This is a genomic window from Emticicia aquatilis (assembly GCF_014644295.1).
GTDB classification, from domain to species: Bacteria; Bacteroidota; Bacteroidia; order Cytophagales; family Spirosomataceae; genus Emticicia; species Emticicia aquatilis.
Window position 1 is genome coordinate 57,672 of record NZ_BMKK01000008.1, and the last position, 57,671, is coordinate 115,342.

At 38.8% G+C, this 57,671-nt stretch carries 40 protein-coding genes (2 of these 40 cut by a window edge); 23 read left to right on the top strand and 17 right to left on the bottom strand.

Going from position 1 to position 57,671, the window contains the following annotated elements; translation table 11 throughout:
- The 4 genes from IEX65_RS18670 to IEX65_RS18685 all read left to right on the top strand — a co-directional run.
- Window positions 1-884 carry the 3' portion of an FAD-dependent monooxygenase gene (locus IEX65_RS18670; protein ID WP_188768158.1) on the top strand. 274 nt of this gene lie to the left of the window's left edge, so the window shows 884 of its 1,158 coding nt (coding positions 275-1,158); the start codon falls outside the window, past its left edge; its stop codon occupies window positions 882-884.
- A gap of 73 nt (window positions 885-957) precedes the next feature.
- Window positions 958-1,629, top strand: a complete 672-nt coding sequence (locus IEX65_RS18675) for a DUF1349 domain-containing protein (protein ID WP_188768160.1) — start codon at window positions 958-960, stop codon at window positions 1,627-1,629.
- A 24-nt stretch (window positions 1,630-1,653) separates the two neighbouring features.
- Window positions 1,654-2,607, top strand: coding sequence for a fumarylacetoacetate hydrolase family protein (locus IEX65_RS18680; RefSeq protein ID WP_188768162.1), 954 nt, complete (start codon window positions 1,654-1,656; stop codon window positions 2,605-2,607).
- A gap of 258 nt (window positions 2,608-2,865) precedes the next feature.
- A complete protein-coding gene (locus IEX65_RS18685) occupies window positions 2,866-5,139 on the top strand; it encodes a glycoside hydrolase family 3 protein (protein ID WP_188768164.1) in 2,274 nt (757 codons plus the stop codon).
- Between the two features lie 72 nt (window positions 5,140-5,211).
- On the opposite strand, the gene IEX65_RS18690 is transcribed toward IEX65_RS18685, so the two are convergent.
- Together IEX65_RS18690 and IEX65_RS18695 are read right to left on the bottom strand one after the other, a co-directional pair.
- Window positions 5,212-5,643, bottom strand: coding sequence for a YybH family protein (locus IEX65_RS18690; RefSeq protein WP_188768166.1), 432 nt, complete (start codon window positions 5,641-5,643; stop codon window positions 5,212-5,214).
- A gap of 32 nt (window positions 5,644-5,675) precedes the next feature.
- Complete coding sequence (locus IEX65_RS18695) at window positions 5,676-6,242, bottom strand: DUF1572 family protein (RefSeq protein ID WP_188768168.1); 567 nt, start codon at window positions 6,240-6,242, stop codon at window positions 5,676-5,678.
- Window positions 6,243-6,325: 83 nt separating this feature from the next.
- On the opposite strand from IEX65_RS18695, the gene IEX65_RS18700 reads away from it, so the two are divergent.
- The 3 genes from IEX65_RS18700 (at window position 6,326) to IEX65_RS18710 (ending at window position 8,294) form a co-directional block, all read left to right on the top strand.
- The gene (locus IEX65_RS18700; protein ID WP_188768169.1) at window positions 6,326-7,195 is read left to right on the top strand and encodes a diacylglycerol/lipid kinase family protein; all 870 of its coding nucleotides are present in this window, start codon (window positions 6,326-6,328) and stop codon (window positions 7,193-7,195) included.
- Entirely contained in the window at window positions 7,192-7,533 is a 342-nt protein-coding gene (locus IEX65_RS18705; protein WP_188768170.1) for a translation initiation factor, read from the top strand. The genes IEX65_RS18700 and IEX65_RS18705 overlap by 4 nt, the downstream gene beginning before the upstream one ends.
- Window positions 7,534-7,640: 107 nt before the next feature.
- A complete protein-coding gene (locus tag IEX65_RS18710; protein WP_188768171.1) occupies window positions 7,641-8,294 on the top strand; it encodes an alpha/beta hydrolase in 654 nt (217 codons plus the stop codon).
- Here IEX65_RS18710 and IEX65_RS18715 read toward each other — a convergent pair.
- From IEX65_RS18715 to IEX65_RS18725, 3 genes are read right to left on the bottom strand one after another with little or no spacing between them, the layout of a single operon-like run.
- A complete protein-coding gene (locus IEX65_RS18715; RefSeq protein WP_188768172.1) occupies window positions 8,291-8,770 on the bottom strand; it encodes an MOSC domain-containing protein in 480 nt (159 codons plus the stop codon). The two genes, IEX65_RS18710 and IEX65_RS18715, sit on opposite strands and share 4 nt — an antisense overlap.
- 3 nt (window positions 8,771-8,773) lie before the next feature.
- Entirely contained in the window at window positions 8,774-9,433 is a 660-nt protein-coding gene (gene nth / locus IEX65_RS18720) for an endonuclease III (protein ID WP_188768173.1), read from the bottom strand.
- 38 nt (window positions 9,434-9,471) lie between these two features.
- Window positions 9,472-10,575 (bottom strand): vWA domain-containing protein, encoded by a 1,104-nt coding sequence (locus tag IEX65_RS18725; protein WP_188768174.1) that lies wholly within the window; start codon window positions 10,573-10,575, stop codon window positions 9,472-9,474.
- Window positions 10,576-10,944: 369 nt separating this feature from the next.
- On the opposite strand from IEX65_RS18725, the gene IEX65_RS18730 reads away from it, so the two are divergent.
- Window positions 10,945-12,675: a DUF8696 domain-containing protein gene (locus IEX65_RS18730; RefSeq protein WP_188768175.1), complete on the top strand. Its 1,731-nt coding sequence runs from the start codon at window positions 10,945-10,947 to the stop codon at window positions 12,673-12,675.
- 53 nt (window positions 12,676-12,728) lie between these two features.
- Window positions 12,729-23,306 carry an SdrD B-like domain-containing protein gene (locus IEX65_RS18735; protein ID WP_188768176.1) on the top strand — a complete coding sequence of 3,526 codons (10,578 nt, stop codon included), beginning with the start codon at window positions 12,729-12,731 and terminating at the stop codon, window positions 23,304-23,306.
- 100 nt (window positions 23,307-23,406) lie between these two features.
- Here IEX65_RS18735 and IEX65_RS18740 read toward each other — a convergent pair whose 3' ends face one another.
- From IEX65_RS18740 to IEX65_RS18770, 7 genes are all read right to left on the bottom strand, one after another.
- Window positions 23,407-26,265: a 3-coathanger stack domain-containing protein gene (locus IEX65_RS18740; protein ID WP_188768177.1), complete on the bottom strand. Its 2,859-nt coding sequence runs from the start codon at window positions 26,263-26,265 to the stop codon at window positions 23,407-23,409.
- A gap of 192 nt (window positions 26,266-26,457) precedes the next feature.
- On the bottom strand, window positions 26,458-26,802 hold the full coding sequence (nirD, locus tag IEX65_RS18745; RefSeq protein WP_188768178.1) for a nitrite reductase small subunit NirD: 345 nt from the start codon (window positions 26,800-26,802) through the stop codon (window positions 26,458-26,460).
- Window positions 26,803-26,896: 94 nt separating this feature from the next.
- Entirely contained in the window at window positions 26,897-29,422 is a 2,526-nt protein-coding gene (nirB, locus tag IEX65_RS18750; protein ID WP_188768180.1) for a nitrite reductase large subunit NirB, read from the bottom strand.
- 239 nt (window positions 29,423-29,661) lie between these two features.
- Entirely contained in the window at window positions 29,662-30,366 is a 705-nt protein-coding gene (locus IEX65_RS18755; RefSeq protein WP_188768182.1) for an MjaI family restriction endonuclease, read from the bottom strand.
- Between the two features lies 1 nt (window position 30,367).
- Window positions 30,368-31,477, bottom strand: coding sequence for a DNA-methyltransferase (locus IEX65_RS18760; RefSeq protein WP_188768184.1), 1,110 nt, complete (start codon window positions 31,475-31,477; stop codon window positions 30,368-30,370).
- A gap of 42 nt (window positions 31,478-31,519) precedes the next feature.
- Window positions 31,520-32,173 (bottom strand): response regulator, encoded by a 654-nt coding sequence (locus tag IEX65_RS18765; RefSeq protein WP_188768185.1) that lies wholly within the window; start codon window positions 32,171-32,173, stop codon window positions 31,520-31,522.
- Window positions 32,174-32,356: 183 nt separating this feature from the next.
- A complete protein-coding gene (locus tag IEX65_RS18770; RefSeq protein ID WP_188768186.1) occupies window positions 32,357-33,808 on the bottom strand; it encodes an ATP-binding protein in 1,452 nt (483 codons plus the stop codon).
- Window positions 33,809-34,118: 310 nt separating this feature from the next.
- Here IEX65_RS18770 and cobA point away from each other — a divergent pair, with 310 nt between their 5' ends.
- From cobA to IEX65_RS18830, 12 genes are all read left to right on the top strand, one after another.
- On the top strand, window positions 34,119-34,871 hold the full coding sequence (gene cobA, locus IEX65_RS18775) for a uroporphyrinogen-III C-methyltransferase (RefSeq protein WP_188768187.1): 753 nt from the start codon (window positions 34,119-34,121) through the stop codon (window positions 34,869-34,871).
- A 584-nt stretch (window positions 34,872-35,455) separates the two neighbouring features.
- Window positions 35,456-37,009, top strand: a complete 1,554-nt coding sequence (locus tag IEX65_RS18780; RefSeq protein ID WP_188768188.1) for an alginate export family protein — start codon at window positions 35,456-35,458, stop codon at window positions 37,007-37,009.
- A gap of 109 nt (window positions 37,010-37,118) precedes the next feature.
- Window positions 37,119-38,342, top strand: coding sequence for a CmpA/NrtA family ABC transporter substrate-binding protein (locus tag IEX65_RS18785; RefSeq protein ID WP_188768189.1), 1,224 nt, complete (start codon window positions 37,119-37,121; stop codon window positions 38,340-38,342).
- 106 nt (window positions 38,343-38,448) lie between these two features.
- Window positions 38,449-39,249, top strand: coding sequence for a nitrate ABC transporter permease (ntrB, locus tag IEX65_RS18790; protein ID WP_188768191.1), 801 nt, complete (start codon window positions 38,449-38,451; stop codon window positions 39,247-39,249).
- Window positions 39,236-40,090 (top strand): ABC transporter ATP-binding protein, encoded by an 855-nt coding sequence (locus tag IEX65_RS18795; RefSeq protein WP_188768193.1) that lies wholly within the window; start codon window positions 39,236-39,238, stop codon window positions 40,088-40,090. Before ntrB ends, IEX65_RS18795 begins: the two co-directional genes overlap by 14 nt.
- 146 nt (window positions 40,091-40,236) lie before the next feature.
- Window positions 40,237-41,574 carry a NarK family nitrate/nitrite MFS transporter gene (locus IEX65_RS18800; RefSeq protein ID WP_188768195.1) on the top strand — a complete coding sequence of 446 codons (1,338 nt, stop codon included), beginning with the start codon at window positions 40,237-40,239 and terminating at the stop codon, window positions 41,572-41,574.
- A gap of 41 nt (window positions 41,575-41,615) precedes the next feature.
- Window positions 41,616-45,290 (top strand): nitrate reductase, encoded by a 3,675-nt coding sequence (locus IEX65_RS18805; protein ID WP_188768196.1) that lies wholly within the window; start codon window positions 41,616-41,618, stop codon window positions 45,288-45,290.
- Between the two features lie 62 nt (window positions 45,291-45,352).
- Window positions 45,353-46,819, top strand: coding sequence for a rubredoxin domain-containing protein (locus IEX65_RS18810; RefSeq protein WP_188768198.1), 1,467 nt, complete (start codon window positions 45,353-45,355; stop codon window positions 46,817-46,819).
- 265 nt (window positions 46,820-47,084) lie between these two features.
- Complete coding sequence (locus IEX65_RS18815; RefSeq protein WP_188768200.1) at window positions 47,085-48,350, top strand: TlpA family protein disulfide reductase; 1,266 nt, start codon at window positions 47,085-47,087, stop codon at window positions 48,348-48,350.
- Between the two features lie 109 nt (window positions 48,351-48,459).
- Complete coding sequence (locus IEX65_RS18820) at window positions 48,460-48,693, top strand: DUF4834 domain-containing protein (protein ID WP_188768202.1); 234 nt, start codon at window positions 48,460-48,462, stop codon at window positions 48,691-48,693.
- Between the two features lie 35 nt (window positions 48,694-48,728).
- Entirely contained in the window at window positions 48,729-49,139 is a 411-nt protein-coding gene (locus tag IEX65_RS18825; RefSeq protein WP_188768204.1) for a DoxX family protein, read from the top strand.
- Complete coding sequence (locus tag IEX65_RS18830) at window positions 49,139-50,041, top strand: histone deacetylase family protein (RefSeq protein ID WP_188768207.1); 903 nt, start codon at window positions 49,139-49,141, stop codon at window positions 50,039-50,041. The genes IEX65_RS18825 and IEX65_RS18830 overlap by 1 nt, the downstream gene beginning before the upstream one ends.
- Window positions 50,042-50,163: 122 nt before the next feature.
- On the opposite strand, the gene IEX65_RS18835 is transcribed toward IEX65_RS18830, so the two are convergent.
- Window positions 50,164-51,138: a ClpXP adapter SpxH family protein gene (locus IEX65_RS18835; protein ID WP_229250773.1), complete on the bottom strand. Its 975-nt coding sequence runs from the start codon at window positions 51,136-51,138 to the stop codon at window positions 50,164-50,166.
- Window positions 51,139-51,215: 77 nt separating this feature from the next.
- Between IEX65_RS18835 and IEX65_RS18840 the strand changes: the two genes are divergently transcribed.
- Together IEX65_RS18840 and deoC are read left to right on the top strand one after the other, a co-directional pair.
- Window positions 51,216-51,575 carry a winged helix-turn-helix transcriptional regulator gene (locus tag IEX65_RS18840; protein ID WP_229250775.1) on the top strand — a complete coding sequence of 120 codons (360 nt, stop codon included), beginning with the start codon at window positions 51,216-51,218 and terminating at the stop codon, window positions 51,573-51,575.
- A 94-nt stretch (window positions 51,576-51,669) separates the two neighbouring features.
- A complete protein-coding gene (deoC, locus tag IEX65_RS18845; RefSeq protein ID WP_188768208.1) occupies window positions 51,670-52,341 on the top strand; it encodes a deoxyribose-phosphate aldolase in 672 nt (223 codons plus the stop codon).
- 97 nt (window positions 52,342-52,438) lie between these two features.
- Here deoC and IEX65_RS18850 read toward each other — a convergent pair whose 3' ends face one another.
- The 4 genes from IEX65_RS18850 to IEX65_RS18865 all read right to left on the bottom strand — a co-directional run.
- Window positions 52,439-53,974 carry a 4Fe-4S binding protein gene (locus IEX65_RS18850; RefSeq protein ID WP_188768209.1) on the bottom strand — a complete coding sequence of 512 codons (1,536 nt, stop codon included), beginning with the start codon at window positions 53,972-53,974 and terminating at the stop codon, window positions 52,439-52,441.
- A 4-nt stretch (window positions 53,975-53,978) separates the two neighbouring features.
- Entirely contained in the window at window positions 53,979-55,406 is a 1,428-nt protein-coding gene (locus IEX65_RS18855) for an NAD(P)/FAD-dependent oxidoreductase (protein WP_188768210.1), read from the bottom strand.
- Between the two features lie 180 nt (window positions 55,407-55,586).
- Window positions 55,587-56,516 (bottom strand): citrulline utilization hydrolase CtlX, encoded by a 930-nt coding sequence (gene ctlX, locus IEX65_RS18860; RefSeq protein ID WP_188768211.1) that lies wholly within the window; start codon window positions 56,514-56,516, stop codon window positions 55,587-55,589.
- Between the two features lie 135 nt (window positions 56,517-56,651).
- On the bottom strand, window positions 56,652-57,671 hold the 3' portion of the coding sequence (locus IEX65_RS18865; RefSeq protein ID WP_188768216.1) for an arginine deiminase family protein. 414 nt of this gene lie beyond the right edge of the window; 1,020 of the gene's 1,434 nt are visible here — the last part of the coding sequence; the start codon falls outside the window, past its right edge; its stop codon occupies window positions 56,652-56,654.

Sequence of the window (57,671 nt, forward strand, 5' to 3'; positions counted from 1 at the left end):
TCGGCGAAGCTGGAACCCCACCGATTGGTCGTTTCCCGAGTCATAATGGTATTTCTCGTAGAATTCTGCACGATGTTTTATTTGAAGAAGCACAAAAAGTAGGATTGAAATATCGAATGGGCGTGACTGTCGAAACTATTGATAATCAGCCAGATGTAGCTAATGTAACTTTCTCTGATGGTACTTCGGGTAGCTACGACATTGTCATTGCAGCCGATGGCGTAAATTCAAAAGTACGTAAACTCATTTTTGGCGAATTTAAAACAAGTTATGTAGGTTTATCGGTTTGGCGATACGCGTTCAAGCGTCCAGCCGGCTTAGATACTGGCTATATTTTCTTCAATAAAAAGCACAAACTCGGCGTAATTCCAATGACGGCTGATTTGTGTTATATATTTGTGAACTCGGCAGAAGGCGATAACCCAATGATTCCAGAAGACCAGTTGGTTGATAAGCTAAAAGCATATATGTCGGCTTATCCGATTCCGATGGTTCAGGAACTCATTCCACAGGTGACAGATGCCAAATTGGTTAATTATCGTACGCTCGAAACCCTCAAAATGCCTGCTCCTTGGTACAAAAACCGTGTGGTAGTGTTGGGCGATGCCGCTCATACAACCATTCCACAACTCGGCTCGGGGGCTGCTTTGGCTATCGAAGATGCGGTGGTTTTGATTGAAGAATTGCAGAAAGAAGGTTCGGTTGAGGAAATATTCGAAAGATACATGAAGCGTCGCCACGACCGTTGTAAAATGGTGGTAGAGGTTTCGGAAACTTTGGGTGCTTGGGAACTACTCGAATACACCGACCAACCATTGCCCGAAGGTGCAAACATGGGTATGCTCATGGGCAAAACAGGCATGGCATTGACACAAGAGATATAATAATTTACGATTGTTCATACTCCATTCGTTCATTCGTAAATCATAAATCGAATCAATCGTAAATAAAATATTTATGAAATATCTGGGTCTAATTTTTATCCTTTTATTGGGGTGTAGTCAAGAGAAAAAGGACAATAATCCAGCCACAAAAATAGCTTGGATGTTTTCCGAAAGCCTTAACAAAGCCAAAGAAAACAGCAAGGTATTTGGTAGCGATAGCCTCGAAATGGTTTCGAGTACAGAGACCGATTTTTTTATCGAACCTGGCCAACCACCTTATAATAAGGCAAATGCCCCGCTGTTATTGATACCCGTTGATAACTCCAAACCTTTTACTTTTTCTATCAAAGTCAGTCCAACGCACCTTGTAAAATATGATGCAGGAATGGCCTTTTTGTATGTAAATGATTCGGAATGGCTCAAATTTGCCTTTGAAGTAGATGAAAGAATGATTGGAAGAATTGTAACCGTAAAAACTAAGGAGTTTTCGGATGATAATAACCATGATGTCATTCCTGCGAAATCGGTCTATTTAAAGATTTCATCCGATACCAAAGTGGTTGGTTTTTATTATTCGCTTGATGCCAAAACTTGGCAATTGGTGAGGGTTTTCAAAAACGAATATCCACAAAACCTTAAAATTGGCATTGGTTCTCAATCGCCCGCTGGAAAGGGAAATAAATCTATTTTCTCCGAATTTCAATTCGCCGAAACCAACGTAAAAGATTTCCGAATGGGCATTTAAAATATTTTGTAACAAAGAATCAAAATGAAACTCGTAACATTCTTAAATAAAAATCAAGAAAGCCGCATCGGTTGGCTCGTGGGCGAAAGTATAGTAGATATGCGTTTGGCCAGTGAAAAATTGCCGACCGACATGCTCACTTTTATTGATAATCACGAAGTCTATTTCGAGATTATCAAAGCGTTGGTCGAAGTTGAGCCACATTATAGCTTGGCAGAGGTAAAACTTTTAGCACCGTTGCCCAATCCACGTAGTTTCCGTGATTACATCGGTTTTGAGATGCACATGCAAAATGCCTCTCGCTCATTCGGACATAAAATTGGTCCTGCTTGGTACGATATGCCGATTTTTTATTTCACCAATCATCAAGCTATTTATGGTCCTGAGGATGAAATCAAACGTCCAACCAAAGAAACCAAATTGGATATTGAACTTGAAATTGCTTGTATCATTGGTAAAAAAGGCAAAGATATTAAAGCTGCCGATGCTCGACCGTATATTTTTGGTTATACGATTTTCAATGATTGGACAGCCCGTGCGATTCAAAAAGTAGAAATGGAGATTCCGCTTGGGCCGCACAAAGGCAAAGATTTTGCCAATGCCATTGGCCCTTGTATCGTTACTGCCGACGAAATGGAGCAGTATAGAGTGCCATTCGATGAGAGTGTATTTCAAGAACCCATCAGCGTACCAAAGGTGGCGGGCGACAGGCTAAATCTGAAAATGACTTCTCGTATCAATGGCCAAACCGTTTGTGAAGGAAATTATAAAACATCGTACTATAACTTTGAGCAAATGATTGAGCGAGCTTCTGAAAACAACGTAAACCTTATGCCGGGCGATATTCTTGGCTCAGGTACACTCGGTTGGGGCAGTTTAATCGAAAATAATTTTACCGTTCATCGTCCACTTGAACCGGGCGATGTGGTTGAACTCGAAATTGAAGGTATCGGAATTTTAAGAAATAAAGTAGTTTAGGTTAAGAAGTTTAAAGAGTAGAATTTTCCCGTTAGGGAATAAATATTGGTAATGAGGAAAATCTCAAAAGATTACTAAATCCCGTAGGGATGAAATATATTATTTTGAAGATTATTTTTCTACCAATATCAAATGCCCACGGCATAATATTGACCAACTAATTTCAAAAGCTGATAAACGTAGGGTAGATTACTTACGTTTATCAGCATTTTTGCGTAAGAATCAAATTGTTTTTTATATCAAATACCAATAAAAATCATGAAAAAAAGTACCTTAACTACCTTACTCTTAACAGGCTTTGTGAGTGCAATCGCTCAAGAACCAGTTTTTAAGGTTATCCAAAATAAAGGTGGGAAAACCATCGCTTATGCTCCAACTTCGGGAGTGAAAATTTTGACTATCAATGGCTTATCGTTTAAAGACCTTAATAAAAACGGCAAACTTGATAAATACGAAGACTGGCGTTTGGCCGATGATATTCGTGCCAAAGATTTAGCATCGAAACTTACCGTTGAGCAAATTGCGGGTTTAATGTTATATTCTTCACACCAATCTGTTCCTGCTCGCCCAGGTGGATATTTTGCAGGAACTTACGGCGGAAAACCTTTCAAAGCTGGCGAAACAGACCCAAGCGATTTGACCGACCAACAAAAGAAATTTTTGGCCGAAGATAACCTTCGCCACGTATTGATTACAACCGTTCAAACACCAGAAATAGCGGCCAAATGGAATAATAAAATGCAGGCTTACTGCGAAAGTGTAGGTTTGGGAATTCCTGCAAACAATAGCTCTGACCCACGCCACGGAACCAAAGCAAAAGCCGAATACGATGCTGCTGCGGGTGGTGAAATTTCGATGTGGCCAAGTTCGTTGGGTATGGCTGCCACTTTTGACCCAACTTTGATTGAAAAATTTGGTAAAATAGCCGCTGCTGAATACCGTGCTTTGGGAATCACAACGGCTCTTTCGCCACAAGTAGATATTGCTACCGAACCTCGTTGGGGGCGTTTCAATGGCACATTTGGTGAAAGTCCGTGGCTTTCGGCAGCAATGGGGCAAGCCTACTGCGATGGTTTTCAGTCGAGTGTTTGGGGAGCGAAAAGTGTAAATGCGATGGTAAAACACTGGCCAGGTGGCGGTGCTGGAGAGGCAGGACGTGATGCACACTACGCCAATGGGAAGTTTGCGGTTTATCCAGGCAATAATTTCGATGCACACTTGATACCTTTTACACAAGGGGCATTTAAACTCAAAGGACAAACCAAAATGGCTTCGGCAATTATGCCTTATTACACCATTTCATGGAATCAAGATAAGAAAAACCATGAAAATGTGGCCAATAATTACAACAAATACATGATTACGGACTTGCTTCGTACCAAATATGGCTACGATGGCGTAGTTTGTACTGACTGGTCGGTGGTGGCTTTACATAAAGCCATGGATTCGTTTTTAGATGGTAAAGCGTGGGGTGTAGAAAACCTTTCTTTGGTCGAACTTCACTACAAAGCATTGATGGCAGGTGTTGACCAATACGGTGGTAATAATAATATCAAGCCACTCTTGGAAGCGTATGAAATGGGCATCAAAGAACACGGTGAAGCCAAAATGAGAGCCAGAATGGAACAATCGGCTGTGCGATTATTGAAAAATATTTTCAGAGTTGGTGTTTTCGAGAATCCATATTTGAATACCGAAGAAACAAAGGCCATTGTTGGAAAACCTGAATTTATGAAAGCAGGTTACGAAGCACAGTTGAAATCAATTGTTATGCTTAAAAATCAAGCAAAAACATTACCGATAACTACAAAAAAGACGGTTTATGTACCGAAAAGATTTGTAGCTGCCAGTCGTAACTTCTTGGGTATGGAAACACCTGCTTCGGAAGATTATCCAGTAAATTTGGAAATCGTGAAAAAGCATTTTAATGTAACCGATAATGCCGAAGAAGCGGATTTTGCCTTAGTTTTCATCGAAAATCCAAAGGCTTCGATAGGTTACGACAAAGAAGATACTAAAAATGGTGGAAACGGCTATGTACCAATCAGTTTGCAGTACAGTGATTATAAAGCCGATGATGCCCGTGAGGTGAGTATTGCAGGCGGAGATATTTTAGAGAATTTCACGAACCGTTCGTACAAAGGAAAAACAGCAAAAGTACCAAATATCACCGATATGCAATTGGTGCTAAATACAAAAGCCAAAATGAAAGGCAAACCAGTGGTGGTGGTAGTGAATACGACTAACCCAATGGTTTTCTCTGAAATTGAGCCATCTGCTTCGGCTATTTTGTTGAGTTTTGGTGTGCAAGACCAAGCCATTATCGAAACCATTGTGGGTAAAAATGAGCCATCGGCACTTTTGCCAATGCAAATGCCAGCCAATATGAGCGTAGTAGAAAAACAAGCCGAAGACGTACCTTATGATATGACTTGTCATAAAGATTCGGAAGGAAATGCCTATGATTTCGGCTTTGGTTTGAACTGGAAAGGTATCATCAAAGATGCAAGGGTGGCGAAGTATAAGAAATAAGTAAAAGCCATATAACAAAAATGCCTTGCCCCAATAGAGCAAGGCATTTTTGTTGTTTAGTAAATTTAATTTTTAGCTCGTATGGTCAGAGACAATCAACCATTTGCCGTTGATTTTTTTGAGTACGAGCGTAAAATAACCACCAACGTCGCCTTTTTCTGGGCGAGTGAGATGCCATTTCCCCAGTACCCAACAGGTAGTTTTTGAATGAAAATCGGTTTTCTGAATATCGAATTTTAACGTACCCATCGTAGCTCGGTCGGGGTAGCTTTTGTTATATCGGTCAAGTGTTGCCTTCCAGCCATAAACAACTCCCTTCGAACCAATAAACATGAGCGAGTCAGACTTCCAATAATCTTCCATAAAGGCACTGATATTTCCATCGTTCCAATTTTTATTTTGACGTGCCAAAACGCTCAATACTTCATTGCGTTCATTGGTAGATTGAGCGACAGACTTTAGTGTAAAAAGTATAAAAAAGCATAATAAGAAGCTATTTTTCATCGGTTTAGGTTTGGTTTATAGATGAGTTTTGATTATTTAGTTTTTAAAAATTCGTCAACAAAGTGTTGTTTTTGTTTAGGTTTTAGAAATTTTTCGGTGTTATATTCCTTTGATTTATTTTTTGCAATTGATAACGACTTCCAATTTTCATCTTGTGCCATTTTACCAATAAAAACGATTTGCCCAACATGATACGGATAATGTGCGAGTTGTCGATTGATTGCCTCCGAAACACTGTGCCCTTGATTTCTGATATAAATTATTTTATCTAAATCTTCGACCACTAAACTATCTAAGGCATTAAAAAGACATTGCCAACCTTCATTCCATTTATCCACTAATTCACTTCTGTCTTTAATATCATTTTCAAATTCGGCATCTCGATTTCTCCACTCTTTTTCTCCATCCGAAACCATAAAATCAGTCCATCTTGAGAGCATATTGCCCCAAAGATGTTTCACAATCATGCTGATACTATTACTTTCGGAATTATATTGCCAAAATAACTGCTCATCAGTCAATTGTTCAAATGTTTTTTCGCCAAGTAATTTATAATATTCAAATTGTTTTCTGGCACTCACAATGTAATCGCTTGTCATTTTCTGTAAATTTTATCGAAAAACTATAAATTCCTTTAAATCAGATTTATCTTTGCACGAAAGCATAAATCTATTAAATTTTCGTGAATAAACAAGCAATTTGGTTTATTGTAAATCCGATTTCGGGAGGCAAGAAAGTACACCAGTCAATAGTTGAACTGATTGATATTCAATTAGATAAGCAATTATATTTACCTAAAATATGCTATACCGAATATGCAGGACACGCTACTGAAATTGCAGCAGATGCCGTTAAAAATAAAATACCAATAGTGGTAGCGATTGGCGGAGATGGTACTGTAAATGAAGTGGGAAAAGCCCTGATTCACACCAATACCGCTTTAGGAATTATTCCGACGGGTTCAGGTAATGGCTTAGCAAGAGAGTTGGGAATCCCGATGAAAGCTGCAAAAGCCATTGAATCGCTGAATACGCCTGTAAGCAAGCAAATTGATGTATGCTATGCCAATGAAGTACCTTTTTTCTGTACGGCAGGCATTGGTTTTGATGCTCACTGTGCCGATATTTTTTCAAAAATGAAGGGCCGTGGATTGATAAATTATGTAAAAGTTGGCTTTTCGGAATTTTGGAAATATCAACCTTTAAAGTGTGTTTTTGGAGCAAATATTTACGAGGTTTTTAGTATAACTTTCGGTAATGCCAGTCAATTTGGGAACAATGCCTACATTACTCCAACTGCAATTATTGATGATGGTTTGATTGATTGTACGATAATTAACCCACCGTCGGCTTTGCAGGCTTTACCCATGATTGCTCAATTATTTAACGGAAATATTCATTCATCTGACCTTTCAGAGAATTATAGAGGAACAAAGTTTAAGGTTTCAAACGACCAAAACTTCTTGATTCATTACGATGGTGAGCCTCTACAATTGAATACAAACGAGTTGACTATCAGTATTTCAGAGAAATGTTTAAGAGTAATAATATGAAAAATAAAAAAGGTAGCCCACAGGGAGTTGTGTATTCGACAAACCCTGATTTTGAATTTAATTTCGGGGAAGACGAAGACCCCGAAACACTTCCTGCCCAACAACAAAATTTTAAGATTTGGCTGGACAGAAAAGGTGGTAATAAGATTGTCAGTCGAGTAGATGGATTTATAGGAAAAGATGAAGATTTACAAAGTCTAAGAAAGAAACTCCAAAATCTTTGTGGTAGTGGCGGCACTGCCAAAGATGGTGAAATTCTGCTACAAGGCGACCACCGTGATAAAATCTTAACCTTTTTGCTCAAAGAAGGCTATAAAGCCAAGAAGGCTGGCGGATGAGATTTTGAATTAAGAATGTAGCGGGCGGCGTTCCGCAATTATGAATTAAAAAAGAGTTGCAAGAATGAATTAGAACTGAAGTATCATTCACTCAATAACGCATAAATATGACTGAGCATCAAATAAAAGTAGAAAGAACAGCACGATACTATACTTTGGGGGAGTTGAATGAAAACACAAAAACGATTTGGTTTGTAGTACATGGATATGGTCAATTATCGCAGTATTTTATTAAGAAATTTGCCAGTATTGTAGATAATCAAACTTTTATAGTTGCTCCAGAAGCTCCATCGAGGTTTTATTTAGGTGAAGATTTTAAAAGGGTAGGAGCTTCGTGGATGACTCGTGAATTACGCCAGTCGGAGATTGATGATAATAATGATTATCTGAATGCTCTTTACGATAGTTTATTAAAAGACCATGATTTAAACAATATTAGTATCAATATTTTGGGTTTCTCGCAAGGGTGTGCTACTGTTTGTCGATGGTTAGATACTGGACAAATTAAGTGTAATCGACTACTACTTTGGGCTGGCTTTTTTAGCAATGGAATTAGAGAAGTAATTGAACCAGAAAAACTAAAAGATGTAGAAACCTATTATATTTATGGCGATAAAGATGAGTTTTTGGTTGCTTATCCCGAGATTACAGAGAAGTTTATGGCTACCATGATTCAAGACTTTAATCCTAAGGTTATACGTTTTGATGGAAAACATACGGTCGATGAACCTACACTTAAATCAATTATCGCAGGATTTTAAGCTAAACTTACTGAGTCTCCGATTTTGATTTTTCCGCTTTTGATGACTATACACGTGATACCTCCGTGACCACGCATGGCGTTGTAGCCACCTGTTCCGAGGTTTTGCTCCATTCTACTACATGGATGACAATAACCTGTCATTTTCAGAATGGCATCGCCAATTTTGAATTCTAAATTATTGAGAGCCAAAAGATTAAGCCCAGAAACAACGATATTTCTACGCAAAAGTGCTGGGTCAATGCTTTCTTTTTGAAGCATTTTGCTTACCGCTTCAATATGTTCGGCTTGAATAAGTGTTACTTGGCGTTTTTTGCTACTTCCTTTATATCTATCGCCAATGATTCCTTTTTTCTCAGAAACCTCAATTTCATCTACTTCCACGATTTCTCCACGAGAAGTTGGGCCAGGGCGATAACTCAACCATTCTACTTTTCCTGCGTGGGCGAAAGTCTGCATCAATTCTTTTATTTCCATGATTTACAAATGAGGCGTATCAAATTTCTGTTTTTCGTAGGCTTGGCAGAATGGTTTTAGATTACATTCTCCGCATTTGGGTGTACGAGCCACACAAATATACCGACCATGAAGAATAAGCCAATGGTGAGCAACCGCAATTTTATCTTTTGGAATATGCTTGATTAATTGTTTTTCTACTAAAAGTGGAGTTTTTGCCGTTTTCGGAACCAAACCCAAACGATGTGACACCCTAAAAACGTGCGTATCAACCGCCATAGCAGGTTGATTGAAGATTACCGAAACGATAACATTGGCCGTTTTACGTCCAACTCCAGGCATTTTTTGCAAATCTTCAATCGTGTTTGGCACTTCCGAGTTAAAATCATTGACCAAAATACGAGCCATTCCAACCAAATGTTTGGCTTTGTTGTTAGGGTAACTTACGCTTCTTATGTATTCAAAAACTTCATCAGCGGTTGAAGCTGCCAGACTTTCAGGCGTAGGAAAACGAGGGAAAAGCTTCTCTGTAACTATATTTACTCGTTTATCAGTACATTGTGCTGACAAAATTACGGCAACCAATAATTCATAAGGATTTGAATAGTTAAGTTCGGTTTCGGCTTCAGGATAATTAGTGCTGAAATACTCAACTAATTCATTATATCGTTCTTTTTTTTGCATTCTTGAGCCATTATTAAAGAACAAGTTAAAAACTTGTTCTACTTTACATTCTTTCTTCTATTTCTTTGGAAATCTTCCAATACAAAGCCACCTAAACCATTTAAACCGCTGTAATATGCACGGCCATTATTCACTTGTGTGAATTGCTGCACGAATTGCTTCAAATATGGGTCAGAGGCAATCATGAAAGTAGTAATCGGAATTTCCAAACGACGGGCTTGTGCCGCAATCGTCAGAGTCTTGTTCACAATTTTACGGTCGAGTCCGAAGCTATTTTTATAGTAATTGATTCCTTCTTTTAGGCAAGTCGGTTTTCCGTCGGTAATCATAAAAACCTGCTTGTTTTTGGTTTTTCTTCTACGCAATAAATCCATTGCCAGTTCTAAACCCGCCACTGTGTTTGTGTGATAAGGCCCCACTTCGAGATAAGGAATATCTTTGAGCTGAATCTGCCAAGCATCGTTTCCGAAAACTAAAATATCAAGTGTGTCTTTCGGGTATTTGGTACGAATCAGTTCGGCCAGAGCCAAAGCCACTTTTTTGGCGGGTGTGATACGGTCTTCTCCATAAAGAATCATAGAGTGCGAAATATCAATCATAAGCACGGTTGAAGTTTGAATCTTTGATTCTCGGTCAACCACTTCTAAGTCGCTTTCGAGGAGCATGAAGTCGTCAATTCCACCGTTGATTTGGGCATTTTTCAGTGATTCTGTCATTGAAATTTGGTCGAGTGTATCGCCAAATTGAAACGAACGAATATCACTACTTAGCTCATCTCCTGTACCCGTATATGGGGTATGGTGACTTCCACTCGATTTGGTACGTTTGAGTTTACCAAAGATTTCATCGAGCGACTGTTTCCTGATACCCTGCTCACTTTTGGCAGTCATTTTGAAAGTACCAGCTTCTTGGTTTTCTTCGGTGATATAGCCTTTTTTCTTGAGGTCGTCAATGAAATTCGCCATACCGTAATCATCGCTTGTTAGCTGATATTGGCGGTCGAGGTCGCTCATGTAGGCAAGTGCTTGTGTCACATCTCCAGCTGTGATGAGCAATAATTGCTGAAAAATATTGAGTAGTTGCTCAAATTTATTATCACCCTTCATTTCGGGTTTGAACTCAGAAAAACGGAAACCTTTCATGTGGTATTTTAAGTCGAAAAATGTCAGAAATTGAAGTGCTATTTCTAATAAACGCTTTTTATAGAGAGATAGTTTTGCTTCACGTCAAAAAGCATAAAACCAACAAAATATTGATAAAATTACCGATTATTTATATTCAAAAAAAAGAAAAATAAACATTGTTTTGCTCATTTGGGTCAATCCTGAATGCAAATTTTACTTTGGCATAGCTTTTGGGAATTTGGGTTTCCGCTTCCAACATTTTCTACTTTCTACTTATTTATACACAAATGATACCGCTTGGTAAGTTTATGGTTTTTATTGTTAGGGTGGTATATTTTTTGAAACTCTCTGGCATGTATAATATTGCTTTCCTAATAATTTATAAACATGAAAAAAGCGTTTACGCCTACTTTTCGCATTTCTGAAATAAATGTTTTTCAGAAATTATCATCTTGCAAACTACTCTTGGTTAGTGCTTTTTTGCTTCTTTACTTTAGTGGTTTTAAAACTTTAGCACAGACTTGTAAGGTAACAGATTTCCTTTATCTGAACGACCCACAAGACTACCAAACCCAAGGATTTGTTCATAAATTAAAAATCGGTTCGGGTGGTACACTAACTGAAGTTCCAAATGGTTTAGGGAATACCCCTTGGTTTCCACAAGGTGGTGGATTAGGTTCACCACATGGGTTGGGTCAAGATTTGAATGGTAATCTTTACATTGGGGCAAATTCAGATACAGGTCCAATTGCTAAAATTACTTGCGATGGTACTTTAGTAAACCTAAATTTTATAAATGATGCTGGGTTCAATATTGTTTCAAAAGATGGGTACTTATTTGTAAACTCTTCAAGCAGCAATCGTATTAGTCGTTATGCCCTTTGCGATGGTTCTGCTCAAGGATACGTAACCCTCAATGGAAGCACTCAGCTTGACTGGGGACTTTTTATTAGTCCAAATGGGACTTTTTATGCAACGACAGGCGTTGACCCTGCATTTGCAAGTGCTACTGGTAAGAAAGCAATTTATAGATTTACTCCTACTGACGCTGATTTTACTAATCATACTGATTATCAACCATTGGTATCTTCAAATGACCTACCTCCTGGAGCAGCAGCTAAAAACTTATCAATCCCCGCAGGAGGAGCATGGCTTTGGGGAATTACTGCCGATAATGCTGGTAATATGTATGTGATAGCCGAAGACCCTTGGTTTAATCATCAAGGTACAACTTGGACGGGATTTACTTGGATATTAAAATATGACCCTAATGGTAATTTAGTAGCGTGGACAAAAGATGAACAAACAACGACACCTAAAGTTGGCTTTAAAGGTGGTCGTGGTATTCTTTATTATCCTGCAGCAGATGTATTGTATGTGGCCGCTGGACAGAATGGCGATTGTGTTTCTATGATTAAGCCATCAGATTTATCTTATATCGGTGCAGCAGCAGGTAATGTTCCAAACCAAAATCCTAAAACTCTACGAATAGCTTCAGAGGCCTGCCCTGTATCAGCTTCAACAGTTGTAGATACAACTTTATGTAATTTGAAAGTTGGAGATAAGCTGTTTTTATCTCAGCTTATAGGTAAATGTAGTGCTCCAATTTGTGGTGGAACGTGGGCTGCCGATGCCGCCAATGTGGGTATGACTTTCAACCAATGTGACTTGAGTTTTACAGTAAATAATCTTTCGGGTTGTGGTAAGTTCACTTTGACGAATACAGGTGGAAGTTGTGGCGATTTTACAATTCAAGTGAATATTTCTTTCGTTGATATAAAAGCACCAGTTATTGCTGGTAGTCAGACTGTCTGCTCAACCGTTAAACCCTCAGCTTTTACAGTATCTACACCTGCGGTGAGTAGTGGAACAATTACTTATCAGTGGCAGAAGAGTACAACTTCATGTACTACCGGATTTAGTGATATTGCAGGTGCAACAAGTAGCACTTATGACCCTCCAACCACTTTATCACAAACAACTTATTATAGGTTAATTTCATCCTCAGCAGCAGGCTGCTCTCCAGCAACTAAACTGTGTAGTGATATAAGTAACTGTGTTACAGTTACGGTTAATGCAGTAACGCCTTGCGGCACCGTTACGGTAACAAAAAACTAAAAGTTCGAAAACACATACCACTGAAATAACAGAAAAAATAAAACATTCTTACGATGAAAATATTTATTCATAAATTAAAAAGCCTTGACGGTGTTGGTAGCTATACTAACACTAAAAGGCTTTATACAACATTATCAATTAGCATTTTGCTTTCATTGATAAGTTTTATATCAGTTGGACAAGGAACTTTTAGTTGGTTTAATGGTACAACTGGCAATACTTGGGCAGCTACTGATGTGACCAAATCGTACACGATTTCGTGTGGTACTGGATGTACAGTTACAGTGACCATGACCATTATTGACCCTAATAATAGGAACTGTGACCCAGATACATATAACACAAATCCATTTGATGCTGGGGGAGGATGTTTACCTTACCCTGGAGTAAGTGGACAAACAGACAATGTAACTGGTAATGGAAATATACTTGACCCATGGGATTCTGATTGTGCTCCGTTTTATACACAGACTAATGGTGCTTATGGCTTGAATTACCTTACATTTGCCATGAACTCGTTTACTCATTTAGAGGATGTTATTGTTAGGTTTACATTCTCAAAACCAGTATTTTTAAATGCCTTTACAATTGGAGATATTGATGGAAGAACTTTACTACAAGATAGAAACCAAAATCTAACAGGCTCACCTTCCACACTTTCTGTCTATGAATTACCAGGAAATTCATACCAAGATGAGGTAACTGTTACGGCCATAGGTCCGATGGGAAATGTGCCAGTTAATTATAGTGCTTTAGGAAGCTTACTAACGCAATCAGGTCAAACTGTAAGATGTACTTATGATAATACTGCTACAAATCTAACACCTGATGACCCCAGAGGAACAATAACGGTTAATACAAGTGATGCTATCACGCAATTAGATATAGCTTATTCAAATGGTCCAGACGATGCAGCTGCTGAACAAGCAAATCCAACTTGGTATAATTGGTGGGTTAATGGCGGAACATACACTTTATCTGATGGTAGAACGATTACACAACCAGCAAAAGGTGCTACTAACGGTGTAAGTGATAACCAAGCCATTAGAATTTCTGGATTTACCTTCACGGCTTGTCCAGATTTTGCATTTACTCGTACAAATGCAACGGTTTGTGCTGGAAATACAGCAACAATAGGTATTGTTCCTTCGAATGGAGCCACACCATATACATACAGCTGGACTGGACCAAATGGTTTTACTTCTACAAGCCAAAATCCTTCGATTCCAAATGTTACGACAGCACAAGGTGGAATATACACTGTAACAGCAATCGATGCAAATGGTTGCACAGGTACTTCTACTGCACAGGTTACCGTCAATCCTTTGCCAACAGCAGGTATTACAGGTACAAATAATTTGACCTGTACTACAACGAGCGTGCAACGCACAGCGACGGGTGGCGGAACTTACTCATGGTCAAATGGATTAGGTACATCTGCTACAGTAAATATTACTACAGCAGGTACCTACACTGTAACAGTCACAAATTCAACGACAGGCTGTTCAGCTACCGCCACTACGAGTGTAACGTTAAATAATACCCCACCCACAGCAGGCATTACGGGTACAAATAACTTGACCTGTACTACAACGAGCGTGCAACGCACAGCGACGGGCGGGGGAACTTACTCATGGTCAAATGGATTAGGTACATCTGCTACAGTAAATATTACTACAGCAGGTATTTACACAGTTACTGTGACCGATGCAACAAATGGTTGTACTGCTACTGCCACTACGAATGTAACTTTAAATAATACTCCACCCACAGCGGGCATTACGGGTACAAATAACTTGACCTGTACTACAACGAGTGTGCAACGCACAGCGACGGGCGGTGGAACTTACTCATGGTCAAATGGATTAGGTACATCTGCTACAGTAAATATTACTACAGCAGGAATTTACACAGTTACTGTGACTGATGCAACAAATGGTTGTACTGCTACTGCCACTACGAGTGTAACATTAAATAATACAGCACCAACAGCAGGAATTACAGGTACAAATAACCTAACCTGTACAACAACGAGCGTGCAACGCACAGCGACGGGCGGGGGAACTTATTCATGGTCAAATGGATTAGGTACATCTGCTACAGTAAATATTACTACAGCAGGTAATTATACAGTTACTGTAACAGATGCAACTAATGGTTGTACTGCTACCGCTACTACGAATGTAACGTCAAGTAATACCTCACCCACAGCAGGTATTACAGGTACAAATAATTTGACCTGTACTACAACGAGCGTGCAACGCACAGCGACGGGTGGCGGAACTTACTCATGGTCAAATGGATTAGGTACATCTGCTACAGTAAATATTACTACAGCAGGTACCTACACTGTAACAGTCACAAATTCAACGACAGGCTGTTCAGCTACCGCCACTACGAGTGTAATGTTAAATAATACCCCACCCACAGCGGGCATTACAGGTACAAATAACCTAACCTGTACTACAACGAGCGTGCAACGCACAGCGACAGGCGGGGGAACTTACTCATGGTCAAATGGATTAGGTACATCTGCTACAGTAAATATTACTACAGCAGGTATTTACACAGTTACTGTGACCGATGCAACAAATGGTTGTACTGCTACTGCCACTACGAATGTAACTTTAAATAATACTCCACCCACAGCGGGCATTACGGGTACAAATAACTTGACCTGTACTACAACGAGTGTGCAACGCACAGCGACGGGCGGTGGAACTTATTCATGGTCAAATGGATTAGGGACAGCCGCAACAGTAAATATTACAACAGCAGGTACTTATACAGTTACCGTGACTGATGCAACAACAGGTTGTACTGCCACTGCTACAACAAGTGTAACAACTGGGGGAATCACAGGGATTACAGTACAACCAAGTACATGTACTCCTGCTACTAACTCATATAGTGTTTCAGGTAGTATTTCGTTTACGAATCCACCAACAACTGGAACATTAACAGTATCTATTGGTTCACAATCAGTTGTATTCAATGCACCATTTACAAGTCCAATTTCATATACAATAACAAATTTGCCATCTGATGGGGCAAGTCATACAGTATCGGCCGACTTTAGTACAAGTTCTTGTCCAGTTACGACTACTTATACAGCACCTGTAAGCTGTGCTTGTCCTACTACGACATATCCTATTTGTGCGGGAGAGAGCTATACACTTACTGCCCAAGCTGGTTTAGCAAGCTATCAATGGTATTTAATTAATGGAACTGATACAACTGCAATTGCTGGAGCAAATTCTCAGACATATATAGCTACAGCAGTTGGAAAGTATATTTGGAAAGGTACAAATACTGCTGCTTGTGCAGTAGCATTGTGTTGCCCAGTAAATTTAGTACAAGGTAATTGCTATGGCAGCATCGGTGATTACGTATGGAGCGATTTGAATAATGATGGCCAACAAACATCAGGTGAACCAGCACTTTCAGGCGTAAAAGTATATTTACTGAATGCTTCTGGTGTGAAGATAGACTCAACGGTGACTGATGCGACAGGAAAATATTTGTTTGATAGTCTAACGACGGGCAGTTACCGAGTACAATTCGTAGCCCCAGCAGGAACGATAGCCTCGAAACAAAACACAGGAGCCGATGCGACTGATAGTGATGCCAACAAGTTGGGATTGAGCCAGTTAATCAGCATTGACACGAGTAAATTACCGACAGACAGTTTACGCAACAACTTAAACATAGATGCGGGTTTTGTACCAGTAGGTTCAATCGGCGACTATGTGTTCAATGACAAAGATGGCGATGGTATCCAAGACCCAACGGATGCACCATTAGCAGGTATCAAAGTATATTTATTAGATGCGACGACAGGGGCGAAGTTAGACTCGACCGTAACAGGGGTTAATGGTTTATATAAATTTGATAGTTTGCTAACAGGTAACTACAAAGTATCTTTTGTGATACCAGTAGGTAGTGAAGCTTCACCTAAGACAGCAGGTGGCGACCCAACAAAAGACAGCAACATCAATCCAAATGGAACAACGGATGTAATAGCAATAGACGCAACGAAACCATTGGGCGACCCATTGCGAGACAACACGAGTATAGATGCAGGTATCAAGCCAGCGTACGGCAGCATCGGTGATTACGTATGGAGTGATACCAATAATGATGGCCAACAAACATCAGGTGAACCAGCACTTTCAGGTGTAAAAGTATATTTACTAAATGCTTCGGGTGTGAAGATAGACTCAACATTAACTGATGCGACAGGAAAATATTTGTTTGATAGTCTAACGACAGGCAGTTACCGAGTACAATTCGTAGCCCCAGCAGGAACGATAGCCTCGAAGCAGAACACAGGAGCAGATGCAACTGATAGTGATGCCAACAAGTTGGGATTGAGCCAGTTAATCAGCATTGACACAAGCAAGTTACCAACAGATAGTTTACGCAACAACTTAAACATAGATGCGGGTTTTGTACCAGTAGGTTCAATCGGCGACTATGTGTTCAATGATAAAGATGGCGATGGTATCCAAGACCCAACGGATGCACCATTAGCAGGTATCAAGGTATATTTATTAGATGCCACCACCGGAGCGAAGTTAGACTCGACCGTAACAGGAGTTAATGGTTTATACAAATTTGATAGTTTACTGACAGGTAACTACAAAGTATCTTTTGTGATACCAGTAGGCAGCGAAGCTTCACCTAAGACAGCAGGTGGCGACCCAACAAAAGACAGCAACATTAATCCAAATGGCACAACGGATGTAATAGCGATAGACGCAACGAAACCATTGGGCGACCCATTGCGAGACAACACGAGTATAGATGCAGGTATCAAGCCAGCGTACGGCAGCATCGGTGATTACGTATGGAGTGATACCAATAATGATGGCCAACAAACATCAGGCGAACCAGCACTTTCAGGCGTAAAAGTATATTTACTGAATGCTTCTGGTGTGAAGATAGACTCAACGGTAACTGATGCGACAGGAAAATATTTATTTGATAGTCTAACGACAGGCAGTTACCGAGTACAATTCGTAGCCCCAGCAGGAACGATAGCCTCGAAGCAAAACACAGGAGCGGATGCAACAGACAGCGATGCCAACAAGTTAGGATTAAGTCAACTAATCAGCATTGACACAAGCAAATTACCGAGTGATACTTTACGCAATAACTTACAGATAGATGCAGGTTTCGTACCAGTAGGTTCAATCGGCGACTATGTGTTCAATGACAAAGATGGCGATGGTATCCAAGACCCAACGGATGCACCATTAGCAGGTATCAAGGTATATTTGTTAGATGCCACCACAGGAGCGAAGTTAGACTCGACCGTAACAGGGGTTAATGGTTTATATAAATTTGATAGTTTACTGACAGGTAACTACAAAGTATCTTTTGTGATACCAGTGGGTAGTGAAGCTTCACCTAAGACAGCAGGTGGCGACCCAACAAAAGACAGCAACATTAATCCAAATGGCACGACGGATGTAATAGCAATAGACGCAACGAAACCATTGGGCGACCCATTGCGAGACAACACGAGTATAGATGCAGGTATCAAGCCAGCGTACGGCAGCATCGGTGATTACGTATGGAGTGATACCAATAATGATGGCCAACAAACATCAGGTGAACCAGCACTTTCAGGCGTAAAAGTATATTTACTGAATGCTTCTGGTGTGAAGATAGACTCAACGGTAACTGATGCGACAGGAAAATATTTGTTTGATAGTCTAACGACAGGCAGCTACCGAGTACAATTCGTAGCCCCAGCAGGAACGATAGCCTCGAAGCAAAACACAGGAGCAGATGCAACTGATAGTGATGCCAATAAGTTGGGATTGAGCCAGTTAATCAGCATCGACACTAGCAAATTACCGACAGATAGTTTACGCAACAACTTAAACATAGATGCAGGTTTTATACCAGTAGGTTCAATCAGTGACTATGTGTTTAATGATAAAGACGGTGATGGTATCCAAGACCCAACGGATGCACCATTAGCAGGTATCAAGGTATATTTGTTAGATGCCACCACAGGAGCGAAGTTAGACTCGACCGTAACAGGGGTTAATGGTTTATATAAATTTGATAGTTTACTGACAGGTAACTACAAAGTATCTTTTGTGATACCAGTAGGCAGCGAAGCTTCACCTAAGACAGCAGGTGGCGACCCAACAAAAGACAGCAACATTAATCCAAATGGCACGACGGATGTAATAGCAATAGACGCAACGAAGCCATTGGGCGACCCATTGCGAGACAACACGAGTATAGATGCAGGTATCAAGCCAGCGTATGGTAGTATCGGTGATTACGTATGGAGCGATTTGAATAATGATGGCCAACAAACATCAGGTGAACCAGCACTTTCAGGCGTAAAAGTATATTTACTAAATGCTTCTGGTGTGAAGATAGACTCAACGGTGACTGATGCGACAGGAAAGTATTTGTTTGATAGTCTAACGACAGGCAGTTACCGAGTACAATTCGTAGCTCCAGCAGGAACGATAGCCTCGAAGCAAAACACAGGAGCAGATGCGACAGACAGTGATGCCAACAAGTTAGGATTGAGCCAGTTAATCAGCATCGACACTAGCAAATTACCGACAGACAGTTTACGCAACAACTTAAACATAGATGCTGGTTTCGTACCATTAGGTTCGATTGGTGATTATGTGTTTGAAGATAAGGATAAATCTAATACTCAAACGGCGGGTGATACTCCACTGGCAGGAGTCAAGGTGTATTTACTTAATGCCACAACTGGTGCTAAACTTGATTCTACAACATCTGATATCAATGGTTTGTATGTATTCGATAGTTTGGTAGCAGGCAATTACAAAGTACAGTTTGTGGCTCCTTCAGGAACATTATTGGCTGATAAGGCTTCTGGAACAGATATTACAAAAGATTCTAATCCAAACCCTTTGACTGGAATTACTGATACAATTACGCTTGATACCTCAAAACCATTAGGCGACCCAGCACGTGATAACAAGACTATTGATGCGGGTATTCAATTAATTCCTGCTTTTGGTTCGATTGGTGATTATGTCTGGACTGATACGAATAATAATGGTAAGCAAGATTCGGGCGAAGCTCCGATAGCAGGTGTGAAAGTGTATTTGTATGATGCTACAGGAACAACCAAACTTGATAGTGCCTTGACAGATGGAGCTGGAAAATACCTCTTTGATAGCTTATTAACAGGCAATTATTTGGTAAAATTCATTGCACCCGCAGGTACAATTGCAGCTAAACAAAATATTGGAGCTGATGTAACTGATAGCGATGCAAATGCTTTAGGTTGGTCACAGTTAGTGAGTATTGATGTAACAAAGGCTGAAACTGATACTTTACGTAATAATTCACAAATAGATGCAGGCTTTGTGCCAGTAGGTTCGATTGGTGATTATGTTTTCCAAGACAAAGATAATTCTAATACTCAAACCACGGGGGATGTTCCATTGGAGGGTGTGAAGGTTTACTTACTTGATGCAACCACAGGAACGAAACTTGATTCGACACTAACCGATGCTAATGGCCTTTATAAATTTGATAGCCTTATAGCTGGTTCTTATAAAGTTCAAGTAGTTATTCCAACTGGAACATTGCCAGCTACCAAAGATACGGGTGGAGATGATACGAAAGATTCTGATATTAATCCAACAGGTATTACAGATACAGTTGTAATCGATACCACAAAACCAATTGGCGACCCTGCACGTGACAACACAAGCGTGGATGCTGGTTTACAAGGTATTCCTCAATATGGTAGTATCGGAGATTATGTATGGTCTGATGCCAATAACGATGGCCAACAGGGCGTAGGTGAATCCCCAATAGCAGGCGTAAAAGTATATCTTTACGATGGCACAGGTACAATTAAGTTAGATAGTGCAATCACTGATGCTGCAGGAAAATATCTATTCGATAGCCTTCTGACAGGTTCATATAAGATAAAATTTGCAACACCAGCTGGTACAGTTCCAACATTCCAAAATACTGGCAGTGATGTAACCGATAGCGATGTAAATGATTTAGGTTGGAGCCAGTTAATCAAGATTGATGTAACGAAACCAACGACTGACTCTTTACGTAATAATACACAAATAGATGCAGGCTTTGTTCCACTTGGCTCGATTGGCGATTATGTATTTGAAGACAAAGATAATTCTAATACGCAAACGCCAGGCGACCAACCAATAGCTTGTATAAAAGTGTATTTATTAGATGGTGTGACGGGTGTTATTTTAGACAGCACAATGACTGATGCCTCAGGTAAGTATTTGTTTGATAGCTTATTAGCAGGAAGTTATAAAATACAATTTGAAGCTCCGATTGGTGGAACTTTTGTAACAAAAACTTCTGGAACTGATACAACCAAGGATTCTAATCCTGATGCGACTGGACTAACAGATGCGATTATAATTGATACCACTAAACCATTAGGCGACCCAGCACGAGACAATACAAGTATTGATGCTGGTATGAAACTCGTAGGCCCATTTGGCTCGATTGGAGACTACGTTTGGCTCGACACCAACAATAATGGTCAACAGGATTCGGGTGAAGCTCCAATTGCAGGTGTGAAAGTTTATCTCTACGATGGTACAGGTTCAGTAATTATGGACAGTACAGTAACTGACGCAGCAGGAAAATACCTATTCGATAGCTTATTTACGGCAACGTATAAAATCAAATTTGTAGCACCTGTCGGAACAATCGTTACCAAACAAAATTCAGGTGCAGATGTAAGCGATAGCGATATTAGCAATGCAGGTTGGTCGCATCCAATTACAATTGATGTAACAAAAGCTGAAACTGATACATTACGCAACAATCTAAAAATTGATGCAGGTTTTGTACCAGTTGGCTCAATTGGAGATTACGTATTCCAAGATAAAGACGATTCTAATACCCAAACGGCTGGAGATTTACCAGTACAAGGTGTAAAAGTATATTTACTAAATGCAGCTGGTGTTAAGATAGATTCGACGATTACTGATGGAAATGGTTTGTATAAATTTGATAGTTTACTTGCAGGCACATACAAAGTTCAGTTTGTAGCCCCTGATGGAACAAACATAGTAACTAAAAATTCTGGAACTGATACTGCAAAAGACTCTAATCCAGACCCTTTGACTGGTATCACAGACTCAATTGTGCTGAATACAAACGCTCCAGTAGGCGACCCAACTCGTGATATTACACAAGTTGATGCAGGTATCAAAGGACAATTACAGTATGGTTCGATTGGTGATTATGTATGGACCGATACTGACAATGATGGTCAGCAAGATTTGGGCGAAGCTCCGATAGCGGGTGTGAAAGTATTGTTGTATGATGCCACAGGAACTATCTTATTAGACAGCACCACGACTAATGGATTGGGTAAATATTTATTCGATAGCCTACTTACGGGTGATTATCGAGTGAAATTTATTGCACCAGCAGGAATGATAGCCGCAAAAGCTAATACAGGAAGTGATGTGACAGATAGCGATGCAAATGCTTTAGGATTATCGCCAATCGTAAGTATTGATGTAACAAAAGCTGAGACAGATATACTTCGTAATAATCCTCAAATTGATGCAGGTTTTGTGCCTGTTGGCTCAATCGGAGATTATGTTTTTGCTGATAATGATAAATCAAACACACAAACAGCAGGCGATACGCCAGTGGCAGGTGTGAAAGTGTACTTACTTGATGCAGTAACGGGTGCGAAGCTCGACTCGACAGTAACGAATATCAATGGACTCTATAAATTTGATAGTCTATTGGCAGGAAACTATAAGGTACAGTTTGTGGCACCTACGGGTACGGCATTAGTAACTAAAGATAGCGGTACTGATGATACAAAAGACTCTGACGCTGATACAACTGGCACAACGGGAACTATTACAGTTGATACTACTAAACCAGTTGGAGATGTTGCTCGTGATATTACATCGGTTGATGCTGGTTTAACATACAAAGTTGATTTGAAGTTGACAAAAATTGCCACAGGAGATTGTAAACGAAAAGCTGGCGATGTTGTAAGCTTCAAAGTAATGGTTAAACGTCAAGATTTGATTGTAATCGATGTTGCAGCAACAGTAAAAGATAGTCTATCTGCTAACTTTGAGTTTGTCAGTGCAACTGCAACCGAGGGTACATATAACAATGCAACTGGTATTTGGAGTGGTATCTCATTGGCTAAGGGAGATTCAGCGGTCTTGACTCTAAATGCAAGAATCAACCAAGGAGCAACTGGATTGGTTTGTAACGATGCTTGGATTCAGACTATGGACAAAGATGACTTTGATTCGATTGCTGGAAATAAAGTTGAGTCAGAAGATGATTTTGCCAGAGCTTGTGTGAGTGTTCCGTTGCCAGTTTGTACGGCACTTGGAGAAAAAGCTGAACTCACAGCACCAGCAGGATATACATCTTATCAATGGTTCAAAAATGGTCAAGCCATCACAGGAGCAACGAGTAGTACATACATGGCTACAACTTTCGGTGAATATACCGTAACTGTTAACAACGGAAGTTGTCCATCAACAGGTTGTTGTCCGATTTATGTCGATGAATTCTGCGATTGTCCACCAACTATTTGTGTGCCTTTCGTGATTCAAAAAACAAAATCTAAAAAGTAATTAGAAAAAAAGAGGCTTTCTCAGAAGAAAAATTAGATAAATAATAGATAAAATCCCGTTAAATATTATTTAATAATACCTTTTGAGATAGCCTCTTAATCTAATTATTATCTTTTTCACATCCGTTAACGTATGCCTTATATATACCTCCATTCTCTACCTTAAAACCAGGGTTTAATAAGATTGATTTTCCTGCATCATGTTTAATATTTGCTCCATTGTTAATAATACTTGTCGAAAAAATATTATTAGCAACTTCTATCTTTTTTGTTATTCCCGATTGATAACTATCTGAAAGTGTTTTTTCGAGAGGGCAATAGGTATAACTCCATAATTCTTCACCATTTATGCCGTCATCAGCTGAAAAAAAGAGTTTATCATTAAAAAAATAAAAGTTTTTAGGATTTGAACTTCCACTACCAATATGAATATCTTTAACTAATTGAGTTTGTAAATTATCGCTTGCCCATAATTCGCATCCGTTAGCATCGCAGCCTTTGAAAAAAAGATTATCAGTTGTACTAAATAAATCAGAACAAGAAATCGACAAAAAAATATTTGTTCCAATATTAGTACCGTCGGTTCTCCAAAGCATATTATTTGCTTTAAAAAACAGATAATCCTTAAAAACTACTATTTCAAAATTGTTTTGAGAACTTAGATTAAGACTCAAAGGTTTTATTAATTCAATAATATTTCCATCTGTTCTATAAATGCCTTCACCTTGGATAGGGTCATTGGCTGCAAAATATACAAATCCATTATAATTAACGAATTTGTTATAGATTATTCCACTGCCAAAGTTTTTCAAAATAATGGTTCCTACATCTGTACCATTACTTTTCCATAATTTTTTTCCATTGTCAGTTATGAATAAGAGTGTACCATTTGCATTAAAAAAATAATTAAATATCGTACTGCTTGAGCCAGCAGTTATTTCTTTAACTTTAACAGTTCCGCTGCTTTCTCCATTACTTTTCCAAAGCTCATCTCCGCTATATTCGCTGTTTGCCGAAAAGAATAGTGTGCCGTTTACATCTGTCAGGAATTTAGGATTTGAACCCCAAGAAAAATTAATTGTTTTCACTTTAAAAGCAGAAGTGCCAATCATTGACCAAAGTTCGATACCAAAAACATCTTTAAATGTAAAAAAAAGACGATTGTTGGACAAGGTAAAATTGGCAGGATATGAACTTTCTCGACCTTCTGAGCGAATTTTATAAACACCAGTAGGTCTAATTTCCCAAAGCTCTGTGCCATTAGTCATAACATAGCCTTTTCCATTAAAACTTACTAAACCATTAAAATTTTGGGTCGAGTCTATTGTAAATTCATGATGCAATGAAGTAGCCGATGTGATAGCGTCTGTTTCCCATAGCTCAACCCCAGTTTTTTCATTTCGGGCTAAAAAGAAAATTTTATTACCCGCACTAATAATATTTTTAGGAGAAGAAGAAGCTTGTTCTGTATTTACATCTTTCAAGAGAAATGTGCCATTTTGAGTACCATCAGTTCTCCAAATTTCATAGCCATGTATATCATCATAAGCTAAAAAGAAAATGATATTTGATGTTTGACCAAGTATTTTTTGAAAAACAAAAGAAGATTCAGTTTGATAAGTAGCTAAATCTATGGCAGCGTTTCCATCATAAACAAAGAATTTTTCTTGATTCAAATCGTTTTTTCCTGTAAAGAATAGTTTATCGTTTGTCGTATGAAACTTGTAAACTTCATAAGTGGAATTATGAGTATAAAATAATGATGAATTGATGCCATCGGTCTGCCAAATATCTTTACCAATCGTAAAGTATAATTGATTATTTAATTTGGCAAAATAACTAACTACATTATAGTAGGTTTTATTGGGAATGATAATTTTTTCGGCATAATTTGATGCTCCTACTCTAAATAATCGAGTTTGATATTCGATATACCCCAAACCAATTAATTGATTATTTATATTATTGAATCCTCTGGGGTTAGAATTATCTCCGTTTGAAGCAAAATTTGAAATAGCATAAGTGCCATATTGAGTGCCATCAGTTCGCCAAAGTTCTCCCTTATTTGTATCTGAGCCATTAAAATATAAAACACCATTTATTTCTAAAAACTCACTAAAATTACTTGTTGAACGATAGCCAGCATCATATTCTGTATATTTTGATGTTCCTGCAATTGTTCCATTACTTTTCCAAAGCTCAATAATATTTGTATAACCTGATGGAATTACTTTGAAATGCTCAATAATTAGTTGATTGTTCAATCTTATAAACCTTTGCGAGGCGAAGTATCTCGGCTCTGAGGTTAAATTTGCTAAATAGTTTACTGTATTCCCATCTGTTTTCCATAATTGCTCTGTTCGGTTTGAGGTATTATCAGTAAAACTTATAAAGTAAAAAACACCTTCAATATCTAAAAAAGTAGTTTCTACTTCACTTGAAGTAAAGAGACCTTTTAAAAATATTGTGCCGAAAGTAGTGCCATCAGTTCGCCACAAATCTATGCCATCTGTGTCATAATTATCTTTTTGAGATACAAAAAAAAGATAATTTTTACCTTTATAAAACTTTCCAAAATTTCCTTGTGCAAATGTTCCAATATCACTTTTAAATTTTATTGTACCATTAACTGTGCCATCACTTAGCCATAAATCCCTATGATATTCGGAACCGGAAGCAAAAAAAAGTTTACCGTTCCATCCCGTCATTCGTTCAAAACCAGTTGGGGCATTTGCTTGACCAGTATTGATAAGTTCTATTGTACCAGAGGTCTGCCCATCCGAAACCCATAAAGATTTTATACCAGTTTCAAGATTTTTAGTAGAGAAATAAAAAGAATTTCCAACGATACAGGTATTTTCGATAACTATATTTTTATTAGATACTGCAATATCTTTCACAATTTCTTGTGCCAATAAATTGTATGAAATTAGAGTAATAAATATACAGAGGGACTTCATTGTTTTATTGTGTAGTAAGATGTAAAATTAAATGATAATTGAATTTTTAAAGCAAATATAATTAAACTTCTAAATACCATTTTAAGCTTTACAGTTTTGTGAACAAAAAAAGACCCTTTGAAAACCAAAGAGTCTTTCCGATATACTTTAACCTATGATGAATAATAAAAGCTTTGAAACCTTTACTTACAATCAAATACTTACAAATACCATTCCATCTTCAATCTTCACAGGATAAGTCTTTATTTCGTAGGCATCTCCACTCAAGCATTGGCCTGATTCGAGCGAGAAAGTTTTCTTGTGAAATGGGCAAGCCACTTTGGGTTCATCTCCCGCCGAACCTATCATTCCTCGTGCCAAAACCATTTGTTGTCGATGCGGACAAAGGTTCTGAGTTGCATACCATTCACCACGACGAGTGAAATTAAAAATCGCTATTTGTTCGTCGTTTATCAAAACACATCCACCGCCATTTTCAGGTATTTGCGTAACCGAACAAGCCATTACCCATGTTTCTGTTGCTGTTTCTACTGTCATAATTTCTCTTCCCCCAAAGAGCATATTTTTATTTTTTATTAAAATTTATCAAACTTTTAACTCTAAAATGAAGCGTTTCGTCATTAACTCATGACTATTTTACCCATTCCAAAGCACGTTTTTGGTCACGTAATGGTGTGAAAGCTACACTTGGGTCTTTTACTTCTGGAGCATTGACAAAATGACTGAAACGCTTGCGAATGCTCTCGTTTTCAATCGCTTCTTTCCACTCACATTTATAGTTATTTATCAGGCCTGCCATTTCTGTTTCTAATTCTTCGGCAATACCTAAGCTATCATTCACCACAACATCTTTCAAATACGCAATGCCGCCGTCCATTTTATTGAGCCAAGTAGCTGTTCTGGTCAAAGGTTCGGCAGTTTTTATATAAAACATCAAGAATCTATCAAGATATTTCACGCAATCTTCTTTTGAAATATCGATTGCAATCAATTGAGCGTGTTGCGGTTTTGCACCGCCATTGCCACAAACATAAAGATTCCAACCTTTTTCGGTAGCTATAATTCCGAAGTCTTTTGCTTGGGCTTCGGCACATTCACGAACACAACCCGAAACCCCGCCTTTAAATTTATGCGGTGCTCTGATGCCTTTGTAGCGGTTTTCGACCTCAACGGCAAAAGTCACCGAATCGTGTAAACCGAAGCGACACCAAGTAGAGCCTACACAAGATTTTACTGTACGCAATGCTTTGCCGTAGGCGTGACCTGACTCAAACCCAGCGGCTATCAACTCCTCCCAAATAACAGGTAAATCATTGAGATGAGCCCCGAATAAGTCGATACGTTGTCCGCCAGTTATTTTGGTGTATAGGTTATATTTTTTTGCGACCGTTCCGATAACAATGAGTTTTTCGGGAGTAATTTCACCTCCTGGAATTCGAGGTACAACCGAGTAAGTTCCGCCTTTTTGGATATTCGCCAAAAAACGGTCGTTTGAGTCTTGGGCAATATCATTTCCTTTGGCGAGAATCATGTCATTCCATAAACTTGCCAAAATTGAGGCTACGGCTGGCTTACAAACTTCACAACCATCACCTTTACCAAATTTATCTAAAACACCCTCATATGACTTTATCTCATTAATTTTTACTAAATCGAAAAGCTCTTGTCGAGTATAATCGAAGTGTTCGCAAATGATATTTCGGACATAGATTCCTTGCTCTTTCATTGTGCCGAGCATCAAGTCTTTTACCATTGGCACGCAACCACCACAGCCTGTTCCTGCTTTCGTACACTTTTTCAGTCCATCTACACTATGTACTTCATTTTCTGCAACTTCGTGGCAAATTTGTCCTTTCGTTACGGCTTCGCAAGAGCAAATCAAAGCATCGTCTGGTAAGCCCATTACTCCCGCACCACTATCTTCTTCGCCGCCTCTGGCACCAAGTATCAAGTTTTCTGGGTCTTTCGGAAGCACCAATTTATTATTAACAGTTTGCAGAAGCATATTGTATTGCTCAGCATCACCCACCAAAATTCCTCCCAACAACAATTGGTTATCGTTTGATATATTGATACGCTTATAAATACCTTTCGATTTATTTTCATAGACAATCGTCTGGCAGTCAGGCTCCGAAATAAACGCATTGCCAAAACTCGCCACATCAACGCCAATCAATTTTAGTTTGGTTGACATGTCGTAAGCTTTGAATTCCTTCGCTCCGTTACACAAATTGGTGGCAACAATATCAGCCATTTCGTAGCCAGGTGCAACCAAGCCATAAATCATGTGGTCGTGTAAAGCACATTCTCCAATCGCAAAAATATGTGGGTCAGAAGTTTGAAGTTTATCATTGACCACTATTCCACCACGAGAACCAACTTCTAAACCCGATAAACGAGCTACTTCGTCACGAGGTTTGATACCCGCCGAAATAACAAGCATATCCACTTCAAGTTTTGAGCCGTCAGCAAAATTCATGGCTGTAATGATGCCATCGCCCGCAATCTCTTGTGTATTTTTATTGAGGTGAATTTGTAAGCCTAAACTTTCGAGTTTTGCCTTCAGAATATCAGAGCCAGCTTGGTCTATTTGGCGAGGCATGAGGCGAGGAGCAAATTCAATGACGTGGGTTTCTTCTAAGCCTAAATCGAGTAGTGCTTTGGCTGCTTCTAAACCCAACAGTCCACCTCCAATTACTGCACCTTTGCGGGCTTTTTTTGCGTGTGCTTGCATCATGCCGAGGTCTTCTATGGTGCGATACACAAAAACACCATCTTTCTCAACACCTGGAATAGGAGGCACAAAAGCAGCAGAACCAGTGGCCAGCACTAAATAATCATAAGAAACAATAAGCCCATGATGCGATGAAACCGTTTTGGCTTCTCGGTCTATATTCGTGATTGGGTCGGAGAGGTGAAGTTTAATACCGTTATCGAAGTACCAGTCGAGCGGAGCCATTGTTAGGTCGTCGGCTGTTTTGCCTGCGAAGTATTCACTGAGGTGAACTCGGTCGTATGCAGGTCGTGGTTCTTCGCCAAAAACCGTAATATCGAGCGTAATATCTTTGGCTTTGGCAATAAGTTTTTCGCAAAACTTATAACCCACCATGCCGTTGCCCACCACAACGACACGGAGAACGTTAGTTCCGTTTGTCATTTTGAATTATGTTTTCCTACGTTTGCTGCATTCATTGACTCAGTACGTTTCCCCCATTCTGAAGTCAATTATGCTTAAATTTATTTCTTTAAAATAAGTATAAATACTCATTTTTATTCAAATATATGTTTCGAGTTTCTAAAAAGCAAATTTTTATTTGGTAAAATTTGATTTTTGTAGTTAATGTTTTGGTAAATTGTATTTATTGCAGAATAAATATGAAATGCTTTATAAGTGGGCTAATTTAATGATTTTAATCTTTCTAACTCTATCTTCATTTTTTCAATTACATCTTTGTTTCCAATTTCTCCATCAAGACTGAAAATGATAAAAACCTTTCCTCCAAAGTCATTTGTAAAATCTTGAAAACTCCTTCTCATTCGTTCAGAAGGAGAATAATTTCCAAAGTTTGCTTTTGCTGTAATTGGCTTTATTTGAATACCAATTGCTTTATTTTCAATAAAACCTAAATAATCAATGTCTCCTGCATGGTCAAGCTCCGAAGAACTTTCTTCAAATTGAATTTCGGGAAAAATTTTAGCTAAACCATCATATATTACAGATTTCTCACGTATATAACCATCAAAGGTTCGATTAATTGTAAGGTTATAGATATAGTCAATGCAATCATCTAATGTAAGTTGTGCAAATGCTTCTTGCCATTCAGGAATAACTACACCAATAATTTTTTCATGTAGCCTGACCCCAAGTTCTTGTAGGTTTTCAGTCGTTATTTTGGTATTATTTTTACCATCTGTATAGGCATTTTCAAAATACCATTTTTGCCATTCTTGAATAGTTTTGGGTTGACACTCTCTAATTAGTGCCATTACAGCACCAACTTTATTTGGGCGAGATAATTGGTAAGTTTGACAAGCATAATTTAGAACTTTTTCCTTTTTGCCAAAGTCAAGAGAATATTTTGGGGCTTCTTTCTTTGCCATTTTAGAATGCTAAAGTTTGTTGTCCTTTTATTATACTTGTATTTTGAACATATCCAAAACTCATTTCTGGAGTAGTAGAATATGTTGTAAGTATCTGATTATCCGTTTGTTGGATATCTGTAAGAAAATTCAAAAGTAGATTAGTTTCTTGACTTGTCATTACTGGAAATTTGTAATGCTCATTGAAATGTTTGAAATCTGTATCATTTGAAAGCATACGTTTCTCAACAAAATCAATGTGCGATTTTAATCTTTCACGAATAAAATCATTAATCAGATTAATTTTATCGGTATATAAATTATTATAAATAGTATCAGATAAGTTTTCGTCAATCTCAAATCCAATACTATTTCTATTAAGCATCATGGAAGCCAACGTAGTAGTACCAGTGCCAATAAATGGGTCTAAAATGGTATCGCCTTTGGCAGAATACATATTAATTAATCGATAAGGAATTTCAAAAGGGTAAGCACCACTACGTTCCCGGGTATTACTGGTATTCATTTTTTGATTAGTACCACGAATTTCCCATAAATCAGAAAACCATTGATTTCGCTCCTCCCAAAAGAAAGCACTTTCTTGGCGATTTTTCTTTTCTTTTTCAGTCTTGAATACTCTTTTACCTCCTTTTCTAAATATGAGTATATGTTCGTGTTCAAGTGTAACATAAGCCCCGGCCGCAAGCATACCAGAACCCATAAATTTATTAGGTGAGTTGGTCGGTTTACGCCAAATAATTGCAGGAAGGCAAGAAAAGTTTTTCTTTAAGAAAAACTGAATAATACGTGAATGATTTGAAAAAAGCTGAAATTCGCCATTGATTGTTCTAGTAGCATCACCTATATTTATACAGACAAATGAACCGTTTTTTGTCACTCTGTTTACTTCTTCCCAAACCTTATCGAGTTCTATGTGCATTAATTCAAAAGCTATTTTACCGTCTTGATTCTTAATTGCCTCCGCAATTGCAGGATTTTGTTTACTCATAATTTCATCCCACATTTCAATCATTGGATATGGAGGAGAGGTAACAACTAAATCTATGGAATTATCCTGCACTTGGTGCATTTGCTGAGCAAGCCCAAAGTGTATTTCATGTTTTGTTTGCATAAAACAAAAATAGGGTGAAAATTCAATTTCTCCAATCTAATTTTACTCTACTGCCAATCTAACCAGCTCTGCGGTGTTTTTAACATCGGTTTTACGGAGAATATTTGCACGGTGATTTGAAACCGTTCGGACACTCAAAGATAACTTTTCGGCGATTTCTTGGCTGCTCATGCCTTCGGTAATGTATTTCAAAATTTCACGCTCTTTCTTAGAGATTTTGGCAAATAAGCTGGTGTTTTTGAGTTTTGGAGTAGTTTTTTGTTTACGTTGAGCCAAAAGTCCATCAATAATCATGGCCGAAACCGTAGGAGGGAAGTATTTGTTGCCCGCCGAAACACTCTCAAGTGCTTTTAAGATTTCTTCTTTGCTGGTATCTTTTAATAAATACCCCATCGCACCGTTTTCGACTGACGTAACCATGTATTCGGGGTTATTGTGCATCGAAAAAATGAGTGATTTTGTAGCAGGGTGTTTGTCGGAAAGAATTTTGGCTACTTCAAAACCCGACATTTGGGGCATGGTGAGGTCGAGCAAAACGATGGTAGGCTTCAGGTTTTTTACTTTTTCGATAGCTTCGATGCCATCTGAAGCTTCGCCGACAATCTCGATGTTTGGCTCTTCCTCAAGCAGATTCTGAATACCCTTTCGTACAACCGCATGGTCATCTACGATGAGTAACTTAATTTTGTTTGTCATATTGTATCTTGTTTAGTGTTGATGCGTTTTGTTGGTTCATTGTATTGTATTTGGAAAACTGGAGAATTGGTTATTGGAAAACAGGTCAATTTAATATTGATTCATGCTGACCAATATTAAAGTATAGCCCACAAATCAATAACAAATAACTAATTTCCCAGTAACTAAACGACCAGAAACCACTCAAAGGCTATCGTTAATAATAGGAATTTTTACAAAAATACTCGTTCCTTTGCCTACTTCTGAATCAATCTTTATCGTTCCGTTGAGAAGCCTAACACGGGTTTGTAAGTTGCCCAATCCATTTCCTCCAAATCGGCTTTTCTTGGTTTTTTTCATGTCAAAGCCTTTGCCGTCGTCAACCACCGAAAGTGTAATATATTTATTCTTTTCGTTTGATAAAGTTATCGATACCTTTTTGGCTTTGGCGTGTTTCATAATGTTATTGAGTGTTTCTTGCGTAATTCTATACAAGTTATTCTCAATTTTGTTAGGAATCGTTATGTTTTCGGTCAAATCATTGAACGAGGCTCGAAAATCAGCACCTTTGGCGGTTCGTTCGAGCAGCAGTCTGATGGCCGAAGAAAGTCCAAAATCTGTCAGTACTGAAGGCATCAAATTGAACGATACCGTGCGAGTGGCCTCAATAGTCTCATCAATTAGTTTTTGGTGTTCTTCAAACGACTTTCGTTGTTTTTCATTCACAAAGGGCAAACTTTTCAGTTGTTCGCTATCGAGTTTGAGGCCAGTAAGCATTTGCCCAATGCCATCGTGCAATTCACGAGCCAGTCGTTTGCGTTCTTCTTCTTGGCCTTCGAGCAGAGCCGTTGAGCGTACGTTGTCTTCTTTTCGTATCAAAATAAACTTTTCCTCGGTGGCTTTGACCAAATCTTTTTGGGTCGAAACCAGTTGTTCGTTGGTTTCTTCGAGTTGTTGATTTTTGGTCTGTAATTCTTGTTCCGATTCCTTGATTCTGAGAATGACTTCCTGCACGTATCGTACGAGTGGTATAAAAATCAGAAAAGCTTCAAGAACAAGCGTTAAAATTGTAAATCCAAAGAGTATAAATTCGATTCGCTTGACGTTCTCTACCCTTTCTTTTGCCTCAATATCATACTGCGATACAATCTTATCCATGATTTTCAGAAAATCACGTTCGTTGGTAAGCATATTCTTGATAATGTTGTGGCTACTTTGGGCGGTATAATTTTTTTGAGCAACACTATCGGCATTGATACTGATTACCTGAAATTTAGGCTCAATTTCGTCGAATAACTTTTGTATGGCACTACTATTTTTTACAAAATAAGTTTTTTCCAAGCCCAGTTTGCCATTTTTTAGGCCATAATGGCATTTTACCCAAAGATTTAGTGTTTCGCTAAAATCATTTTCGTAAAAAGCGGCTTCTTCGGCATACTGCGTTTTATTGGTCAGTAAGATGGCCATTTTGCATATCCTCTGGCTTAGCATACGCTGCCTACCCGCTAAATTTACAACGTGGGCATCATCGCTCGATTCGTTGAGCGAACGCTGAATTAGCATTTGCCCAAACAACGAAAGCAGTGCCACCACAAAGAGTGCCACCATGTAAAGACGTGTTAATCGCTGCGATACTTGCTTGTCGAGATTTTGCATTCTGAAAAATTAAAGCATTTTTTTTGAACTAACAAGCCAGCATTCAAAGTTCTTTGTTATATTAAAGTTTTTGTTTCTTTTGTACTATTTGCTTTTTAAGTAATTTTACTCATTTTGTATTTTATTTATATTTGTTTGTCTAAAAATAACTAATTTGAAATTTTCTTTGGTTAAAGTATGCTTTGGGCAAATATTAACCTTACTTTTATATCATGAAATATATGGCTACGACCGTATTATTTTTTATTTTAGGGTTTTTATACCTACTAAATCCACCCTTTTTACTTCTAAACATTAATACTCAAAAATTATGCACTCTAAGCTAACACTCGTGGGGGCGGGTCCGGGCGACAGCGAACTCATCACATTAAAAGCCATTAAGGCTCTGCAAAGTGCAGATGTAGTATTATATGATGCTCTTGCCAATGATTCTTTGCTCGAATACGCACCAAAAGATGCCATAAAAATCAATGTTGGTAAGCGTAAGGGACAGCACTCGTTTAAGCAAGACGAAATCAATCATTTAATAGTCTCGTCGGCACTCGAACACGGCCACGTTGTGCGACTAAAAGGCGGTGACCCATTTGTGTTTGGGCGTGGCTACGAAGAATTAGAACACGCCAAAGCTTTCGGAATTCCGACTGAAGTTATTCCTGGAGTTTCGAGTTCGATTGGCGTTGCGGCTGCCGTTCAGATTCCGATTACACACCGAGATATTGCTCGAAGTTTCTGGGTAGTTACAGGGCATACAAGCGATGGCAGCCTACCAAAAGACCTCGAATTGGCAGCACAATCAACCGCTACGGTGGTAGTTTTGATGGGAATGAGCAAATTGGCCGAAATTGCGGCTATTTTTGATAAGCACGGCAAAGCCAATGTACCAGTGGCGATTATTCAGAATGGAACTACTGGCGAACAAAAATCGGTTTTCGGGCAAGTAAGAGATATTGTCGAAAAAGTGCATGAGTCGAAAGTGAGTAATCCTGCTGTTATTATCGTTGGTGATGTTGTTGGCTTGCATCCCGAATATGTCGAGGCCTATGTAGCCAGTATGAATTTGTAGATATATATATAAGGTATAGTATATACACCACGGTGCCATTCCTTTATCGGGATGGCATTTTTTGTTTCGGTTGGTTTGAGTGTTAATCCTTATCTTTTTTATGGTTGAATTTTAGTTGGTAAAAAATTAAAAAATGCAAAATCAATAAAAATAGGTTTCAAAAAATGCTAAAAATGAAAAATAAAATTGCATTTTTCTAAAAACAAGTTTCAAAATTAAAAGAATTTTAAGTAAAAATGCCAAAAATGACAAAAATATGTTGTTTTGTGTTTTGAGTATAAAATATTATTTTCTACATTTGAATAAGCAATAACAAAAACGGTATTATTAAGTATAAATAACCAAAGAAAATTCTGATAGTGGGGGCTATCAGAAAATTAATTGAAAGTACTAATCTATTTATTTAAAACTTCAAATGAAATGCAAACGTAGGGAAAACAACATTAAAAGAACAAAAAACTGGTGATAGTCGGAGTGGGGGCTTCGTCTTGAACCAAACAAAAAAACCGACCTGACATGGGGGTGTCAAATCGGCTAACGAATCGCAGAACGTAGGTATTTATTCACAATTCAATTCAAAACAAATGAAAAAAAATCTATTTCGCAAGTTTGGGCTTGCAATTTTCTTCGCAGTTTCTTTTTTCAAAGCGTCTTATTCTCAATTTTCATTACTCGGTCAAGTCAGAACTCGCACAGAAATACGTGACGGATTAGGTAATCTTGCACCTTATGGTACAAAATACTCAGCTTTTACATCACAACGTACTAGATTAACCTTTGGTTATAAATGGGACAGAGTAACTTTCGGTATGGCCGTGCAAGATGTGCGTGTTTGGGGGCAAGATGCCTCATCAATCTCAAATGCCGACGGAGGCAAGTTTGGCGTACACGAAGCATGGGCCGAAATCGTACTGGCAAACTCGGCCGACACAACCGTTAAATTCAAACCAATTCAGAATCTTTCATTAAAAATTGGTCGCCAAGAGCTTGTATATGACGATGTTCGTTTACTCGGTAACCTCGATTGGCTACAACAAGCTCGCCGTTTCGATGCAGCTATCTTCAAAGCACAGCATTTAGGTTGGGCTTTAGACTTCGGTGGTGGTTTCAATCAAAATGCCGACGCTTTCGGTACAAACGGTACATATTATGTGGGTGGAAATGCTTCTGCAACGGCACTTTCCAATAAAAATGTTACGTTGGCTATTCCAACAGGATTTTTGCCAACCAGCGGTAAAGGCGGAGCTCCAGTTTTGGCCAATGCGGCCAGCACAAATGGGCAAAACCAAATGTTCAAGTCGTTTCAAATGGCGTATTTGACCCATAAGTTCAAACAAACGAAACTTTCGGTCTTATTCTTCAAAGATGATTTCTCGAAATACCGTATTGATAGTTTGGGCAATGCTACACAGGGTTACGTATATGGAAGACGTTATGACCAATCGGGTGTAAATTCTCGCTTTACTTATGGAGCTATGCTCACTGGGCAATTTGGCAATGCTTCGGCAAAACTCGGTAAAGTTGCATGGCAAGCATTTGGGTATGTGCAATCAGGAAAAGACCGTGATGGCTTGAAAATTACGAATGCCTACTACTACGGAGCAAATTTGATGATGCAAAAAGGACTTTTAAGTTTCGGCCCAGGCTACGAAGTGCTTTCTGGAAATGATGGTTTTAATACAAAAGCTGGCGAAACGAGCCGTTTCGACCCACTTTATGGAACACCGCACAAGCATTGGGGTTATATGGATTACTTCTATGTTGGAACAGGCTCTCCCGTTGGTGGACTCCAAAATGCTTTCTTTAAAATTAAACATGCCGCCCCACGCCTAACAACTACTTTCGATATTCATTATTTTGCTTTGGCTGCTGATACGCCAAATAAAATGAAAGATGCTCCAGCAGGTGCAAAAATTTCACCGATGTTGGGCATGGAATATGATTTAGTCTTGAATTATTCCCTCAATAAATTCACTTCGGTTGAGTTAGGTTATTCTGTAATGAAAGGAAACAACAGCCTCGAATACGTGAAGCAAAATTCGATGGATAAAACCCGCAAAACCGGCCAGTGGGGATATTTAATGCTCAATATCCGACCTGATTTCTTCTACTCAAAACCAGTGGCAATTAAACAATAGCCCCCTAACCCCCAATGGGGGACAATTAGTCAAGGCTTTAAAATTATTTATTAAATAAAAAACATAATTCCTTTAATTCCCCATCGGGGGTTAGGGGCCTTTTAATCTTATGAAAAATATATTCAAATCAATATTCAAAATTAGCTCCCCATTGGGGTTGGGGGCTGTCATTATCTTAGCTTCTACCATCTCAGCATTCAAATATCCTGCCGCTGAGGCAATTAAATTAGGCTTTATTCCACTGACCGACTGTGCTCCGTTAGTGGCAGCAAAAGAATTAGGCTTATTTGCCAAATACGGAGTAAATGTAGAACTAAGCAAAGAGGCTTCTTGGGCTAATATTCGTGATAAAGTTTTGAATGGCGAGTTAGACGGAGCTCATTGTTTGTTTTCAATGCCTTTATCGGTTTACACGGGCGTAGGCGGAAAAGCTGGTTCGGAAATGAAAATTGCCATGACACTCAACAACAACGGTCAGGCTATTTCACTCTCGAAGGATTTCTGTGGATTGGTTGGTTTCAAAGATTTGAAAAAAGTAAACTCGGCTATTACAGAAATCAAAAAACGTAAAGAAGTAACCTTTGCCATGACTTTCCCAGGAGGTACACACGATATTTGGCTCAGAAACTGGATGGCGGCCGCCGGTGTAAACCAAAAATCAGTAGGTATCATCACGATTCCACCGCCACAAATGGTAGCAAACATGAAAGTTGATAACATGGAAGGTTTCTGTGTAGGTGAGCCATGGAATGGGGTGGCAGTAGCACAAAGCGTAGGTTTTACGCACATTGCAAGCCAAGATATTTGGAAAAACCACCCAGAAAAAGCTTTGGTAGTAAATAGCAAATTTGCGGCAGGCCAAAAAGAGGATTTGAAGAAAGTAATGAAGGCCATCATAGAAGCTCAAAAATGGTTGGATAACATGGGAAATCGTAAGAAAGCTGCAGCTTGGTTATCGAAACCATATTACGTAAATGCTCCTGTGGCGGTTTTGGAAGCTCGCTTGTTAGGTTCAAATGATTTAGGTTGTGATTTAGGCGTACAAAAATACAAAGATGACTACATGACATTCTACAACAATGGCTTAGTTGCTACTCCTAAAAAATCGTATGCGATGTGGTTTTTGGCTCAATATGTACGTTTTGGCTACTTAAAATCAGCTCCAGACTATAAAGGCATTGCTGAGAAATTGATTTTAGATGATTTGTTTGCTGAAGTGGCCAAAGAAATGAGCGTGCCTGTTCAACCAGATATGCAAGCATTCAAAACTACTCTTGACATTAACTTCGACCCGAATAATATCGCTGGGTATTTGTCGGCAACGAAGAAGTAACCCCCCCGCCGACCAATCTGACCGTCCCTAAAGGGGAGCTAAAATATAAAGTTCCTCTTTAGGGGTTGAGGTTATTCATTCAAATCATTTTTAATTTTTTAAAATAATGAAAAAAATACTATCAAAAATATACTCCCCTTCAGGGGTTGGGGGTATTCTTTACTTTCTCGGAAGTATGCTTATCCTCTTAGGAATTTGGCAATTAGTAACATTCATTACCAAATCAGAAATTCCTGGGCCAGTGGCAACTTGGACAGTCTTTTCTGAAATGTTAGCCGAGCCTTTTTATGATTATGGCCCTAACGATAAAGGCATTGGCCTTCAACTTTGGTACTCGCTGCGTCGTGTCTTTTTGGGGTTTGCTTTGGGGAGCCTCATTGCTATTCCAGCGGGTTTGCTGATGGGTTCTTCTAAAATTGGTATGAAATTACTCAATCCGATTGTGCAGATTTTGCGTCCAGTTTCACCTTTAGCGTGGTTTCCATTGGGTTTGTTGGCTTTCAAAGCATCTGACCAAGCCACAATTTTTATCATCACCATTACCTCATTGTGGCCAACGCTTATCAATACTGCTTTTGGAGTTTCGTCATTGCCAGCCGACCATAAAAATGTTGGAAAAGCTTTTGGTTTTTCTCGCTGGAAATACATCACAAAAATTCTATTGCCATTTGCTTTACCTCATATCATTACTGGGCTTCGCCTTTCGATTGGTATCGCTTGGGTAGTAATTGTGGCTGGCGAAATGCTTTCGGGCGGTGTCGGAATCGGCTTTTTTGTTTGGGATTCTTGGAATGGCCTGAGCCTCGAAAAAATCCTTTCCGCAATTCTTATCATCGGAACCGTGGGGCTTTTGTTCGATAAAATTTTCAACGTACTTCAAAAAGCATTTAGTTATGAAAGCAAATAATGAACTTTTAATAGATGATTCTTCATCGTTTCACAAGATAATCACCGAAACCAGTATCGAAGTCAAAGACGTTACTGTTTCGTTCAAATCGAAAGGTAAAGGCACATTTACGGCCGTAAAAGACATTGATTTGACCATCAAAAAAGGCGAAATCGTTAGTATCATTGGTCACTCAGGTTGTGGAAAATCAACCTTAATGAATACAATTTCGGGTATGGTGGCTCCATCTTCTGGAGAAGTGATTGCCAACGGAAAAACAGTAAAAGGCCCAGGCCCAGACCGAGGAATCGTATTCCAAAACTACTCACTTTTACCGTGGCTCACTGTTTATAAAAATGTTTTCGAGGCAGTTGATTCCGTTTTACCGCATCTTTCTAAAGCTGAAAAAATAGAATTAGTTGAGAAAAACCTCAACATGGTAAACCTTTGGTCGCATAAGGATAAACTTCCGAGCCAATTATCTGGAGGAATGAAACAACGGGTGGCCATCGCTCGTGCATTTGCTATCAATCCGAGTATTTTGTTGCTTGATGAACCTTTCGGAGCATTAGATGCCTTGACAAAAGGCTCTATGCACATTGAGTTATTGAAACTCTGGAATTTAGATAATCGCAACAAAACAATTGTGATGGTTACGCATGATATCGAAGAGGCGATTTTCTTATCGGATAGAGTAGTGGTAATGAATAATGGTCCTGCCGCAACCATCAAAGAGATTGTTGATATTCCGCTTGCTCGCCCTCGCAATAAAAAAGACATCATACACTTACCTCAATACATCGAAGTTCATGACCGATTACTGAATTTATTATTCGATAAGTTCTCAATCGAAGATTTATAATTAGTCATTGGTTGACAGTTTTTACGAATCCCTTTTGGCTTTGCCAACTGGGATTTTTCAATAAATCTGTCAATTTTTGAGTATAAATACTTATAAAAATAAGTATAAGTAACTAAAATATTAAATACTGTCAATCAAAGAAAAAAATGAAAACAAGCAACGAAAATAACCGTAGTAATTCCCCATTAGGGGGTGGGGGGTCTCCACTTACATCACTCAATGTGTTGAATTTCTCAGGCGTTCAGATGCGTACTTTCCACATAACGTGGTTTACATTCTTCATGTGTTTTTTTGGATGGTTTGGTCTTGCACCACTCATGCCAACCATTCGTGAAGACTTAGGACTTACCAAAGCACAAGTAGGCAATACGCTCATTGCAGCGGTTTCGGCTACTATTATTGCACGTTTGCTAATCGGTCGTTTGTGTGATACTTGGGGGCCACGCAAAACTTACACGGCTCTACTTATTTTCTCGGCCATTCCAGTGTATTTGGTGGGTTTATCGCACAGCTACGAAACATTCTTGCTATTCAGATTAGCCATCGGGGTAATCGGTGCTTCATTTGTCATTACCCAATACCATACTTCGGTTATGTTTGCTCCCAATATCAAAGGCACAGCCAATGCCGTAGCAGGAGGTTGGGGAAATTTGGGCGGAGGAATTACGAATATGCTTATGCCCGTAATTTTTGCTGGAATCGTTGGTCTTGGTTATACAAAAGGCGAGGCTTGGCGTTTGGCCATGATTGTACCAGGTACATTGCTGCTAATCAGTGCATTTTTATATTATAAATTCACGAAAGATACGCCCGCAGGAAACTACGAAGACATCAACCGTGAGGTTGCCAAGAAAGAAAAGCCAAACACTATGGAAGTAGTAAAAGATTGGAGAGTGTGGGCTTTGGCTTTTTCTTACTCAATATGTTTCGGAATGGAAATCACATTCGATAACGTGGCTGCACTTCACTTTGTCGATAACTTTGGCGTTGACCAAAAACTGGCTGGGCTATTAGCAGGGCTTTTTGGATTCATGAATATTTTTGCTCGTGCCTTAGGTGGCATTTGGGCTGATAAAATAGGTAAGAAAAACGGACTTTCGGGTAAAGGAAAACTTTTAGCAGTTTTAATTGCAATCGAGGGTATCGGTTTAATCTTATTTGCTGGTTCTACTTCACTGCCTTTGGCTATTGCTTCAATGGTTTTGTTTGCTTTATTTCTGAAAATGGCCAATGGTGCAACCTACGCTCTCACTCCTTTCATCAATGCACAAAATGTAGGCTTAGTAGCTGGTATTGTTGGGGCTGGTGGAAATATCGGCGGAATGTTGATGGGCTTTCTATTCAAATCAGAGAACCTTACTTACGCTGATGCATTTGGGTATATCGGCTACGCCGCAATTGTAGCTGCATTCTTGATTTTAATAACTAAGTTTTCAAAGGAAGCCAAAGCTGCAAAGACAATTTTAGAGGAAGAATTGGTTTAAATGGAAGGTTGAGGTCTTGAATTATCAAATTAAGTACGATTATGCAAAATAACAGAAATATTACATCTCCTACAGCTGGAAAGAGCTTTAAAACCACGTGTTGCTACTGTGGAGTAGGCTGTGGAATCATAGCCACCGATTTGGGTAATGGAAAAATAAATGTAGAAGGTGATAAAGACCACCCAGTTAACCGAGGGATGCTCTGCTCGAAAGGTATGAATTTGCACTATACCGTCAATGATAAGTCAGACCGATTGTTATACCCACAAATGCGAATGAATCGGAGTATGCCGATGCAACGTACCACTTGGGACGAAGCTCTGGAGCGTACTGCTGCTATTTTCAAGACCTTTATCAGAAAATACGGCCCCGATTCGGTTGGTATTTACGTTTCGGGACAATGCCTTACAGAGGAATATTACCTTTGGAATAAACTCATGAAAGGCTTCATTGGCTCCAATAATATCGACACCAATTCTCGTTTGTGTATGTCGTCGGCGGTGGTTGGGTATAAACTCTCGTTGGGTGAAGATTCTGTGCCAGTTTGTTATGATGATATTGAGCAGTCAGACTGTATTTTGGTCGAAGGGGCAAACCCAGCTTGGTGTCATCCAATTATTTGGCGTAGGGTAGAGGCTCATAAGGCTGCCAACCCAAATGTAAAAATCATCACAGTTGACCCTCGTCGAACGCAAACTGCTACTTCATCGGATATTCATTTGCAAATTAATCCAGGCACTGACGTAACGCTAAATCATGCTATTGGACGAATTTTAATCGAAAATAATTGGATTGATAATGACTTCATTCAAAATCATACCGATGGGTTTGAAGATTATAAAACAAAGGTTTTTGAAAGAACCCTCGCCGAATCAGCCGAAATTTGTGGCGTTGATGAAAAACTAATCGTCAAAACAGCCTCATTCATTGCCAAAGCCAAAGGTTTTCTTTCGATGTGGACAATGGGACTTAACCAGTCGGTAATTGGAGTAAATAAAAATCTTTCGTTGATTAATCTAAGTCTGATTAATGGTAAAATTGGTAAGCCAGGAAATGGTCCATTTTCACTCACTGGTCAACCTAATGCCATGGGTGGCCGTGAAGTTGGTGGACTGGCAAATATGCTGGCATCGCACCGTGAAATTGCCAACCCCATTCACAGACTCGAAATGGAAGAGTTTTGGGGAGGAACAACGATTTCTGATAAAATCGGGCTTACTGCTACCGAAATGTTTAAGGGTTTAGAAGAAGGAAAACTAAAAGCCATTTGGATTGTTTGTACAAACCCAATGGTGAGTCTTCCCGATGCTCGAATGGCCGAACTGGCCATGAAAAATGCCAAATTTGTGGTAGTTCAAGATGTTTCTAACAAAGCCGATACAATAAAATTTGCCGATGTGGTGCTTCCTGCGGCTGCTTGGGCAGAAAAAGAAGGCACCATGACCAACGCCGAGCGGAGAATTACGCACCTCAGCAAAGTTATAGATGCTCCAGAAGAAGCCTTGCCCGATGCCGAAATCATCTGTCGATTTGCCGCAAAAATGGGCTGGAAAAATAAATTTACCTACAATAATTTCGGCGAAATATATAAGGAATACACCGAAACTACTCGTGGAACTAATATAGACGTAACGGGCGTGAGTTATGAATTATTGAAAGAAAGGACTGTGCAATGGCCGTTTAAGAGTTCTGAGTTTAGAGTTGAAAGTGCTGAGTTAGAAAACTCAAAACTCAGAAGCGGAACGCCGCCTGCTCTTAACTCAGAACTAAACCTTGGTACTCAAAGGCTTTTTGAACGTGGCGAATTTTACACTCCCAACAAACGTGCAAAGATTCATGCCGTGCCCGACGAAAATCTCTCCGAGAAATTGACCGAAGATTTTCCTTTGATTTTGCTCACCGGTCGTATTCGTGACCAATGGCACACCATGACCAAAACCGCACGAGTGAATAAACTGAATCAGCACATTCCTACGCCATTTGTAGAAATTCACCCAAAAGATGCACAAAAACGGGGGATTGAAGAGGGAGAAATCGTAGAAGTGAACGGAAATCGGGGGAGCGTAAAAGTAAAGGCAAAAATTACTGACGAAGTAAAACAAGGTACATGCTTTTTACCAATGCACTGGGGCCGAATTTTGGGCAATGATTTTGGCCGTGCCAACAATATCACAAATGTTTTGGTCGATGCTCGTTCAAAAGAACCAGATTTTAAATTCTCAGCCGTCGAGATAGCGAAATATGTAAAACTAAAAGAAAAAATCATCATTATCGGGGCAGGCTCGGCTGGACTGGGTTTTATTGCTGCTTACCGAAAACTCAATCAAACCGATGATATTGAGGTGTTTTCAAAAGAAATTTATCCATTTTATAACCGTGTAATGTTGCCCGATTATATCAGCGGAACTCAATCGTGGGAACAACTCGTGAAACTTCGAGAAGACCAATTTGAAGAAAATAATATTAAAGTTCATAGAGGAATAGGTATCAATCATATCGACCGCAAAAATAAAGTAGTGGTAGATGATTTGGGCAACGAACACACTTACGATAAACTGTTTCTTGGCATGGGAAGTCAGGCGTTTATGCCCAAAAATTTCCCGAAAATGGCAGGAGTTTTCAATATGCGAAGCCGTTTAGATGCCGATACTTTATTACCATTTCTCAAGCCGTTGCCCGAGCGAAGTCGAGGGCAACAAGGAGACAGTCTTCTGTGGGTGAGCGAAGCCGAACCCAACCGAAGGCAGGTTGTAATCGTAGGCGGTGGGCTTTTAGGCCTCGAAATGGCTGCTTCATTAAGAGAAATCAATGTAAACGTAACTGTTGTGCAGCGTATAGGCCGCTTTATGGACCGTCAACTTGATGCACTGGGTAGTGATATTTTACACGAAGAAATCGTGGCTCGTGGAATTGATGTGTATTACAACGATGAAGTTGAGCAGTTTTACGGGACAAACAAAATCGAAGGTGTTCGCCTAAAATCAGGTCAAAAATTAGAGTGCAATGCCATTATTGTAGCCGCTGGTACGGTTCCAACCATTCAATTGGCTAAAGAAGCAGGTTTAGAATGCAATCGTGGCGTGGTGGTTAATGACTATTTGCAAACTTCTGACCCTGATATTTTTGCCTGTGGCGAGATAGCCGAATGGAAAAAACAAATGTGGGGCATTACGGCCGCCGCCGAGCAGCAAGCCGAAGTAGTAGCTAAATTTCTGGCAGGCGATTTATCAAGTTTCTACAAAGGCAGCCTTTCTATGAATCTTTTGAAAATGCACGGCCTTAATCTATGTTCATTGGGCGTAGTCGAAATTCCTTCTGGAGCTACTGATTATGAGGAGGTTACGTTTATTGATAAAGCCAAGCATTATTACAAAAAATGTATCATTCATAACGATAGGTTGGTTGGAGCTATCCTGATTGGCGATAAATCGGAGTTTCTCGAATTCAGAGATTTAATAGCCAATGGAATAGAACTCTCAGAAAAACGTTTGGCTTTACTTCGTTCGGGCAAAACCTCCGAGCCAGTTTTGGGAAAATTAGTTTGTTCGTGCAACAATGTTGGACAGGGAAATCTCCAAAACGCTATCAAAGGCGGATGCACTGATTTTGCTCAACTTTGCCAAAAAACAGGAGCAGGAACAGGCTGCGGAAGTTGCCGCCCCGAAGTCAGAATGATTTTGGAGAATGTTGGGAAAGAGGCATTGGTGGAGGTTTAAAAATGCAATTAATCAAAAATAAAACTCCCCTTTAGGGGACGGTCCGACGATTCGGTGGGGTCATGAAAGATTTTTACACAGTCAGAATAAATTTTAAAGGCGGAATTGCTTCGCCTGGTGAGTTGAAATATATTTTAGAAGCGGCTCAAGAGTCGCAGGTTGATGAGGTGCGTTTTGGACTTCGTCAGCAGTTAATTTTTCACTTGCCGCACCCATTTGCTCGAATTTTCGAGCAGAAAATGTTGACTCAGAATATTACGTTTCAATCAGACGATAATGTTTATCCGAATATCATTAGTTCGTACGTAGCCGAAGAAGTTTTTCAGAAAGGCAATTGGCTAACCGAAGGCATCTACAAAGATATTCTCGATTTGTTTGATTATGATGCCAAACTAAAAATTAACCTATCGGATAACCAGCAAAGTTTTACGCCTTACTTTTCGGGACATCTCAATTTTATAGCCTCTACAAATCCAAATTTTTGGTATTTATACATTCGACTTCCAAAAACCAATAAAATTTTTAGTTTCGAGAAACTCATTTTCTCAAACGAAATTCCAAAACTTTGTAAGTTTTTAGAAGAAAAGATTGCAGGTAAAGAACAACAATTCGAAAATAATATCGACCAACTTTTTAGTAATATTCCATCGTTTATTTCACTCGAAAAAGAGACCGAACTCGAACCTGCCAAATTTACATTACCATACTACGAAGGTTTCAATCGCTATGGTAAAAAATCTTGGCTCGGAATCTATCGCCGAAATGAATATTTCAAAGTGAAATTTTTAATAAAACTATGTGAACTTTGTCAAGAAACCAAAATCGGTGAGATATGCCTCACACCATTCAAATCATTGATTATCAAAGGTATTGATGAAGTCAGTCGTGGAAAATGGAGTAATTTGCTTTCAGCATTCAACATCAATGTGCGTCATGCCGCCAATGAGCTGAATTGGCAAGTTGAAGATGACTCAGACGAAGCTCTTCTTCTAAAACTTGATTTAGTCAAAACCTTCGATGAGCAGGATTTACGAACTTTTGGTCTTTGCTTTGGTATAAAAACTCGGCCACGTACCGAGGTTTATGCCTCGATTATGGTGCAACGTCGCCGTTTTAAACTTTTTAATGCCATTCCGCTGCATTATGTTTATGATATTTCATATACCGAAGATTTCAATCCGAATGGACGTACAAAAAAGTATTTCGAGACAAGTATTTTACGTTTTAACCTCAACGAACAACTACGTAGAAGTGTACTGGAATACAATAAAATGATTGCCGAAGATGCCATCAAAGCAGCAGGATTACGTGATGACCACAAAGAAGAAGAACTTGCCAAGCCAAGCACCAAAAAAGTACATCAGTGCAAACATTGCTTTACCATTTACGATTCAGATTTTGGTGATTTATTGAATGATATTCCTGCGGGTGTGCCTTTTTCAAAACTTCCTGCTACCTACACTTGCCCAACTTGCGAGGCTGATAAAAAGGATTTTAAGGTAGTACAAGTAAAAATGGAAATTATTTAAAAAAAGACCACGGAGGCATGGATTACACGAATTCACACAGAGAAATTACTCCATGATAATCTATGTAATCCGTGTCTCCGTGGTAAATAAAAATATGTTTTCTATACTTAAAAGAATTCTTTGGCATAGATTTTCGTTAGTTTTGTGTAAATAATGGTTATTAGTCAGTCAACTCCCTAAGCAACCCAATCATAGAGTTAGGAAAGAAAACTTTACAGCTGTGGACTTGTCGACTATTGACCGTGGACTTTTAACAAACAAAACTATGTTGAAGAATTTTATTTTTTTGCTGCTTTTTCCAGTCATCACGTTTGCTCAAAAAACAGTTGGTTTTTCGATGCCAGATAGTGCCGATATTTTTGTAGAATACGGCGATGGAAATATCTTAAAAAAAGCTACTGATTTAATCGAAAACCCTGATGCTCAAGCCTTTTTAGTAGATTTTCATAAGAAATACCCCAATACATTCGATAAAGACATTCGTTATGTTCATTTGATTTCAGCTAATGTTGATGATTGGGAAATGAAACTTTACGACGAGCGAAAAAGTCAATTAAATTTCCTAAAAAACTACCCAAATCTTGCTAAACTCAATCCCGAGTTTCAGTCTTTGGTGGAAGCCAATATCCGTTGGAATTACTGGCATTTATTACTCGCTTACTCAATCATACGCAGTAATATCGATACAAAACTTACGCGTGTGGTCTCACTTCCTGCCGTAATGACCGAAGAACTCGACCCTGCAAAAATTAATGACGAAAAACTCATGATGGTCGAAAGTTATCGCAATTTCTTGCCGTTTTTCGTGACTTACTTCAATTCACAAGAACAAAAGTTTGTTAAATATTCCGACCAAGTAAAGGCTATTTCAGATAAAGGAAACTATGCCCAAAAATACCTCAAAGGACAAGTTTTAGATTATACACTCACCAAATTGCTTTATGATAACTGCGGGAAAATCACGGCATCATCAGCCAAATTTTGGATTAGCCAAGTCGCGGCCAATGATTACCGAAATATGCTCTTGAATCATTGCAAAGAAACACTCAATAAGAAAGAAGAAGTTGCTAAAAAGAAAGACGAAGGCAAAGATAAATTACCACTTGGCAACGATTATCCAGTTTTGACAGGAATAGATGGTAAACAGTTTAATTTTGCTAAATATAAAGGCAAAGTAGTTTATGTTGATTTTTGGGCGAGTTGGTGTGGGCCATGTCGTGCAGAATTTCCATTTTCAAAAAAGATACATGATGGCTTAACAGAGAAACAAAAGAAAAACATTGTTTTCTTGTATGTTTCGATTGATGAAGACCCAAATAACTGGAAAAGTGCGATTGATAATTTGAAACTAAATAATGGCGACCACGGAATTTCGGAAGGTGGTTGGGCTTCGGGTGTTTGTCAGAAATACAAAATCAATAGTATTCCACGTTATATGATTATTGACAAGAGTGGAACAATTGTTCGCCCAGAAGCACCTCGTCCGAGTAGTCCTGAAACTTTAGATTTGCTTTTGAAGTTAATGGAATAGAAAGATGTTGTAAGTGAAGGCACAGACAATGACTTGTGAAAGTTCATTCAAATAATTTTGCAAGTTTTTCTAATCTTAGTGTAACTTTGTTTTATAAAATTCAGATTCGATGAAATATATCATATTAATTCTGTTGGCGATTGCATTTGTACCTGCCATTCGCCGATTTTTATTCGAGATTTTGGTAGGAAATCAAATTGCCAAACAACAAAAACGCTATAACGATTTCATGGAAAAAGAGCGTGGCAAAGAAGGTGAAATTAAGGTGAAAACACCACCAACGAATTCAAAAAGCAAAGGCTTTGAAGGTGGTCAGTACGTTGATTATGAAGAAGTTAAGTAGAGCAGTTTGCTAAATTGTTCATTTTATAAATTAATATGCTAAAAAAATATTTAAAACCAGCCTCTCTGCCAAACCAAGTAAGTTTGGCAGTTTTAGTTTTACGTCTCAGCTTCGGCTTTTTGATGATTCCACACGGTTATGATAAACTACAAGAATTCTTAGCGGGCAAGCACGATTTCCCAGACCCTCTGCATGTATCGCCAATGGTTTCACATGGTCTTACAGTTTTTGCCGAATTTTTCTGCTCAATTCTTCTGATTTTTGGATTATTTACTCGTCCAGCCCTTGTAATTCTGCTTGGTTGTATGGCAATCATTAGTTTTTCAATTCATGGTGCAGACCCACTCGGCGATAAAGAACACGCACTATTGTATCTATTTGCGTATCTCTCAATTTTCTTGACTGGAGCAGGGAAATATTCGATTGATGCGAAGATATTTAAGTGATGCTCAAAATAGCCTATAATCCTATTTATCGCCATCCTCTACCCGAAGGTCATCGTTTTCCGATGCTGAAATATGAGCTGATTCCTGAGCAATTAATCTACGAAGGCACTTGCACCGAAGAAAATTTCTTTTCACCTACGGAAGTAGATAGACGTTGGGTGTTGAGCGTACACGATGAAAAGTATTTCAATGATTTACTCAATCTAAGCATCGACCCTAAGATGGAGCGTCGAATAGGTTTCCCTGTTTCAGAAATGCTTGTGAAACGTGAACTTATTATCACGCAAGGAACAATAGACTGTTGTCATTTTGCTTTGAAATATGGAGTTTCAATGAATATTGCAGGCGGAACGCATCATGCGTATGCTGATAAAGGCGAAGGTTTTTGTTTATTAAATGATGTGGCAGTAGCGGCTAACTATTTGCTTGAAAATCAGATAGTTAATAAGATTCTGGTCGTTGATTTAGATGTGCATCAAGGCAATGGAACTGCCGTGATTTTTCAGAATGAACCACGAGTTTTTACATTTTCAATGCACGGAAAAGAAAATTATCCACTCAAAAAAGAAATTTCTGATTTAGATATTGAGTTACCGACCTACTGCCAAGATGAGTATTATCTTGATATTTTATACGAGACTTTGCCACGTTTGATTGAGAAAGAAAAACCCGAATTTTTATTTTACATTTCGGGCGTAGATATTTTGGTGTCTGATAAATTGGGCAAATTGAGTGTTTCAATGGAAGGTTGCCGACGTCGAGATGAATTTGTTTTCGAGCAAGCCATCAAAAATAGATTGCCCATTGTGGTTTCGATGGGTGGTGGGTACTCGCCTCGAATCGCCGATATTGTAGAGGCTCATTGTAATACCTTTCGTTTAGCCGAAAGCATGTATTTTTGAATATACTGAAAAATGTTGATTTTGATTAATCTTTGTTTAAAGCAAAATTTAAAAATTAAAGTCGGGAATAGTTTGAAACCAATTCCCGACTGAGAGTTATGAGGAGGATAGTATAGAAAACTTTATTTTATCTTCCAGATTGCACCGTTTTTAGTCTGGAAAACTTCGAGTAAATTATCTTTTGTTAGTTGTTTTAATACCTCTTCGGCGTTAGTAAAAGTCTGATTTCTCAACACCGCAAACTCTTTGGCCGTTAAGGTATTATATTTTTGAAACAGCGATTTCCAATCGCTTTTAAATACTTGAGGTTGGATGTTCGGAGTCAAAGCGGTAAGTTTGGTGATAAATTCATTATAAGGTCGAGCACCATACATAAACAAAACATTTTTGGAAGTATCCGAAAAAAATAAACTCGGAAAGCCTCTCACACCCATTTCACGAGCCAAAATCAAATCTTTTTTGAACAACTCCTTTGCCTCACCATCAAAATCCTGTTTTAACTGCTGAACATTAAGCCCCACTTCGTTGGCCGCTTTTTCCAAATATTCCCATTTTGTGATATTTTTTTTCTCAAGAAAAACCATTTCTCTGATTTTTCTCAAAAACAAAATCGCTTTTTGTTTATCCTGAATTTCGGCGGCCTTAAATGCAATCGAAGGAGGATACGAAGATGAAAGTGGGTCTTCGAGCCAAACATCACCGTCGATAGGCATTTCATAATGATGGCTTACTTCGTCCCAGTGATGAGCCACATCGCTCGGTTTACTGATACCGCCACTATTGTACGACCAATCTTTCAACAAACCGCCCATGTGGTATTCAACTTCTACATCAGAGCCATATTCAAGCTTTAATCGGCGTAATTGAGGTTCGATTCCCCAGCAAGATGAGCAAATTGGGTCAGTGAAATAGACAATTTTGATTGGTTCTGCTTTCGCTTCTATATTGAGAACTGTCGAATTACTATCAGAAGATTCTACTCCGCAGATTCCTGATTCAATATCGCATAAAAGTGGATTTTCGTTAGACATTTTCTTAATGTTTTGTGCGTTACAAATGACTAATCCCAAACAAATGAAGAAAAAGAGAACTTTCATTTTACGGTTGTTGAGATTTAAAGTTTATAGTAATTAAAATTTGGTATGATTCTTATGAACCTATTGGTCAAGAAATAATGTTGCAAAAGTGCAAAGAAGACCAACAACTGTCAATTAGTCAAAAAAATCTGACTACCAATATTATACAAATGAAAGAAGCCAAATGCCCAGCCGAAGAATTACTGAAATCAATAGCAGGAAAGTGGAAGCCACAGATTTTGAAGTTAGCTATTGATAATCCGATTCGTTTTAATGCACTTTTACGTCAGCTGGAAGGAGCAACCAAACAAGCCATTGCAACTGCCTTGAAAGAACTCGAAACCGAAGGGATTTTATCGAAAGAAACAATAAAACTAAAACCTCTACACATTGAATACAGTTTAACAGAGAAGGGGAAAAAAATAATACCACTCTTGCAACAACTGGAGGATTTTTAAGAAAATGTTTGTTCTGAAATTAGATTGTTTTGTCTGTACTAATTCAGAGAATAACTAAATTTCCTCTTTTTTGACTTTATTTAAAGAAAATTTCATGCAGAATATCGCCAAATACATTGACCATACTTTACTGAAACCAACTGCTACTGAAATGGATTTCAGGAAACTATGCGAAGAAATTTATCAAAATAGTTTTTATTCGGCCTGTGTGCCGCCATTTTATGTAAGTTTTGTAAAAGAACTACTCGAATATAGTGATGCTAAAGTTTGTACGGTTATTGGTTTTCCGTTGGGTTATCATTCAACCGAAGCAAAAATAGCAGAAGCTAAAAAAGCATTGGCAGATGGTGCTGACGAACTTGATATGGTGATGAATATAAATGCTTTTAAATCAATGGCTTACGAAACTGTAAAGCAAGAAATAAAGGCATTGGCAGAAATTGCACACGATAGCAACGCCTTGCTAAAAGTTATCATCGAAACTGCCTATTTGGATAATTTTGATATACGAATAGCTTGTGAAATCTGTGAAGAAGCTGGTGCTGATTTTGTGAAAACTTCAACAGGTTTTGCTCCTAAAGGTGCTGATATTGAGCAAGTTAAGCTCATGCGTGAAGTATTGCCAACTAATATTCAAATCAAAGCGTCGGGCGGAATTCAAACGTATGAGCAAGCAATGGCTTTCATCGAAGCTGGAGCAACCCGACTCGGAACTTCATCAGGTGTGACTATCGTGAGTGGAGGGTTTGGGTATAGTGGATATTGAGTATAAAATTTACCACAGAGGCACGGAGAACACATAGAAACACAGAGAATATGCTCCGTGAAAACTCTGTGTCCTCCGTGCCTCCGTGGTGAAAAAATCATTTCTCCATCAAATTCCCTAACAAAACATCAGGAGCAATCATTACTCGTGTACCCGTTTCTGCATTTTCGAGATTCAAAACACCTCTTGGACAAACCGCCGAACAAACACCACAGCCTACACACGATGAACGCACAATGTCTTGCCCCTTTTGAGCATAAGCCCGCACATCAATTCCCATTTCGCAATGCGTTGAGCAGTTACCGCACGAAATACATTGTCCGCCATTGGTTGTGATTCTAAATTTCGATTTGAATCTTTGTATTATTCCAAGATAAGCCGCCAACGGGCAACCAAATCTGCACCAAACTCTATTTCCCATGAGTGGGTAAAAACCAGTACCAACAACGCCTGAAAATATTGAACCAATCAGGAAACCATAGCTTGATTTTAGGCTTTCGGTTGGAATAAAACCGAGTAGATTATAGCTGCCAGTGAAGTAGGTATAAAGCACACCGATGGTCATGATAATGGCAAAAGCCAAAACTCCATAAATCAGATAGCGTTCTATCTTCCACGCCTTCAAAGATTTATTAGAAAGTTGTCGAAAAGGGTCGCCCAGAGTCTCTGCCAAGCCACCGCAACCACAAACCCATGAGCAGTACCAACGCTTGCCGAAAAAATAGACCATCACTGGCACTCCAACTACAAAAAGTACAATTCCCCAAACCAATAAAAATATGCCAAAAGCTCCACTTGCAAGCAATTTATCAATCCTATAATTAAAGAAAAATGAATAGTCGAGCGGCCACATATTTTTCAAATCGGCCGAAGGTAAATTCAGATTCGACATGATTTCGGGTAAAATGAAAGCAATACAAGTCTGAAAAAACATAATTGATAAAGTCCTGAAAATCTGATACTTAGAATGTCGATATTTGATAATATATCTGATTCCCATTACTAAAACCGAAATCGTGTAGAGGAACCCATACATAAACCAACGGCTCGCTTCTCCACCATTGATGAGTTTACTCACAGGGTCAACGAGCATTGTCCAATTGGCAATGTATTGCGGCTTGAAATAAAGAGCAATATAGAATAATATCAAAAAAGTACCAATGCCAATACCCAGCCACTTGCGTGTCATGGCAGGGTTGAAGTAAATACCATTGTTTTTAATTCCTGCGGGTTTCTGTGCCTCTGGAATTATAAAAAGTAATGCCCCAAAAATAGCCAGACCGAAAGTCAATAAAAACATAATACCTTTATTATCAACTAAATATCCGTTTGCGGAAGATTTTACGATTGTCAAGATTGTATCTTCATAAATCTTTTTATCCCAAGCTTGTTGAGCATTATATACTTTATTGAGTTGATTTATGCCTTCTGATAATTCAGCGGTGAAAGTATAGGAATTTGAATAATTTTGGTCAACCATCGAAGCCAATTCTATTTTAGCATCGAGAAGGGCATCTTCTTTGAAGTTTTTCTCCAATATTTCATTAGTCAATGTATAATTATTCATGCCCAAAGTGCCAACAAAGAGCATGAAAGCAGCAAGAAAAATGAAGAGTCCGAGTTTTTGTAGCATGGCTTTAGAATATTTTTGAGAAGAGTCCTTTTTTTGATTTTAATGTTAAACTACTACCAGTTTCAGCGTTGTATTTTTCCAATATTTCTTTTTCGTACTGTTTGAAAAACTCTGGGTCGAAATTGGCTTTTGGAAGGTTTTCTAAAACATATTCAATGCTTTTACCTGACGAAATCCACTCATCCCAAACTTCGTGTCGCATTCTAATTCCAAATGTATTTACGCCCGTAACAGCCTTCGGGCGGCGTTCCGCACTATCAGCTTGATAGTTGATTCTTACGCAGATTCTGCCCGAAGAATGTTCCCAATAAAAAGTTTTCGTGTCAACTGGCAATTCGGCAGGGACTTGACCGTAAGTTTGATACTCAATATCAAAGAATTTAGCCGAGTTGAAGAAAATCCCAGGCTGATATTTAGTTGGTTTACCGCAGATTGTTCGGGCTACTGTTTCGCCCATGATTCGGCCTGTGTACCAAATTTGTTCAATATTTTTCCTTCCAACTTGTGGGTTTTCATGTTCCACACAATCTCCAACGGCATATACATCAGGTATGTTAGTTTCAAGGTATTCATTTACCAAAATTCCACGATTGAGTTTTATTCCGCCAACGCCCAGCACAAAAGCAGGTTTTTCTCTTCCAATCATGTTTCCTTGTGGCACTTTCAACAAACCAATATTTGGACTAACTCCTACCGTTAAACCCACAAATTGGCATTCAATTTCCTCACCCGATTTTGTTCGTATTGCTTTTACTTGCCCATTCTCATCTCCAATTATTTCATCTAATTCGCTCGAAAACTTGAGATTTATATGATTTTCTTTGATGTGTCTCGAAATAAAGACTGACTCTTCGGGCGGCATTACGGCATTCCAAAAACTACTTTCCCGCACTAAAAATGTTACGTCAATTTCTTTTGAATGAAGCATTTCGGCCAATTCTACGCCAATCAGGCCGCCACCCACAATAACCGCTTTTTTGATTTGGGGTGTTATTTCTTCCAAAGATTCTAAATCTTGGTAGCTGTAAAGCCCCTGCACACCTTTGAGATTTTGCCCTTTCCAGCCAAATTTATTGGGTGTTGAACCAAGTGCTAAAATCAATTTATCGTAGCTGATTGAGCCACCAACTTTTGCTTCTTTATCATCCGTATCGTTGGGCAGTCTGAAATATAACTTCTTTTCTTCAAAATCAACTGTTTTAACCCATGCACGTTTCAGCTCAATACGGTTTTTCTCCCAAAACCAATCTTCGTAGGGTTTTGTATGCTCAAATTTCATGTGTCCCATATAGACGTACATGAGAGCCGTACGAGAGAAAAAATGGTCAGTTTCGCCCGAAATGACAGTAATTTTGCAATCAGATTGCTTTCTGATATGTCGAGCGGCAGTAATTCCGCTAATGCCATTTCCGATAATAACAACGTGTTCCATGAGGGTTGAGTTTTGAAACAATTTTTTTGATTGCCCGTTTTCGTTTACAAATTTGTGGATTTTGAAGATGCTGGTTTGTCGGCTAACTGACGAAATATACGAAGAAATTTTGGGAATAGTTTGTAGAGCAATTTTCCAAATTACCTGAGACTGTTACAATTTGGAAAATTGTGTTACGATTCATTTCTCAGGCAAATGTACCTCCGCCATCATACAGCGTGCCGAACCACCACCGCAAGTTTCAATCATATTGAGGTTAAAGTGCTGAATAACAGCGTATTCTTCAAGTTCGAGTATTTGCGAACGATTCAAGGAATTATAAGCCGAAGTTGACATTACGAGCAAATTATGCCCTTTCAAACTCTTAACCAGCAACATATTTCCCGCAAATTGATTCATTTGTTCGAGCGAAATTTCAATGACGTGTTTGCCGCTATTAGCTAAAGATTCTTTCACTAACAAACGCTCATCTAAATCTGGAATTGACTCTAAACAAATAACCGCAAATGTATCACCCACACACATAACAACATTCGTGTGATACACCTCTTTGCCATGAGCATCAACTGATGTGAATTTTACTAATTTATAATTCATTTGCTTGGCCCAAGCATCCAAAACCTCTGCATTTGTTCTTGGTGAAACACAGGCATAAGAAGTGCGGTGCATTCGGTCGAGAACCATGCTGCCTGTGCCTTCGAGAAACTTATTTTCTTTCTCAAAATGTGTAAAATCCAGCACAACTTCTACATGAAACTTTGTGCGTAAATCGTCAATGATGTCGCTTCTACGTTCCAAACGGCGGTTTTCGGCTTGCATCGGATACAAACAAATCTTGCCCGAATGATGAAACGAAATCCAGTTATTCGGAAAAATACTATCGGGCGTATGTGGCTCAAGGGTATCGTCATAGACCATTACATTTACACCAGCGGCACGCAATTGGTTTACCATCGCATCAAATTCTCGGAGGGCATCCGCTTGCGTAATGTTATTAGTCAAAGACTTAGCTTTTACATCTTGAAAAGCATTACTTTCGGCAGTTTGCTCATTAAAAGCAAAATTTACTGGCCGAATCATTAGTATGTTTGAAGTGGTTTGTGCTTGCATAAAATTTAATGTTGAATGATTCAATGATAGAATGAGTGAATAACAGTTTTGAAGTGATAAATTTCTCTTTACAAATGAGTGAATGTTAGAATAAAGTACAAAAAAACTTATTCTATCATTCACTCATTCTATCATTCAAAATTGACGAAGTATCGGCATACTCATACAATGTGAGCCGCCTCTGGCTCTTGAAAGTTCGGCCGACGGCAACATGATAATTGTATCAGTCAAAGTTTCGGGTGAAAGTTCATTTTTCTCAAATTTTTCGAGCAAATCTGCTGCTCTGATTGTCTGAAAACCTGCTTCACGGAATGCTTCAGCGGTTTTATCATTTCGGTCGTAACCGATGGCAATTCCTTCTTTTACTACCAATAAATTACACGAATCTGTCCATTGTTCTCTTGCTCCGTAAGGGAACTCATTATTGCCCGAATATACAAACTTTACAGGCTCATAACAATTCAAATCATCTTTTGTTATTGATGAAAGCAAGTCTTCGAGGTTGGCAAAGTTTTTTACTTTTACTACACCATCTTTATTGATAAATTGTTTAATCGTCAATGCTTCGTAGCTTGGTTGTTGGCCGAGTTCTTCCCAAATTGATTGTTTTTCGGCTTCTTCTTGAATTCTACCGAGCGAGCCAAGCAATACCCAAACATTGCGTTTGATTTGCGTAAAAATAGTATCAATGTGCATGTAATCACGTTTTTGCGGAATTTTCACAATCGTAACTTTCTGCACTGCATTTTTCTCAAATAATAAATCAATGGCTTGTCTGGCGGCTTCAACCGAAGTTCGTTCGCTGACACCAATCAGTAAATGATTCGGAGCAATCATCATCACATCGCCACCTTCGAGCGTATTCAAGCGACCTTCTTGCTCTTCTTCTGGCAATAGAAAATGGTTTTCGTCTTCCGTAATTTCAATGATTTTTCCTTGTAAATCTTTAAATATGGTATGATTAAAGAATACATATTTTGCCAAAAGCGACTCTCTTGTGCGGGCATATTTGGCAGGTTTATTGAGCAAAAGATGGTCGTTGACAACAATACCAATATCACGAGTAAAAATCAGATTCGGAATTGGCGGAAAAAGCATTTTATTGTTCGGCAAAATTCCAGTTATCAGCACTCTGGCCAAATCAATATTTGACAT

Coding starts and splice junctions, on each gene's coding strand:
- IEX65_RS18850 (WP_188768209.1), bottom strand. CDS start 53,974: ATGCTACAAAAACTCGGACTCTTCATTTTTCTTGCTGCTTTCATGCTC.
- IEX65_RS18740 (WP_188768177.1), bottom strand. CDS start 26,265: ATGAAGTCCCTCTGTATATTTATTACTCTAATTTCATACAATTTATTG.
- IEX65_RS18680 (WP_188768162.1), top strand. CDS start 1,654: ATGAAACTCGTAACATTCTTAAATAAAAATCAAGAAAGCCGCATCGGT.
- IEX65_RS18690 (WP_188768166.1), bottom strand. CDS start 5,643: ATGAAAAATAGCTTCTTATTATGCTTTTTTATACTTTTTACACTAAAG.
- IEX65_RS18710 (WP_188768171.1), top strand. CDS start 7,641: ATGACTGAGCATCAAATAAAAGTAGAAAGAACAGCACGATACTATACT.
- IEX65_RS18735 (WP_188768176.1), top strand. CDS start 12,729: ATGAAAATATTTATTCATAAATTAAAAAGCCTTGACGGTGTTGGTAGC.
- cobA (WP_188768187.1), top strand. CDS start 34,119: ATGCACTCTAAGCTAACACTCGTGGGGGCGGGTCCGGGCGACAGCGAA.
- IEX65_RS18855 (WP_188768210.1), bottom strand. CDS start 55,406: ATGGAACACGTTGTTATTATCGGAAATGGCATTAGCGGAATTACTGCC.
- IEX65_RS18755 (WP_188768182.1), bottom strand. CDS start 30,366: ATGGCAAAGAAAGAAGCCCCAAAATATTCTCTTGACTTTGGCAAAAAG.
- IEX65_RS18835 (WP_229250773.1), bottom strand. CDS start 51,138: ATGAAAGTTCTCTTTTTCTTCATTTGTTTGGGATTAGTCATTTGTAAC.
- IEX65_RS18795 (WP_188768193.1), top strand. CDS start 39,236: ATGAAAGCAAATAATGAACTTTTAATAGATGATTCTTCATCGTTTCAC.
- IEX65_RS18780 (WP_188768188.1), top strand. CDS start 35,456: ATGAAAAAAAATCTATTTCGCAAGTTTGGGCTTGCAATTTTCTTCGCA.
- IEX65_RS18715 (WP_188768172.1), bottom strand. CDS start 8,770: ATGGAAATAAAAGAATTGATGCAGACTTTCGCCCACGCAGGAAAAGTA.
- ntrB (WP_188768191.1), top strand. CDS start 38,449: ATGAAAAAAATACTATCAAAAATATACTCCCCTTCAGGGGTTGGGGGT.
- nirB (WP_188768180.1), bottom strand. CDS start 29,422: ATGACAAACGGAACTAACGTTCTCCGTGTCGTTGTGGTGGGCAACGGC.
- IEX65_RS18695 (WP_188768168.1), bottom strand. CDS start 6,242: ATGACAAGCGATTACATTGTGAGTGCCAGAAAACAATTTGAATATTAT.
- IEX65_RS18800 (WP_188768195.1), top strand. CDS start 40,237: ATGAAAACAAGCAACGAAAATAACCGTAGTAATTCCCCATTAGGGGGT.
- IEX65_RS18765 (WP_188768185.1), bottom strand. CDS start 32,173: ATGACAAACAAAATTAAGTTACTCATCGTAGATGACCATGCGGTTGTA.
- nirD (WP_188768178.1), bottom strand. CDS start 26,802: ATGACAGTAGAAACAGCAACAGAAACATGGGTAATGGCTTGTTCGGTT.
- IEX65_RS18820 (WP_188768202.1), top strand. CDS start 48,460: ATGAAATATATCATATTAATTCTGTTGGCGATTGCATTTGTACCTGCC.
- IEX65_RS18810 (WP_188768198.1), top strand. CDS start 45,353: ATGAAAGATTTTTACACAGTCAGAATAAATTTTAAAGGCGGAATTGCT.
- IEX65_RS18760 (WP_188768184.1), bottom strand. CDS start 31,477: ATGCAAACAAAACATGAAATACACTTTGGGCTTGCTCAGCAAATGCAC.
- IEX65_RS18730 (WP_188768175.1), top strand. CDS start 10,945: ATGAAAAAAGCGTTTACGCCTACTTTTCGCATTTCTGAAATAAATGTT.
- IEX65_RS18785 (WP_188768189.1), top strand. CDS start 37,119: ATGAAAAATATATTCAAATCAATATTCAAAATTAGCTCCCCATTGGGG.
- nth (WP_188768173.1), bottom strand. CDS start 9,433: ATGCAAAAAAAAGAACGATATAATGAATTAGTTGAGTATTTCAGCACT.
- IEX65_RS18685 (WP_188768164.1), top strand. CDS start 2,866: ATGAAAAAAAGTACCTTAACTACCTTACTCTTAACAGGCTTTGTGAGT.
- deoC (WP_188768208.1), top strand. CDS start 51,670: ATGCAGAATATCGCCAAATACATTGACCATACTTTACTGAAACCAACT.
- IEX65_RS18705 (WP_188768170.1), top strand. CDS start 7,192: ATGAAAAATAAAAAAGGTAGCCCACAGGGAGTTGTGTATTCGACAAAC.
- IEX65_RS18840 (WP_229250775.1), top strand. CDS start 51,216: ATGTTGCAAAAGTGCAAAGAAGACCAACAACTGTCAATTAGTCAAAAA.
- IEX65_RS18830 (WP_188768207.1), top strand. CDS start 49,139: ATGCTCAAAATAGCCTATAATCCTATTTATCGCCATCCTCTACCCGAA.
- IEX65_RS18805 (WP_188768196.1), top strand. CDS start 41,616: ATGCAAAATAACAGAAATATTACATCTCCTACAGCTGGAAAGAGCTTT.
- IEX65_RS18825 (WP_188768204.1), top strand. CDS start 48,729: ATGCTAAAAAAATATTTAAAACCAGCCTCTCTGCCAAACCAAGTAAGT.
- ctlX (WP_188768211.1), bottom strand. CDS start 56,516: ATGCAAGCACAAACCACTTCAAACATACTAATGATTCGGCCAGTAAAT.
- IEX65_RS18770 (WP_188768186.1), bottom strand. CDS start 33,808: ATGCAAAATCTCGACAAGCAAGTATCGCAGCGATTAACACGTCTTTAC.
- IEX65_RS18725 (WP_188768174.1), bottom strand. CDS start 10,575: ATGAAAGGTTTCCGTTTTTCTGAGTTCAAACCCGAAATGAAGGGTGAT.
- IEX65_RS18815 (WP_188768200.1), top strand. CDS start 47,085: ATGTTGAAGAATTTTATTTTTTTGCTGCTTTTTCCAGTCATCACGTTT.
- IEX65_RS18675 (WP_188768160.1), top strand. CDS start 958: ATGAAATATCTGGGTCTAATTTTTATCCTTTTATTGGGGTGTAGTCAA.